Raw genomic sequence first — 57,671 nt, 5'->3', positions numbered from 1 at the left:
TAGACAGGCACATGCTTGCGGCCGTCATGCACCGCCAGGGTATGGCCTACCATTTCCGGGAAAATGGTTGAACGTCTGGACCAGGTTTTAATCACCCGCTTTTCGCCCTTTGCATTCATTTTTTCTATTTTCTCAAATAATCTTGCTTCAATATAGGGACCTTTTTTTAAGGACCTGCTCAACTTGACTATCCCTCCCTTCAACGGTTAACCTTTACTTTCTTTTTTTAACAATGTATCGATCAGAATCTTTGTTCTTCTTCCGAGTCTTATAGCCCAGGGTAGGTTTACCCCAGGGTGTCACCGGACTCTTCCGTCCGATAGGTGCTTTTCCTTCACCACCGCCGTGAGGGTGATCTGTAGGATTCATTACTACCCCTCGAACTGTGGGCCTAATCCCCTTCCAACGTTGGCGGCCGGCCTTGCCGATGGTAATATTCTCATGATCAGCATTTCCCACCTGACCCAGAGTGGCTTTACACCCCACTGGAATCAGCCTTACCTCTCCCGATGGAAGCCGTATATGAGCATGTGTGCCTTCTTTCGCTAAAAGCTGGGCAGAGGTTCCGGCAGAACGAACAAACTGTGCGCCCTTGCCTGGCTTCATCTCAATGTTGTGTATCACGGAACCCACCGGCATGTTTCGTAAAGGAAGGCAGTTGCCCGAACGAATCTCCGCTTCCGGACCCGAACTTATGATCATACCAACCTTCAAGCCTATGGGACTCAAAATATATCTTTTTTCTCCGTCGGCATAATTAAGAAGGGCTATATTAGCAGAACGGTTGGGATCATATTCAATCTGTACAACTTTTGCCGGGATCCCATCCTTTTCCCTTTTAAAATCTATAATTCTGTACTTCCGCTTGTGTCCTCCCCCCTGATGCCTCACCGTGATACGACCATAGGAGTTACGTCCAGCCTTTTTCTTCAGAGGAGCAGTCAGGGACTTTTCAGTTTCAGTGGAGGTAATTTCTTCAAAGGTTGAAACAGTCATATGTCTCTTCCCAGGGGAAGTAGGAATGAATTTTTTGACAGCCATTTATATCCCTCCTTTACAGTCCTTCGAATATTTCAATGGGCTTACTGTCCGGCTGTAAGGTGATTATAGCTTTTTTCCAGTCGGAGGTATATCCCCTGTGAACACCCATTCTCTTGGGTTTCCCCTTCATCCTCATGGTGTTTACACTTTTTACCTTCACCCCGAATATTTCCTCCAGGGCTTTTTTAATTTCTATTTTGTTGGCTTTGATGTCAACCTTAAAGGTATACTTACTTTCTTCCATTTGAATGGTACTTTTTTCTGTTACAATGGGTTTTATGATAATATCTCTGGCATCCCGCATCAAGAAAATACCTCCTCAGCTCTATTTACGGCCTCCTGGGTTAAAATCAAATTCTCACAATTCAAGATGTCGTAAACATTTAATTGATAAGCCGGAAGTATCTTGACTCCGGGTATATTTCTGGCTGACTTAACTACCATGTTGTCTGGTTCCCCGGTTACCACCAAAACTTTTTTTGGTGCTTTCAAATTGCCCAGCAATTGGGCCATCTCTTTGGTTTTAGGTTCTTGAAAACCCAACTGTTCCAGAATCTTTAATGAACCTGATTTTACTTTAGAGGTCAAAGCTGACTTAATGGCCAGCCTTTTAGCCTTCTTTGGCATGGTATAGCCGAAATCTCTGGGATGAGGGCCGAAAGTGATTCCACCGCCAACCCAGAGGGGAGAACGAATAGTACCGTGCCGTGCCCTGCCCGTGCCTTTTTGCCGCCAGGGTTTTCGCCCACCGCCCCGCACTTCTGCTCGGGTCTTGGTGGAAGCATTGCCCTGCCGCCGGTTGGCCAGGTGCATTAAAACTGCGTTGTGCATCAATGTTTCATTTACATCTACATCAAAAATACTCGGGTTCAAATCAACTTCTCCCACTTGATCCCCTTGTGTATTGTATAACGCCACCTTAGGCATGATGTATTCCTCCTTTCCTACCTGAAGTTGTTACCCGTCCTTCTTTGCCGTATCTTTTACCACCAGGAGAACTCCCTTGGGACCCGGTACTGAACCTCGAATTAAAATAAGATCTTTTTCCGGGTAAACTTTGGCAACCGAGAGCTTTTGGACCGTTACCCGATCCCCGCCCTTCCTTCCAGGCAGCGGCCGACCTTTAAAAACCCTGGCAGCATCAACAGAGCCCATGGAACCAGGGCCTCTATGGTAATGAGAACCGTGACTCATAGGTCCACGTCTTTGACCGTGCCTTTTTATAGAACCGGTAAAACCTTTTCCTTTGGAAATTCCGGTCACATCCACCAGGTCTCCTGCCTTAAATATATCAGCCTTAATTTCCTGTCCTACTTCATATTCATCTACACTGCTGAGAGACAGTTCTTTAAGATATTTCTTAGGAGTTACGTCAGCTTTTTTAAAGTGCCCTAATTTGGGTTTGTTCAATCTTTTTTCCTTCTGGTCCTCAAACCCCACCTGAAGAGCCTTGTAACCGTCTGTCTCTTCGGTCTTTTTTTGAACTACCATACAGGGTCCTGCCTTAATTACCGTTACCGGTATTACATTACCTTTTTGGTCAAATATTTGGGTCATTCCAACTTTTGTGCCGAGTATAGCTTTTTCCATTTTGTACACCTCCCCAGTCAAGATTAATTTAGAGAATTAGCTACAGCTTGATTTCAATATCTACCCCTGCCGGCAGGTCCAACCTCATCAGTGCGTCGATGGTGCCCGGTGTAGGTTCCATAATATCTATAAGCCTTTTGTGGGTCCGCATTTCAAACTGTTCACGGGAATCCTTATATTTATGGGGGGCACGAATAACCGTGTATATGCTTTTCTCCGTGGGAAGCGGCACTGGACCTGAAACTGAAGCCCCGGTTTTTTTCGCCGTTTCAACAATTTTTCCGGCGGACTGGTCCAGAATGTTATGGTCAAAAGCCCTTAATCGTATTCTAATTTTTTGCCTGGACATCTCTTTCCTCCTTATCGCCCGATTTATTAACGGACATGCTCCGTAAAAATTACCCGTTCCTATTCCATTAGGGAAGGGACGGCAACCTTTTACTTCATCACGTATTTCCGCTGGATTTATTATCTTTTCTTATACCTCTTCAGTCGTATCTAGCTTTAGCTATATTATTCGATGATTCCGGTTACCACCCCGGCGCCTACGGTACGGCCGCCTTCACGAATGGCGAAGCGCAGCCCTTCTTCGATGGCGATGGGGGTAATCAATTCTATATCCATATTTACATTATCCCCAGGCATTACCATTTCCACGCCATCAGGCAGAGTGGTAACACCGGTCACGTCAGTGGTACGGAAGTAGAACTGGGGACGGTATCCATTAAAGAACGGGGTATGCCTTCCACCCTCTTCTTTTTTCAGCACATACACTTCCGCCTTATACTTGGTATGAGGGTTAATGGAACCAGGCTTCGCTAAAACCTGACCTCTTTCTACTTCTTCCCGGTCAATACCCCGAAGCAGGGTCCCGATGTTATCGCCAGCTTCTGCATAGTCCATGATTTTGCGGAACATTTCCACGCCGGTTACCACAGTCTTACGGGAACGTTCGGCGAAACCTACAATTTCTACTTCATCACCAGTTTTTACTGCGCCACGCTCAACTCTACCGGTAGTAACGGTACCCCGTCCGGTAATAGTGAAAACATCCTCAATAGGCATCAAGAAAGGCTTATCAACATCCCTTTCAGGATTTGGTATAAATGAATCGATGGCATCCATCAATTCCCAAACTGCTTTACAATCTTTACATTCTCTTTCGCCGCAGCCGCATTCCAGAGCCTTAAGGGCAGAACCTTGAACAATAGGAGTATCGTCCCCAGGGAATTCATAATCGCTTAAGAGATCCCTGACTTCCATCTCTACCAGTTCAATTAGTTCTTCATCATCCACCATATCAACTTTGTTCAAGAATACAATAATGTAAGGAACCCCCACCTGACGGGCCAGCAAAATATGCTCCCGAGTCTGGGGCATTGGGCCGTCAGCTGCGGATACTACGATGATAGCACCGTCCATCTGGGCAGCACCAGTGATCATGTTCTTGATATAGTCGGCGTGTCCAGGACAGTCAACGTGGGCATAGTGACGGGTTTCCGTCTCATACTCAACATGAGCGGTAGCAATAGTGATTCCCCGCTCCCTTTCTTCCGGAGCCTTGTCAATTTCGTCAAAAGTCGTCCTTTTAGCATATCCCTGATTGGACAGACAGTGAGTAATAGCTGCGGTAAGAGTAGTCTTACCATGGTCAACGTGTCCGATTGTTCCCACGTTTACGTGGGGTTTTGTCCTTTCGTATTTTTCCTTTGCCATTTTTTAATACCTCCCAAATATTATTTTTGGTTTTAATTGAATTATAGTTAGGGATTTAACCCTTATTGATTGTCATTCTTAAGAACCGTATTTCTCAATGATTTCTGTGGCCACAGATTTGGGCACCTCTTCATAATAGGAAAATTCCATTGAATAGGTTCCCCTTCCCTGGGTCTTTGAACGAAGTGTGGTGGCATAACCAAACATCTCAGACAGGGGAACAAAGGCCTTAATTACTTGGGATCCTGACCGGGGCTCCATTCCTTCAATTCTACCCCGGCGTGAACTTACGTCCCCCATAATATCCCCCATATATTCTTCAGGAATTACCACTTCAATTTTCATCATAGGCTCTAAAAGAGCCGGCTTTGCTTTTAGGACCCCCTGTTTAAAGGCCATAGATCCAGCAATTTTAAATGCCATATCTGAAGAATCCACATCATGGTAAGAACCATCTACCAAAGAAACCTTAACGTCCACCACGGGATAACCTGCCAGGACACCATTAGTCATGGCTTCCTTTACACCGGTATCCACTGAAGGAATGTATTCTCTGGGAACTTTCCCCCCAACAATCTTATCTTCAAATTCGTACCCTTTTCCCGTTGTTAGCGGTTCCAGTTCCAGCCAGACATGGCCATACTGGCCTCTTCCACCGGATTGACGGACAAACTTTCCTTCCACCTTAACTTTTCCTCGGATAGTTTCTTTGTAAGCTACCTGGGGTTTGCCCACATTGGCATCCACATGAAACTCCCGCAGCAGGCGGTCAATGATGATTTCCAGGTGCAGTTCACCCATGCCGGAAATAATTATCTGACCTGTTTCCTCGTCGGTATAAGCCCTAAAAGTAGGATCCTCCTCCGACAGTTTCTGCAGGGATATGGACATTTTTTCCTGGTCTGCCTTGGTCTTAGGCTCTATAGCCACATCGATTACCGGTTCGGGGAATTGAATATTTTCCAAAAGCACCGGTGCCTTTTCATCACACAGGGTATCCCCTGTAGAAGTAAAGCGCATTCCCACCAGGGCTACTATGTCCCCGGTATAAACTTCTTTTACCTCTTCTCTGTGGTTGGCATGCATCCTCAATATTCTACCAACTCTTTCTTTTTTACCCTTGGTAGAATTGTAAATGGTCATACCTGTAGTAAGCCTACCGGAATAAATCCTTATAAAAGTAAGTTTCCCTACATACGGATCAGTCATAATCTTAAAACTCAGAGCTGAAAAGTGCTCATCGTCAGAGTATTTCCGCAGAGTTTCCTCCTGGTTATCTTCGGTAAATCCTTTGATAGCATCGATATCATCAGGAGATGGAAGATAATCTACCACCGAATCTAACAGAGGCTGTACCCCTTTGTTTTTATAAGAGGAACCGCAGAGCACCGGCACCAGTTGTGTGGCAATGGTGGTTTTGCGAATCGCTTTTTTAATATCTTCTATGGAAATTTCTTTGCCCTCCAGATACTTATCCATAATATCTTCGTCCAGTTCGGCCAAGGTTTCCAGGATCTTTTCCCGGTGTTCCAAAGCCAACTCCTTCAGCTCTTCAGGAATTTCCGATTCATCACTTTTGGTTCCTAAATCGTCTACATAAATGATGGCTTTTAAGCGAATAAGGTCTACAAAACCTTTAAAAGAGCTTTCGCTTCCAATGGGTATCTGCAGCGGCAGCACTTTCGCTTTAAGCTTTTCCCGCATGGCATTTAGAACACTAAAAAAATCAGCACCCATGATATCCATCTTGTTGATATAAGCAATTCGGGGAACACGATACTTATCTGCCTGACGCCAAACGGTTTCAGACTGCGGTTCAACTCCGCCTTTAGCACAAAACACTCCCACGGCCCCATCCAGGACCCGCAAAGCCCTTTCCACCTCAACAGTAAAGTCAACGTGGCCTGGTGTGTCAATAATGTTCACCTGAAAATCCTTCCATATGCAGGTGGTAGCGGCTGAGGTTATAGTAATGCCTCTTTCCTGCTCCTGGACCATCCAGTCCATGGTAGCTGCTCCATCATGTACCTCCCCCAGACGATGAACCCTTCCTGTATAAAACAGGATGCGTTCCGTTGTGGTGGTCTTTCCGGCATCAATATGGGCCATAATTCCTATATTTCTAACTTTTTCTAGTGCAAACAGCCTTGGCATCTAGTATCCCCCCTTTCTAAAAAAGTATGAAATATTCTACCATCTATAATGGGCAAAAGCCTTGTTGGCCTCAGCCATTTTATGGGTGTCTTCTTTCTTTTTAAAGGATGTTCCCATGGAATTGGCGGCATCCATTAGTTCCCCAGCCAGCCTTTGGGCCATGGTTTTCTCCCCTCGACCCCGTGCATACCCTACCAACCAGCGTATAGACAGAATCATTTTTCTGTCTGGACTCACTTCCAGGGGCACTTGATAAGTGGCTCCACCCACCCTTCGGGGTTTTACCTCCAAAACGGGTGCAACATTCTTAATGGCTTCTTCAAAAACCTCAATGGGTTCCCTTCCTGCCTTTTCCTTTATAATATCCAGGGCAGAGTAAAAAATTTCCTGGGCTTTGCCTCTTTTCCCATCCAACATTAATTTATTAATAAACCGGGTAACTAACTTACTGTTATAAATAGGGTCAGCTAATACATCCCGTTTTGGTACAGATCCTTTCCTAGGCACTTAGCATTACCTCCCTTCCCACTATTTCTTTAATTTGGTACCGTATTTACTGCGGGATTTTGCCCTGTTTTCAACCCCGGCAGAGTCTAGGGCTCCTCTGACTAAATGGTATCTAACTCCAGGCAGGTCTTTCACCCTTCCGCCCCTTACCAAGACCACTGAGTGTTCCTGCAGGTTATGGCCCACACCGGGGATATAAGCAGTCACTTCCATTCCGTTGGTGAGCCGAACCCTGGCGATTTTTCTCAGAGCAGAGTTAGGCTTCTTGGGAGTAGTTGTGGATACCCTGGTGCATACACCCCTCTTTTGGGGGGATTCTTCTAAAGCCGGAGACGTTGATTTTTTCTTTATCACCCGTCTTCCCTTTCTTACCAGTTGACTTATGGTAGGCATAATGCACCTCCTTCCAGTAAACTAAAATTCTTGACAAAAGCTTAAATATAAAAGGGGCCTGATATTTCGGCCCCTGGATGCCTAATCTCTCAAAATAGCAACCATAGCTGCGCCCACTTTAATACCACAGGCTTTTCCCAGCTCATCCATCAGGGGTATTTCTACAATCTCAATATTATGTTCATTGCATAGATCCTGAACAGGCCTGGTGACCCTGTTTTCCGCATCTAGAGCTACAAAAACTAATTTAGCTTCATGGTTTTTAACAGCTTTCATTGTCTGCTTGGTACCAATTACTGTTTTGACGGCCCCCTGCAAACGTTCCAATGTCATTTCTTTCCCTCCTTAAAACTGTAACCTTACTAAGGAAGTAACAGAAAGCAAAAATACACACTCCATTAGTTTACCATCACACAGTCGTGTTGTCAACCATTTCTGCAGGGCTTTCCACAGTTTCTTCTTCTGGAATTACCTCCGTCAACACATCCTGTTCCTGCTCAGGTATCCTGATTCGAATATTCCGGTACCTGGACATCCCTGTCCCTGCTGGAATCAGTTTACCTATAATCACGTTTTCTTTCAACCCTAACAGGGGATCTACCCGGCCCTTGATGGCAGCCTCGGTGAGCACCCTGGTGGTTTCCTGGAATGAGGCAGCTGACAAGAAAGAATCCGTAGCCAGAGACGCCTTGGTTATACCCAGCAGAACCGAACGGGCTGAAGCAGGCTGACCTCCTTGCTCCTCTACTTCCCGATTCACATCCTCAAATTGGAAGACATCCACCAGACCTCCCGGCAGCAGGTCTGTATCCCCGGAATCCTCTGCCTTCACTTTTTTCAGCATCTGCCGGATTATAATTTCAATATGCTTATCGTTGATATCCACTCCCTGGAACTTGTAAACCCTCTGCACTTCCTGCAGCAAATAAAGCTGTACACCCCGGGGCCCTTTTACTTTCAAAAGGTCATGGGGATTGATGGAGCCCTCTGTTAATTCCGTCCCGGCAGAGATATTATCTCCGTTAGCAACTTTCAACCTGGCTCCGTAAGGGACATTATATACTTTGGGCTCACCATACTGAGGCATCACCTTAACTTCTCTCTTGTTTCTGGCCTCTCTGATTTCCACAGTCCCTTCGATCTCACTGATAATAGCCAATCCTTTTGGTTTCCTGGCTTCAAAAAGTTCTTCAATCCTGGGGAGACCCTGGGTAATATCATCCCCGGCTACACCCCCGGTATGGAAGGTACGCATGGTAAGCTGAGTCCCCGGTTCACCAATAGACTGGGCAGCTATAATCCCTACGGATTCACCGATTTCCACAATCATCCCGGTGGCCAGATTCCGGCCATAGCATTTAACACACACACCATATCGGGAGCGGCAGGTCAAAACCGAGCGGATATTCAGCTGTTTCAACCCGCTTTTTATAATTTCATCGCCTTTTTCTTCGTCTATCAAATGATTCTTCTTCACAATAACCTGACCGGTCTGGGGATGAATAATATCCTCAATGACATATCTACCCACTAACCGTTCACCCAGCTCTTCAATGATTTCATTTCCGTCTTTGATTTCCATGACTTCTATACCGTTTTCAGTGCCGCAGTCCTCTTCCCGGACAATTACGTCCTGGGATACATCCACCAGCCTTCGGGTCAAATATCCGGAGTCAGCCGTCTTAAGAGCTGTATCCGCCAGTCCCTTTCTGGCCCCGTGGGTAGAGATAAAATATTCCAACACCGTCAGGCCCTCTCGGAAATTAGCCTTAATAGGAAGGTCAATGATCCGACCGGTAGGGTCTGCCATAAGTCCCCGCATCCCCGCCAGCTGAGAAATCTGTCCAACATTACCCCGAGCCCCGGAATGAGCCATCATAAATATAGGATTGAAACGATCTAGATTGTTCATCAAAGCTTCGGTAACATTTTCCCGAGCCCTGGTCCATACAGAAATGACCCGGGAGTACCTCTCATCCTCGGTAATTAAGCCCCGCCTGAACTCCTTTTCAATCACTTGAACCTCCTGTTCTGAAGATCCAATTATAGCAGGTTTTTCCTCCGGAATTATGATATCAGCAATAGCCACGGTAACTCCGGCCTTAGTAGCGTAGGAAAAGCCCAATTTCTTCATATGGTCTAAAATTTCCGCTGTCCGAGTACTTCCATATTTGCGGAAACAGAGGGCAATGAGCTTACCTAACAACTCCTTTTTAACAGTATCCCTGGTTTCCCTCATTTTAATTATTTCCCTGATATCTACTCCTTTTTCAGAGATTATATCATCTTGAGAAACAGCCTGAACCAAATTATGGGAATTGATATAAGGAAAATCCTCAGGGAAAATTTCGTTAAAAATCAGTTTTCCCGCCGTAGTAATCAAGTATATCGGAGCAGTTCCCTGGTTTAAAGAATCGCTCATATTTTGTATTTTTTTATTATAGTCTCGAATATTAACACAAATTTTGGCCTGCAGGTCAATTACTCCCGTATGAAAGGCCAAAATAGCCTCCTGAGGATGGAGGAAACGCTTACCTTCACCTTTAGCCCCTTCTTTTTCTATGGTCAGATAGTAACAACCTAAAACCATATCCTGTGTAGGGGTGGTCACCGGAGCACCATCCTTGGGATTCAAGATATTATGGGCGGAAAGCATAAGAAGCCTGGCTTCCGCCTGAGCCTCTGCAGACAGAGGAACATGAACGGCCATTTGGTCTCCGTCAAAATCAGCGTTGTAAGCAGTACAAACTAAAGGATGGATTTGGATAGCCCTTCCCTCAACCAGCACCGGTTCAAACGCTTGAATCCCCAAGCGGTGTAGTGTAGGCGCCCGGTTCAACAGCACCGGATGGTCCTTAATAACTTCCTCCAGGACATCCCAAACCTCAGGTTTAACCTTTTCTACCATGCGCTTAGCGCTTTTTATGTTATGGGCTAAACCGTCATTGACCAATTTTTTCATAACAAAAGGTTTAAATAACTCCAGAGCCATTTCTTTAGGCAAACCACACTGGTACATCTTTAATTCCGGCCCCACCACGATTACGGACCGTCCTGAGTAATCCACCCGTTTTCCCAGCAGATTCTGACGAAAGCGGCCCTGCTTACCTTTTAACATATCGCTTAAAGATTTCAAGGGACGATTTCCCGGCCCTGTTACCGGCCTTCCCCGGCGGCCATTATCGATCAAGGCATCCACAGCCTCTTGAAGCATCCTCTTTTCATTGCGCACGATAATATCCGGGGCACCCAAATCTAACAATCTTTTTAAGCGGTTGTTCCGGTTAATCACCCTGCGGTAAAGGTCATTTAAATCTGAAGTAGCGAATCTACCTCCATCCAGCTGAACCATAGGCCGCAGATCCGGTGGAATAACCGGAATAACATCCAGGACCATCCAATATGGAGAGTTGCCCGATTTACGGAATGCCTCTACCACCTCCAGGCGGCGCACCGCCCTGATTCTCTTCTGCCCGGTGGTTGACCTCAATTCTGCCCGAAGCTCTTTGGAAAGCTGTTCTAAATCAATTTCTTCCAGAAGCTTTTTAATAGCTTCTGCTCCCATTTCAGCCCTGAACCCTTTGCCTGCCTTAATCAGCTGACTATGCTGTTCTAAAAGTTCCCGGTATTCTGTCTCTGTAAGCAGCTGCTTTTTAGTCAAACCGCTTTCACCGGCATCTATAACCACGTAAGCTGCAAAGTATAAAATCTTTTCCAGAGCCCGGGGAGACATATCCAGAAGGAGGCCGAGGCGACTGGGAATCCCTTTGAAATACCAAATATGGGAAACAGGTGCAGCCAGTTCAATGTGTCCCATTCTTTCCCGACGCACTTTAGACCGGGTTACTTCTACCCCACACCGATCGCACACAATCCCTTTATATCGGACCCTTTTGTATTTACCACAGTGACATTCCCAATCCCGCTGAGGGCCAAATATTTTCTCACAGAAAAGCCCCTCCCGTTCCGGCTTTAAGGTCCTGTAGTTAATGGTCTCCGGCTTTTTAACTTCTCCCCGGGACCATTCCCTGATCTGCCCAGGGGAAGCCAACCCAATCTTTATAGCATCAAAGTTATTAACATCGAACAAGGGCTATTACTCTCCCTTCCAAATTTAATTAAATATCTTCGTCTTCTTCCAGGCCTTCATCTTCATCAAAATCTTCATCTTCATCGATATCTTCATCAAGATCTTCATCAAGATCTTCATCCAATTTATCTTCTATATATTCCTCTTTAAATCTGTTTTTCTTCTTTCGTCGTGGTTCAACTAGATAGTCTTCGTCTTCATCATCCTCAGGTATATCAAATGAATCTTCATCATCCAAATCAAATTCTACATCATCCAGCTCATTGGTTATTTCTGGATCATCCAGGGATACCACTTTAATAAGAGCATCATCTATTTCTTCCTCTGTACTATCTTCGTCTTCCAGATTATCTATGTCTTCATGGTCATCATCTTCTTGGTCTTCCCGTTCCTTACCCTCAATATCAATTTCCAGTTCTTCTTTCAAATCAGTTATTTCTTCCTCTTCCTCCTCACGGATAGGAATTTCTCCGGCCTCTTCACTGAATACCTTAACGTCCATTCCCAGGGACTGCAGTTCCTTTACTAAAACCTTAAATGACTCCGGAACTCCAGGTTCCGGAATATTTTCTCCCTTTACAATGGCCTCATAAGTTTTCACCCGGCCTATTACATCATCAGACTTTACCGTCAGTATTTCCTGTAGGGTATAGGCGGCACCGTAGGCCTCCAAAGCCCAAACCTCCATCTCTCCAAACCTCTGGCCCCCAAATTGAGCTTTCCCGCCCAGGGGCTGTTGGGTTACCAGGGAATATGGCCCCGTGGAACGAGCGTGTATTTTATCATCCACTAAATGAGCCAGTTTGAGCATGTAAACATAACCTACAGCAACCTCATTATCAAATGGTTCACCGGTCCTACCGTCATAGAGAGTAGTTTTTCCGGTGTCAGAATATTTAGCTTCTCTCAGACATTCAAACACGTCATCCTCATTGGCACCATCAAAAACCGGAGAGGCCATATGAATGCCCAGGGCTTTAGACGCCCAACCCAGGTGTGCTTCCAACACCTGTCCTATATTCATCCGGGAGGGCACTCCCAATGGATTCAACACGATTTCCACAGGCCTGCCGTCAGGTAGGAAGGGCATATCCTCCTCCGGCATGATTCTGGCGATAACCCCTTTGTTGCCATGGCGGCCGGCCATCTTATCCCCTTCTGATATTTTTCTTTTTTGAGCTACGTAAACCCTGACCAGTTCATTTACTCCGGGGGGAAGTTCGTCTCCTGCTTCCCGGGCAAACACCTTCACATCCACAACCATACCGGATTCACCATGGGGAACCCTCAAAGAGGTATCCCTGACTTCCCGGGCCTTTTCACCAAATATGGCCCGCAGCAGCCTTTCTTCGGCAGTAAGTTCCGTCTCTCCCTTGGGGGTCACTTTCCCCACCAGAATATCTCCAGCCCTGACTTCCGCTCCAGAGCGGATAATGCCCCTCTCATCCAAGTCCTTCAACGCTTCTTCCCCCACATTTGGAATATCCCGGGTTATTTCCTCCGGCCCCAGTTTGGTATCCCTGGCTTCCGCCTCGTATTCTTCAATATGTATGGAGGTAAACACATCCTCTTTTACAGCCTTTTCACTGAGTAAAATAGCATCTTCATAGTTATAGCCCTCCCAAGGCATAAAAGCAACCAAGATGTTCCGGCCTAATGCCAGTTCTCCAAAATCGGTGCAGGGGCCATCAGCAATCACATCGCCCTCCTCTACCCGATGGCCTTTTCGTACAAAGGGCTTCTGGTTCATGCAGGTACCTTGGTTAGACCTTTTAAACTTTTGCAATTTATACATATCCAGCCCCTTGCCTAACCGGGCTGTTAACTCTGGACTGTCAAATATTTCTCCCGTCCTCCCGTTGATGATCCGGGAGTCCAGTTCATCATCCCTTTTAATAACGATCTCATCTGCAGTGACTCTGAATACTTCTCCATTGGAACGGGATATAACCACCACACCAGAATCCTTGGCCGCCTTATACTCCATCCCTGTTCCTACCAGAGGTGCCTCCGTCTGCATCAAAGGAACTGCCTGCCGCTGCATATTAGAACCCATAAGAGCCCGGTTGGCATCATCATTTTCCAAAAATGGAATCAGCGCAGTAGCCACACTGACCAATTGTTTTGGTGAAACATCCATGTAGTCAATTTCCTGAGCAGGCTTGGTCAAAACTTCATGTTTAAAACGACAGCTGATCCTGCTGCTTAAAAAGTAGCCATTCTCGTCCAACAAAGCATTAGCTTGAGCAACAACAAAATTGTCCTCGTCATCTGCAGTAAGGTATACAATCTCTTCAGTAGCAATACCCTGCTCTTTGTCCACCTTTCGATATGGGGTCTCAATAAAACCGTACTTATTTATTCTAGCGTAGGTGCTCAAAGAACCAATCAGTCCAATATTAGGACCTTCAGGGGTTTCGATGGGACACATCCTGCCGTAGTGAGAATGGTGAACATCCCTCACTTCAAACCCTGCTCTTTCCCGGCTTAAACCTCCGGGGCCCAGGGCACTCAGTCTTCTTTTATGAGTCAACTCAGCCAGAGGGTTTGTCTGGTCCATAAACTGGGAAAGCTGACTTGAACCAAAAAACTCTTTAATGGCGGCAATGACCGGCCGTATATTAATTAAGGCTTGGGGAGTAATGGCATCCACATCCTGAATGGTCATTCTTTCCCTTACCACTCTTTCCATACGGGAAAGCCCGATACGAAACTGGTTCTGCAGCAGTTCTCCTACACTACGAAGGCGGCGATTACCCAGGTGGTCAATATCATCTGTGTTGCCCAGCCCATCCATTAAGTTCATCAGGTAACCCACGGCAGCCAAAATATCCTCTTTAGTTAAATTTTTAATATTTAAATCTACTCCACCGTTGGTAAATACGGTGCATGCTTTATTTTCATTACCATATATTTTAACCTTTTTAATCTTCTTTTCTTTTAAAAGATCGCATACTTTTTCCGTTACCCTGGTATTTGCTTCAACCAATACTGCCCTGGTCTCCGGATCCACAACGTCTTCTACCAGCAGTTTACCTATAATCCTGCTGGTCAAAGAAAGCTTTTTATTCACTTTGTAACGGCCCACATGGGCAAAATCATAACGCCTGGGGTCAAAAAAGAGGGACTGGAATAAGGACCGGGCGTTTTCCACATTTAGGGGCTCACCGGGCCTTAACCTTTTATAAATTTCTAAAAGTCCCGAATCACTGGAATCTGTATGGTCTTTTTCTAAGGTACTGTCTATCCTGGAATCCATGTCAAAAAGTTTTTTCAGATCCTGATCCGTTTCATAACCAATAGCCCTTAAAAGCACCGTTACAGGAACTTTCCGGGTTCTATCGACCCTGACAAAAATCACATCGTTGGCATCAGTTTCAAATTCCAGCCATGCACCCCGATTAGGTATAATTGTTCCTGTAAATAGTAGTCTCCCGCTCAAATCCCAGGAAGAATTATAATATACTCCTGGAGAGCGAACCAACTGGCTGACAATTACCCTTTCGGCGCCATTAATAATAAAGGTGCCGTTTTCCGTCATCAGGGGAAAATCCCCCATGAACACTTCCTGTTCTTTTACCTCTCCTGTTTCCTTGTTGATTAACCGTACCTTCACTCTAAGGGGGACGGAATAAGTTACATCCCTTTCCTTACATTCCTCCACAGAGTATTTAGGCCCTCCCAAAGTGTAACCAATAAATTCTAGTATTAAATTTCCCGTAAAGTCTTTAATTGGAGAAATATCATGAAACATCTCCTGAAGCCCCTGATTTAAAAACCACTGATAAGAGCTCCTCTGCACTTCAACCAAATCCGGCAGGTCTAATACTTCGTTAATTTGGGCAAAATTTCTTCGTTCTCTTTTACCCACCTTTAAGATACTTGCCATTAAAAGCTTCACCCACCCTAAAATTTTTTTATACCTTATAATAAGTAAATAGAAAAATTCTGGTAAAAAAGGATAATATTAAAATAACATTTCCTTTATGAATGAATATTATACCAGAAAACGAGTAAAAATCATTTTTGTTAAGCAATTAACAACAATAACATAGTATCATTAATTTGTCAAATATTATTTTTTCCGGTTGAACTTACATTTTGTTATTGTTTCATCACCTTAGCTTTTGCATAAGTTTTAGCCACGTCCGTTATTTCTACTTGTACTTCCTCTCCCACATAAGCACCCCCCGCCTGCACATCAATCACAAAACCTTGAATCCGGGCAATACCATCGTAAGGATTATTCAAGTGGGGCTCTTCAATTTTCATCAGGTAAACCTCTCCTATATTAACCGGAGAGGCCAGCCTGGAAACTTCCTTTTCCTCTCCAATCATGACCACTTTAAATTTTTCGATATGCATGATATCAGAGCCGCGAATATAAATAGATTTGTTGGTTTCCTCCTCCAGCTTTTTTAAATTGATTCCATTACTACCTATTAACATGGCCGCTACATTCTGGTTAACCTCTAACAATATGGCCTCTCCTTCTTCTTCCGTAAGCATTTTCTTCAACAGCCTTTCAATTTTCCCACTCATTACTTCCATGGAAAAAATTTTACCTTTGCCGTCACAGTAAGGACAGGGCTGCATTAAGACAGCATCCAACCCCTGTCTTACTTTTTTTCTGGTCATTTCAACCAATCCAAGGTTAGTAATTCCCAATACATGAGCCTTGGTACGGTCTTTCTTTATATTATCTTCCAGCACCTGAATTACCATTTTTTCGTGTTTCTCGTTACTCATATCAATGAAATCAATAATAATAATTCCTCCGATATCCCGAAGCCTGATCTGTCGGGATATTTCCTTGGCCGCGTCCATATTGGTTTTAAAGACTGTGTCCTCCAGATTCGTGCTGCCGATAAATTTACCGGTATTTACATCAATAACCGTGAGAGCCTCTGTCTGGTCAAACACCAGATACCCTCCACAGTTCAACCAAACAGTCCTTCTTAAAGCCTTTTCAATTTCATTTTCCAAGTTGTACTTCTCAAAGATAGGTTTTTCTCCCCGATAATAAAAAATTTTATTTTTTAGAGAGCACGATATATAGTCTAGAATTTCTAAAACCTTTTCATATTCATATTTTGTATCGATTAATAACTGGTCAATATCATCATTAAACAAGTCCCTCACAATGCGGTAAATAAGATTTAAGTCCTGATGAACCAAGGCTGGAGCATCTTTTAACGTCATCCTTTGTTGAATCTTCTTCCACATTTTCCGCAAGAACTCCATGTCGTTACTTAAATGTTCCGATTTCTTTCCTTCCGCCACGGTTCTCACTATCAAGCCCATATCCTCAGATTTTATGGTATCTCCAAGATTCTTTAAGCGCTGTCTTTCCTCAGGTTTTTCAATTTTCCGAGAAACCCCGATATACTTCACTGTTGGCATTAATACCAGGTAACGACCCGGTAAGGTAATCTGACAGGTAACCCGGGCTCCTTTGCTTCCAAAGGGTTCCTTTATAACCTGCACTAATATTTTATCACCTACCCGTAACAGTTCCTCGATAGACTTGTTGCGGCTGCCCTGACTTGACTCATCACTATCTTCTAAAAGCACATCATCAACATATAAAAAAGCATTTCTCTCCAACCCGATATCCACAAAAGCTGCCTGCATTCCCGGCAGCACATTGGCCACCACTCCATAATAAATATTGCCAACAACCCTTTGATGAATTGGACGCTCTATATATATTTCCACCAGTTCACCCTGTTCTAATACAGCAACCCTGGTCTCCCGATTGTCACAGTTTACAATAATTTTATTGTTCATTTGTTTCAACTCCTGTTCTTATCCACTGTCTCCCCTATCCTAATTTTTTTGCCCTCTAAATAAACTCACACCAGCCAAAATGAGTCTTATCAGTTTTGAATAAATAATTTTTCTCGATGTGCCTTCCGTTCCAATATTTCCAATGAATGCTCTTCCATGAGCAGGTCCAGTATTTCTAACGGTTTTACACTGCCCCCCGGACCGGCTTTTATGTGCGCCCTTATTTCTCCCAGGTAGCTGCTGTCCATGGAAAGCACTTCAATTTTTATAAGGAAAGGAATTACATTAATCTTTTTTATTTTCTTCTTGGAGCGCCTGGTTATAATGGCTTCCTCTTTTTTTAAAAACTTTTCTACTATATATTCCAGGTCTTTTTTATCCAAGGGCTTTGCTGTCTTAAATTTAATTAAATATTCAGCCGAGTTGAGCCTGGACATTAAAGATGTTTTTTCCAGAGATATTTCCTCTACATGATTAATACAAATTCCTTGCGGCAGCTGAGATAAGAGTCTTTCTCTTACCTCCTGGGGAGTCAACGGCTCCATAATTTCAGCCTCAAGGTATTCACAAACGCTGGTGTATCCCAAGGGTAAAGCAGAAGCGAAAGAAAGCTTGGGTTGAGGATTAAACCCTCCTTTCATAGCTATAGAAAGATTCGCCCTTCTAAAGGCCCGAATGAACAACCGCTGTAAATCTAGATGAGATATAAATCTTAGCACGCCTTCCTTGGTAAAATTAAACAGTAGTCTCACTAACACTTCCTCCCATATCCTTTAAGCCCTCAAAATTGCAGACACCACAGCCCTGACAACGGTTTTCCCTACAATCAGGGGTTGTCCTGCCCTCTCTAGACAGATTATGCTCTTTCATTAAATATTTACGGCTTACCCCGGTATCAATATGATCCCAGGGCAGTACTTCCTGGGGATGGAAAGTTCGATTAGCAAATGATTCGGGGCATAAGCTAGAGAGGGAAAAAGCTTCCTGCCATTTTTTATAATCCATTTTTTCCCACCAACTGTCAAACTTACAGCCCAACTGCCAGGCTTTAAAAATCACTTCTGAAATCCTGCGGTCCCCCCGACAGATTGCAGATTCCAGTAAACTGGCCTCGGGTTCATGCCAACTATAAGCCAGGTTTCTTCCCCTAAGCCTTTCTTTAAGAAATGCCTGCTTGCTTTTAATCTCCTCTAAAGAAATTTGCGGTTCCCACTGATACGGAGTATGGGGTTTGGGAACAAAAGTGGAGGTGCTGACAGTAATTTTTAATCTTCCCCAACGTCCTTTGTCCTCAACTGTTTCTCTGAATCTTTGAACTACCTTTTTGGCCAGCGCAGCAATTCCCTCTAGATCCTCCTGCTGTTCCGTAGGAAGGCCTATCATAAAATAAAGTTTTATACTGTTCCAACCTGCCCGAAATGCTTCAGTTACGGTATTTAGCAAATCTTCTTCTGTAACATTTTTATTAATAACATCTCTAAGCCTCTGAGTGCCCGCCTCCGGGGCAAAGGTTAGACCGCTTCTTTTTAATTCCTGAAGATTCTGGGCTAATTGAACTGAAAATGAATCTATCCTAAGTGAAGGCAGTGACAAGCTAATTCCCTGATGATGTAATTTTTTCTGTAACCTTTGTATTAAAGACTCAACGTTACTATAATCACTGCTGCTTAGGGAACTGAGAGAAATCTCATCGTATCCTGAATGTTCTACAGCCTTAAAACAAATATCCGTTAATTTTTCCGGGGTCCGTTCCCGTCTCGGGCGATATAATACACCTGCCTGACAAAATCTACAGCCCCGGGTACAACCCCGAAACAGTTCCAACATAATTCGATCATGTACTATATTTATGTAGGGAACCATCCAACGAGTAGGGAAATATGCTTCATTCAGATCCTGAACTATTCTTCGTTTAACAACCATAGGAACTTCATTATTCAGAGGAACAATTTTAGAAAAAGATCCCTCAGATTTATAAAAATCTTCGTAAAGAGAAGGAACATAAATTCCTGGAATCTCCATAACCTGATATAAGAAGTCCAGGCGATTTTTATCCTCTGCATCTTTCCACTGCTCATATAAATCTAAAACTTCTAAAATGACCTCTTCTCCATCCCCCAACACAAAAAAATCAATAAAAGCAGACATGGGCTCGGGATTAAAAGCGGTGGGGCCTCCAGCAATCACGAATGGGTCCTCCAGACTCCGGTCTTTGCTTTTTATAGGAATACCTGCAAGATTCAGCATATTCAAAACATTAGTATAAGTCAATTCGTACTGAAAGGTAAAACCTAAAAAATCAAACTCCCTAATGGGGGAGGTAGATTCCAATGAAAAAAGAGGAAGGCCATTTTCCCTCATTTTTTCCTCCATATCAGGCCATGGTGCATATACCCTTTCCGCTGCAGTATTTTCTCGCAAATTTATCAGGCCGTATAAAATTCTCAACCCCAGGTGTGACATTCCTACTTCATAAACTTCTGGGAACGCCAGGGCAATTTTTACGTCACCTTCTTTGGGAATACTCTCTGAAGAGTTCCACTCACCACCGATATACCGGGCAGGCTTCTCCACCTGGAGTAAAATCTCATGTAGCTTTTTTCTAAGTGTGTTCATATAAAACTCCTGTCCACAATCCTTAGTTTATTCCAATCAAGTAAAATTATTTAAACAAACATTGTACTGCTGAACATATATACCCCAGTTAAACATAATACAAATATTATTATACCAAAATTATCTATTAATAATTCTTTTACTTTATTAATTTTTTACAATAAACTTCCTTTAACAAAGTTTAAAGAGGGGATGAGGGATTAAATGAGGTTGAAACTTGACAACTCTTGACAACCTATAATAAGTTTTTTATGGGTAGGTGCGACCCTCTTTTAAAAACAGCATCAATGATTTGTCCTTCGGTTACCGTTCCTTTAATTTTGTAACCCGGGGAAATTACCAGGACCATCTGATAATTTTTATGGGTGAACTGTTTTATAATTTCCTTCAGTGGGGTATCTTCCAATGCTACTATGTATCCAGCCTTTAGTATCCCCTCCCGGTCCAGTTCCCGGTGTTTTCGGTTCAGGTAACGCACAAAGACATAAGCTGCTTGATTTTGTTCCCTATGGGCAGCATAATATATAAAAGGTGCAATTAATAATAAACTATAATTTACTGCCCCATAATAAAATCCCAATATGCCTACCGTAAAGAAAATAACCGCCATGATTTTACTGATCAATACTGCTTGTTCTGTAGCCTTTCGGTATCCAAATCTTTTAGAGAGATTTGCCCGGAGCACCCGGCCACCGTCTAAAGGAAGTAAGGGAAGCAGATTGAAAGAAGCGATGAGTAGATTGCACCTTATAAAAAATAAAAGCAGTTCCTGGGCTAGAATATGAGAGTTTGTATATACAATAATGGCTGCCCCAACCATAAAAATATTAAAAAGGGGGCCCGCCAATGCTACCCTACTTTCTACCATTGGATCATATTCCAACAAATCATCAATATGAGCCATTCCCCCAAAAGGGAATAGTTCCACTTCTTTAACCCTTAAGCCATATCCCCGTGCTACTAAAAGATGAAAAAAATCATGCAGCAGGACCACTGTAAATAAGGTAACCGATTCCGCCAGACGACCCATTAGAGCATAAAAAAACAGGAAGAAGAAAAAAAGCCAGTTAAAAACTATTTTAACTCCAAAAATTCGGCCAATTTGCATTATTTTTAAAGTCCCCGGCCTAACTTGTGCCGGGGAAATAATCCAGGGGATCTACAGGATGCCCTAGTTTTCTAATTTGAAAATGTAATAAAGGATTGTCTTCTTCCTTTAAAAAACCTATGGTTTGTCCCTTTTCCACCGGGTCACTTTCATCAACTATAATTTCCCCCAGGCCAGAGTAAACAGAATTAAAACCCTTCTGATGTTCTACTTCCACAGTTTGGCCATATATGTTATCCTGATAAATACCCTTTACCTTCCCTGTCTCAACAGAAACAACCGTCCCCTCTGATGGACCCATTAAATCAACCCCATAGTACATCTGGCTAATTCCCGTAAAAGGATCATCCCGTAAGCCGAATTTTCCAGCAATCACTCCCTGTATGGGAAGAACAAAATCTAATTGCTTCTCTTTCCCCTGCTCCAGTGCTTCCGGTTCTTCCGGAGTCTTTTCCTCCAAGAAACCGAAAGGATATATTTCACTCATTCCTTTGAAAACAGATTCAAGATGCCGGGAATAACCAGGTAAATTCATATGCTCAGTGGTAGTATCATATATCTTTTCTCTTACGGTAACAGCCAAAGGAAAACTAAAAAAACTTAGAAGGTAAACAAATATCAATAATACAACTATAGCGAGAGTTTTTTCCCAAAGATATTTATGCATATAGACCAGATTGCTCAACGGAAATCTGGTCCATAGATCTTTAGGTTCCCTATAATCTTCTTCATAATCCCAATCCCAGTTATGCTCCTCTTGATTATTTTCTTTTTTCCTTTTTTGAATCTTCTCCCTGAGGCTAAAGCGGGGAAAATCCCCCCTCTTCTTTTTCCTGGTCATAACTTCACCCCTTACCAATAGTTTGTCCTCTACTATATTTATTGCGGACATTACTAAATTATGCATAAGGGGTAAATACTTTTAAAACATAATCTTATGCCTTCTCATCCCCACATTCAACACTATACCTATGGACAGCATATTTACTAAAAAAGAACTTCCGCCATAGCTCATAAAGGGCAGCGGCAGACCGGTAACCGGCATAATACTGATGGCCATACCTACATTGACGAGAACTTGAAACACCAGCATGGAGGCCACTCCCACACAAAGTAAAAGGCCAAAGGTATCTTTTGCAGCACTGGAAACCTTTAAAATTCGATATATTAAAAATAAATATAAACAAAGCAGGGCTACAGCACCCACAAAGCCTAATTCCTCTCCCAAAACAGAAAAAATAAAATCAGTATGTTGTGCAGGCAAAAAATCATAAATGTTTTGAGTCCCTTCAAAAAGCCCCTTACCCCAAATCCGCCCGGAACCAATGGCGATAACCGATTGGATTAACTGATAGCCGTAATGCAAAGGGTCCTGTTCAGGATTAAGGAAAATAACCAACCTCATCTTTTGATAGGGCTTCAGATTCAGCCACAGTAGTGGGAACCCCACACCCACCCCCATTATTACAGTCATCAGCAGGTGTTTTATTTTTGCTCCCCCCAAAAAGAGCATACCAAACAAAATAGCTAGAAACACCAATGATGTACCCAGATCCGGTTGTTTGAAAATAAAATACATGGGCACAGCTACATGAACAAAAGCAAGGAGAAGGTTTTTTGGGTTATCCATTTCCCCTTCCCTTTGCTCCAAAAGCTTAGCCAGGGTTATAATGATAGCCAGTTTTGCAACTTCTGAAGGCTGCAGATCAAAAAATCTCAAATCAATCCAACGCTGAGATCCTGCTGTTTCTCTTCCTATAAACATTACCAAAACCAAAAGCCCCAAATTAATTAAATAAATATAATTGGATAGACGGGAAAAATTAGAATAATCTATGCAGACAACCAGAAAAAGGCCAATCAGACCAGCGGCAATCCAGATGGCTTGTTTTTGTACATAATACCAGGGGTCTGCACTAAAGTTACTGGTAGCGCTGCTAATAACTACCAGTCCATATAAAGAAATAATTATCACAGTTAATAACAGAAGATAATCAAAGTTTCGCCATAGTTTGGGGTCAAACAATTAATATCCCGCCTCTTCCCTGCTTGGAAAATAAATTTTTAGAAAATATTACTTTATTCCTAATTTAAAGTAGATTCTTCATCGTTCTCCTCTTCTAAAAAATCCTCATGTTCCTCACCCTCTTCAGGTTCTTCTTCCTCCAGAAGGTTAAAATAACTCTGAACAATTCTTTCCGCAATAGGAGCAGAAGCCCCGCCTCCGGTTCCCCCATATTCCACCACCACAGCAAAAGCGATTTCCGGGTTATGGGCCGGGGCATAACCGATAAAAACTCCGTGAGTTTCCAGCCCCCTAATACCGTGCTGTGCAGAACCGGTCTTGCCCGCCACTGGAATAGGCAGACGTGCCAAAAAACCTGCGGTGCCACCAGGCTGACAAACCCCCTCCATGGCATTGCGCAGCAGTTGAAGGGTCTGATCAGATACATTTACCTTATGAAATTCCGGACTGGCCTGCCAAACTACTTCTTCCTCGTATGTTTTGGCCTGTTCCACCAGGTAAGGCTTGTAGTGCAGGCCTCCGTTAGCGATAATAGCCGCATAGTTTGCCAACTGCAGTGGGGTAAACTGGTGAAACCCCTGTCCGATGGCAGCATCCATGGTTTCTCCACCGTACCAAGGTAAATTTGGATAAGTTTCAAACTTAACCTCCCGACTGGCTACCTTACCGGCGCTCTCCCTGGGAATAATATCTGTTAGTCCGGCACGTCTTCCAAATCCGTACTCTCCTGCATAGTACGCCAGGCTGTCGATCCCCACCCTAACCCCCATCTCATAAAAATAGACGTTGCAGGAACGGGTTAACGCTCTATAAAGATTCGTTGGTCCGTGAACAGAACCCATATAGCATGTCTTGGTTGAACCATAACGGGTTAGACTTCCAGTGCAGCGAATGACTTCTGCCGGGGTCACCTTCCCCTCCTCCAGCGCTGCCGTAGCAGTAACCATTTTAAAAGTAGAGCCCCCAGGGTAAAGGCCATTGATTGCTCGATTCACCAGGGGAGTCAGATAAGTATCCTGACTTAATTCATTAAAATCTTGGGAATAAGTACTTAAATCATAATCTGGTACGCTGGCCATGGCCAATATCCTTCCGGAATTAAGTTCCAACACCACTGCCGCAGCCCCCCGGAGATTTTTATATCCCTGCTGCTCTCTCAGTTCCAGTCCTTCTCTTAAAAATCTCTGGACATCCCTCTGTAAATCGGAATCTAATGTAAGATAAAGGTCATTGCCCGGCACCGGTTCCCTTCTATCCCGAACCCCCACCATTCGTCCCCAGGCATTCACCTCTACCAGGATTTCTCCGTTATTTCCCCTTAAATATGGCTCCCAAGCCCGCTCAATTCCATCCTGCCCGATTGAGTCCCCTATTTTATACTCATAACCTTCAGAGGCCCACCTCTCAATATCACTTTTTTGAGCTGGAGTTGTGGATATTTGACCCATAATATGGGGAGCAAACCAACCGTCTACATAAAATCTAATGGGTTCCACTTCAATCATCACCCCAGGTAAATCAAGCCTTCTCTCCTCAATCCGGGCGACAGTCTCCATATCCACATCGGTCTTAAGCTTGATGGGCTGGTACCTTCGATAGCGCTGGTTGTTAATGTCCTTCTCAATATCCTCCACCTCTCGATCCAATATTTCACTGAGAAGTTTAATAACACTCTCCCGGTCCTTGGTTGGGATTTCCCCCAAAGAGACAGTAAAACCAGTGCGGTTGGATACCAGCCTCTCCCCATTAGAGTCAAATATTTCTCCCCGGGGAGCTGTTATAGGTAATACCCTAAGCATATTATCCTCTGAGCGCTTTTCATAATCCTCGCCATACACAATCTGCAGCTGTGCTAATCGAAAAACCAACACCAGCATGATTAATAAAGTAACAGCCAAAAAAAATCGAAGCCTTTTTATTACAGTCTTACTCATACAGGTACCTCCAACACTTATCTAAATGGTCTAAAAAATTTTTTTTCGTTGGCAAAATAAATAAAGAGATAGATAAAAGGAGTTAGGCAAAAATTGTACAATGCTTTGGGAAGAATTATCTGCATAAAAACAGTTCCCAAGGAAAGACGAGTCAATTCTCCTGATAAAATATAAACCAGCCCTTCCTGAAGCAGTGTCATAACTAAAACAACCAGCATTGGACCCAGCACAAAGTCACGATATATATTCTTTTCCGTAAATCCCGACAAATACCCGGCCAACATTTTAGTTAGTGCGAAAACCCCAAGAAATCGGCTGAAAAGGATATCCTGTATAAGTCCTGCTGTAACACCAACCAGGGCACCTTCTCTGCTGCCCCACATTATACTAAAGCAAACTACTACAATCAGTAATAAATCAGGCTGCCTGCCATTAAAAGTAAATAAAACCAACAGGCTTCCTTGAATTATTAAAGAAATTACCGTGATTAATATGATGTTAATCCTGCCCATAAGCATCTGTCCTTCACTCTTCCAGGCTTTCTTCCTCTTCCAAAGCCTCATCCTCCGGATAAACCCAAGTATGTGTGCTTTTTACCACGAATACTTCTTCCAGCCTGCTAAAATCTACCGCCGGATCAATTAATGCATACTTAAGTAATCCATATTCGTCATCACCTACTTCTATAACTTGTCCTATAACAAGGCCTGGGGGGAAAATTCCCCCTAACCCTGAGGTGACGACTACATCGCCGTTTTCTATTTCGGACTCCCTTAGGATATTTATCATTCGGCAGTAACCGGGTTGTTCTACAGAACCCTCCACAAACCCAATCACTCCAGTTTCTCTTGAATTCTGCACTACGCCACTGACTGCCCGGCTGGAATCAGACAAAAGCAGTACTTTTGAAGAATTTCTGGAGACATTAAGAATGTGTCCAACCAAACCATCGTTATTAATAACGGACATATCTATTGACACACCATCTGCATATCCTTTGTTAATAACAACTACACTAAACCACCCACTGGGGTCCCGGGCAGTCACTTTGGCCGGCAAAAGGGTGTAGGCACTTTTTTCTTGAAAATCCAGCATTTGCCTCAGCCGCATATTTTCCTGGTTCAGCTCCTCCAACTGGTTAGTTATCCTCTGATAGTCACCCAGCGACTGTTTCAGCTCAGCATTTTCACTGGCCAGATCATGACGATCTTTAAAATATTCAAAAAAATCCCTGACTTCTGTGCTGATTCCAGTTACTGCGTGCTGAAAAGGACTGACCACTGTTAAAATCACGTCCTCAACCAAAGTCACCTTTTCTCTCTCCCATTGAGATAGGTTCATAATTATAATCAAAAATATTAAAATAAGAATAAATGTCAATACTCTTTTTTTCTTATAAAGGGGGGTAAGCACTGTTTTATAACCTTTCTACTATATGATTTTTTTAGGAGAAATAGCAACTCTTTTTAAAAGCTCTATCTCTCCCAGCACTTTCCCGGTTCCCAGGGCCACGCAGTCCAATGAATTTTCTGTGATGATTACTGGCATTCCGGTTTCTTTGCTGACCAATGCATCTAAGCCGTGAAGCAGGGCTCCTCCACCTGTCATCACAATCCCTTTGTCCATAATATCGGCAGCTAATTCAGGAGGAGACTTCTCTAAGGTGACTTTTATAGCTTCTATAATACTGCTTACCGGATCAGCCAGAGCAATTTCAATTTCCTTGGCATTGATGGTCTGAGTTTTAGGAAGTCCCGTGACCAGATCTCTTCCCCTGATCTGCATGGTTTCCTGATCTTTTTCTTCGTTTAATAATGCAGTTCCAACGGTAATTTTAATTTCCTCCGCGGTCCTTTCTCCAATTAACAGGTTATAGTTCTTCTTAATATGAAAGACCACAGCTTCATCCATTTCGTCTCCAGCCACTCGAATAGATCTACTGGTGACGATTCCTCCCAATGAAATTATTGCAACTTCAGTAGTTCCACCACCAACATCCACAATCATACTGCCTGTGGGCTCTTCCACCGGCAAACCTGCTCCAATGGCTGCAGCCATGGGCTCTTCTATTAAGAAAGCCTCTCTGGCACCCGCTTGATTCGTTGCATCCAATACGGCTCTTTTTTCAACTTCGGTTACTCCCGATGGGACACATACCACCACTTGAGGTTTAAGAATTGATTTTCTTCGGTAAGCCTTTAATATAAAATGCCTGAGCATTGTCTGCGTAACGTCAAAATCGGCGATTACTCCGTCTTTCATGGGACGAATAGCAACAATATTGCCAGGGGTTCTCCCGATCATTCTCTTTGCTTCATCCCCTACAGCCAAAATACCTCCTGTGTCTCTGCGGATTGCTACCACGGAGGGCTCCCGTAAAACAATTCCCTTTCCCCTGACAAAAACCAGGGTATTAGCTGTTCCCAAGTCTATTCCTATATCTCTGGAGAAATATCTTAGTATGAATTTCAAATGAAATTACCCCTTTCTACTTTGAATATGCCTATGTGAATTAAACTACCTTTACATTATATCAGTCTTTTTTTTTAACTGAAACAGTAATAATATACCACTTTATTCTACCTATATTAGACCGCCTTCACGGAAGCTGTAATATCTTCCTTCACCGATAATCATATGATCCAATACTGTGATTCCAATGATATCCCCAGCTTGTATAATTCTTTTGGTAACCTCTATGTCTTCTCTGCTGGGAGTAGGGTCTCCACTGGGATGGTTATGTACTAATATCACTGAAGCACTAACCTTCTTTATGGCAACCGAGAATATTTCCCGGGGATGAACGATAGAAGAGTTAAGGCTTCCTATAGAGATTAGTTCAGTAGAGATTATCTGATTTTTTGTATTCAATAAAATTACTTTAAAATATTCTTTTTGATAGTATCGCATTTCTTCCATAAGATAGTCCGCCACATCTTTTGGCGAAGAAACATTCTTATCTTCTTGTTTTATGGAGGAAGCCATCCTGCGGCCTAACTCCAGTGCCGCTTTAATCTGGACTCCTTTGGCCAAACCAACACCATTTAGTTCCATCAGCTCTTCAATGGTGAGAAGAGGAAGTTCCCTCAAGCTTTCCGCCTTAGAAAGAATTTTTTCTGCCAGAGCAATGGCCGACTCCCTCCTGCTTCCGGTCCTGATAATGATAGCCAAAAGCTCAGCATTAGAAACTCTTTCGGCACCAAATCTAATCATTTTTTCCCTGGGTCTCTCCTCTTCCGGCAATTCCTTAATAGTGACGTGGTCCTTTTTGAACTTCATAACCTTTCACCTTTCTTATGCTGGTTAAAATATTTTTATTCCAAATTCCGTCAAAATCCCAGCCAGCTCAGACAGTGGAAGTCCAACCACATTGAAGTAACATCCCTCGATTCGTTTAACAAACAGCGCTGCTTTCCCCTGTATGCCATATGCTCCTGCTTTGTCTAAAGGATCCCCAGTTTTAATATATGAGTTTATTTCTTCATCCTTCAACTTTCTAAACCAAACATTGGTTGTAGAATATAAGGTCCTAATAACTTCGCTCTTTTTATCTAATACCGCCAGGCCCGTAGTGACCTGGTGGGAAGTTCCGCTTAACTTCTTCAGCATAACAAAGGCTTCCTCGGCAGAACCAGGCTTGCCCAAAAACTCATGTTCCGATACCACCACGGTATCAGCTCCAATAATAATACCATCATTTACCCTGGAAGCCACCTCTTCTGCTTTGGAACGAGCAAAAAAGACGGTCAGCATATGTTTTGTCATTTGTAACGTATTGTCTTCAATAAAGTTACTGGGAATTACCTGAAATTCCAGGCCCACCTGTTTTAAGAGGGATGCTCTTCGTGGAGAGGCGGAAGCAAGAATAAGTTGAGACATATATGAACTCCTTAATTTGTATAATTATTCACTGATGGAATGACTTATGGTAATATTCTTTACTATAATTTTATGAAGGTACATGGCAGAAAGACCTGTAAATACTCCTGTGGGAATAGCCAACAGCAGTAGTACCGGAAGGTAAACAGTAATTAAATGAAACTGATTAACCACGAAACTGGCCATGACAATCTGAGCAACATTATGGGATACAGCCCCCAAGATACTCACTGTTAATATATTGATCCATTTTTTCCTGTAACAAACAAAGGCCAGGCCCATAACAGCAGTGCTGAAAACAGCCCCACTAATGCTTAAGGAAAAACTTACTACGTTTCCCACAATAAGAAAACCGATAGTAGAGCGCATAACTGAAACAAGCATTCCACTTTTAAAACCATAAAGCATCAAAGCTAAGAGAGTAATGATATTGGCCAGGCCTAATTTTGCCCCGGGAACAGGAATAGGGATTACCAGCAGCGATTCAATAGTATGAATTACTACTGCAAAGGTAATTAACAGAGACAGGTAAACAAGTTTTGAAGTACTGCTCATACTGCTCTTCCTTCCTAAAATATCATTTTACGTAAAGCACCTAAAAAATTCTATGGGTTCACTATTCTAACTTTCCCAAAACATCTATTTTTCTTACTAGAACCTTTCTTCAAAACAGCTGACAAATCCTGTATAAACTTTTTATCCTGAACGTTTAATTGGTATAAAAATCTATATCCTGCTGTTCATCACTGATAATTCTAACAACCACCTTGTTTGGGAGGCATACCAATAACTGACCCGGTTTATCAATCCACCCGGAATGAACACAAAGCTTATCCGGACAAGCAGAAGAAATAACTCTGACCCGTTGGTCTAGAATTTCAATTATAGTCAGACCATTAATTCCCTCAATCTCCTTTCGGAAATTGTTGTTAGATTCCGTCAGTGGAATAGGTTCAAACTCTATACTATTTACACTTATGCTAACAAAATGCTCTCCACTGGAAGCAATATTATAATAATAAAACATGCCCCCCAGGGCCAGTGCAACAATAATTATCCAGATTAAAATATCATAACGAGAAAACATACCATCACCTGATTTCTATTATGTCTTCTAAGCCAGAAGAAACATAAAGCTTGTCCTGATTATCTATAATTACACCCTCCACCTCCGGCAGCCTTTCCAACAGTTCAAGACCCTTTTGAGGGCCCAGGATAAAAACAGCCGTAGACAGACCGTCTGCCGTTATACAGTCCGGGGCAACAATAGTAACACTAATAACCCCGGATGCCGGAAAGCCGTCATGAGGGTCAAGGATATGGTGGTATTTATCACCATCGCTGGTAAAATACCTTTCATAATCCCCGGAAGTTACCACCGCCTGATTCACCACTGGGATCACTGCTATAATCTCCTGACTATCTCGTTCCCGGGGATGCCTTATCCCTATCCTCCAGGGAGTACTGTCTATTCTACTGCCTATTACCCTGATATCCCCTCCGGCATTTACAAAGGCAGTTTGTACCCCTTGGCTCTGTAAGAATTGAACGATACGATCCACAATATAACCCTTGGCTATTCCGCCTAAATCCAGTGCCATTTGTTCATCGGCCAGATATACAGTGTTTCTTCGTTCATCTACTTGTATTTTTCTAAAATCTATAAAAGGCAGCGTCTGTTCTATCTCCTCCAATGAAGGAACACTCTGTTCACCAGTTCCAAACCCCCAGAGGTCCATCAGGGGTGCAATGGTAACATCAAAACCCCCATCAGACAATTCCCCAAAATATAACCCCTTTTTAATTACCTCTAACGTATCACTGCTTACTTCAACAGGTTCTACGCCTGCATGGTTGTTTATTATATCTACATCGCTGTCGGAAACAAAACGGCTCAAAACTTTTTCCAAAGCCCTTACTTCATTAAAAGATTCCCGAAGCAGACGGTTTCCCTCTGCTTCGTCTTCGGTGAATACAGCAACTTCAAAAACAGTATCTAAAAGAAGTTCTGTTTTACTGTACCTCTGAATGCTTTCCTGGTTATATATCTTAAAAATGGAAAAAGCAATAATTGCCAATATTATAATTACTGCCAGCACTTCCACTGCTTTTCGTAACCTCACAGTTGTCCCTCCCACCGTACGTTTAAAAGTATATATAATATACAGTAATTAAATGAAGCATATCCTATTCAATACTAACACTTAATTTATTATAAGGCAAGAAAAATGAAGGGCGCCTCTTTTAATAAGGACGCCCTTCATTTTTAGTTATTTAAATTATTCACAAAGGTAATAAAAGCCTAATTCACTTATGTAATATTTTTAAAATTATCTAAACCTGGAATAAATAAAGAATACAAACAAAAACAAGCTGATTAAAAAGGCCATGATCATCCCTGCGATGTTAATATTCTTAATATTCCAGCCCAAAACTCTTCTTTTTCTGTAGTTTCTTTCTGCCGCCTTGGCCTTTGCGGAAATATCTGAGGTTCCCTCATATATGTCCTGCAGCTTTCCTTCAAAGTCACCGGCTAAATCTGTAGCTTTACGGGACATATCCGAAGTTCCTTCATATATATCCATCAGCTTTCCTTCAAAGTCACCGGCAAAATCTGTAGCTTTGCGGGAGATATCCGAAGTTCCTTCATAAAAATCCATCAGCTTTCCTTCAAAGTTACCGGTCATATCAGCAGCTTTACGCATTGACCTGGAACTGACCATGTAAAAATTGTTAACACCACCATCCAGGTACTTCTGAGCAAATACGCATATCTTCCAACCAACGGATGCCATAACTCTAAAGATAGAGTACTCCATGCTGACCCAAACAGGAAACTTTAATTTAAACAGATTAAATTTGGTTCCCAATGGGTAAATAATAGCCACCAGCACTAAAACAATTAAAATAGCCCTTATATCCGGCCAGGTGAAAAAATTCAAATCCAATATATACTTTTCTATATTGTATGGATCGAAGGTAAATCCACTCATGGCAGGAATAATAAGATTCTGGTAAAGCACCTGCGGGAACAACCCAATAAACATTATACAGCCTGCAAAAACACCCAAAGGAATATATTCTAAAATTGAAGGCTTGTATTCCTTATCATATTTCTCAGGTACTTCTCCCAGGAACATCCCTCGAAAAAGTTTAATGAAATAGCAGACAGTCAAGGCACTGGTTAAAACAAATATCTTTTCTGCAATAAAAAGTGTAGGGTCATGGTTCAGATGGTACGCTTTTTCTATAGCATGGTGAATTAAAGTTTTGCTGGTATAACCATTAAAGCCTGGTATACCCCCGATACCGAAAGCAGCCACCAAAAAGGTCCCGGCAATAAAAGGAAACTTTTTAATCATCCCACCAATTTTCTCAATATCCAATTCATGGGTGTGTATATAAATCGCTCCCACCATCATAAAAAGTCCCGCCTTAAACAAAGCGTGGTTGATGATATGGTATAAGGCTCCCACAAATCCCATAGCTCCGTCGGCGCCAAGATACGCTGCACAACCAATTCCCATTAAGATATAACCCATCTGGCTGACACTGGAATAGGCAAGAATTCTTTTGGCCATGGTCTGCTGCAGTGCCAAGAAAGCCCCCAGGAACATGGTCACTACACCAATCCAAATCACAACATACCCAAAGGTATTGCTCCAGTTGGCATAACGCTGGGCCCCTTCAAGAATTTCTGTGCTTGTAAAAATCATTAAGATTACCCTGAGTATTCCGTAGGCCCCCACCTTAATCATAAGCCCTGAAAGAAGGGCACTGGCCGGGGCAGGAGCCACAGGGTGGGCTCTTGGAAGCCATATGTGTAAAGGAACCATACCCGCTTTAACTCCAAACCCAATCAAGAATAGTGTAATAATCAGCGGTTGATTTAAACCTGCTTCATTGATTTTCTGTAATAAAGGCATGATTTCCACAGTTCCGGTGCCAAACAAGATGTAAAAGATCCCCCAAAGAAGGATCAATCCCCCCACAATGCTCATGACCAGAAACAGCAGCCCCGCTGACATAGCTTCCTTATCTTCTTTATGAATGACCAGTACATATGAACTGAAGGTCATCAGCTCAAAAAACAGAAAGAAAGCGATTAAATCACCGGACATTACCACTCCCAGACAGGCTCCCAGGGTAAATATAAAAAATGCAAAGTATCTGCTTACACACACCTCATGTTCCATATACGGCCAGGAAAAAATAGTGGCCAAAAACCATATAAAAGACATGAGAGCAGCAAACACGAAACTTAGAAAGTCTACTCTTAAGCTCAAAGAGTACTCGATGAGCGGAAGAACCAGATACTGGGTCTCCACAACTCCCTGTTGAACCAGGGGATAAAGAGAAACTACCTCCCTGAGCACATAAGCAGCAACAGCAACGCTTAATAAATTTCTCATTAATTGGTTCCTGCATCCAACCATGTAAATAATAATGGAACAGATCATGGGAACTAACACAATCCATGCCAGTTTACTGGATACAATAACCTGACTTGCCTGATTCAACTCCTCAGCGGCAAAAAACATTCTTTAGATTCCTCCTCCGAGTAACATATCTGCAGCTAACTTGGATAAATCGAAGGGCAAATTAATGGGAGATACTCCAAAAATTAAACACAGCAATGCCAATATAGTAATAGGTAACAGCATCTTAAATGGCACTTCATCAAACTTAAATTTCTTCTCCTGTGCCTCTTGTCCAAAAAAGGCGCTGATGATAATAGGCAAATAATAGAGGCCGTTCAATAAGCTGCTGATCAACAACACTATTACAAATAACGGCACACCTGCTTCTAATGAGCCCAGCGCTAAGTTCCACTTGCTTAAAAAACCATTTAAGGGTGGAATTCCGATCATAGCAAGGCATGCTGTAGTAAAGGCAATCATAGTCACAGGCATCTTAAATCCAATGCCGCTAAGTTCTCGAATATCCCTTTGGCCGGTTTTTACAATGATAGCTCCGGCACAAATAAAGAGACAACCCTTCATAATTGCGTGGGCAAAAATATGGAATACTGCGCCCACCAGGGCTGTATGGGTAAATAAAGATAGGCCTAAAAGAATATATCCCATCTGCCCAATACTGGAATAAGCCAGCCGCCGCTTCAAATCAAATTGTGTAAGGGCTACCGCAGACCCTAAGAGTATAGTAATAACAGCCAGAACGGTAACAATCATGATCCATCCGGTTTCCTGTAAAAATTCTGGGGTAAATACGTTGTAAAATACCCGAATCAATCCATAGGCTCCAGTTTTCAGCATTACTCCTGAAAGAAGGGCACTGGCTGGAGCGGGAGCCACCGGGTGAGCATCAGGCAGCCAAACATGTAAGGGAAACATCCCTGCTTTCATTCCAAAGCCTATCAAGAAAGCAATAAAAGTTGCCAATGCCAGCCCAGTCGGTTCAGTAATCAACCCAATTTGATCCAGGCTGACCGAACCGGAAATCTCATAGGTATTAATAACCCCTAACAGTAAACTCAAACCACCTATAATAGTCATAATAATATACTTATAACCAGCCTTCAAAGCTTCTTCTGATTCTTCATGAACCACCAGAACATAAGATATTACCGACATTAATTCAAAAAATATGAAAAAGCTAAATAGATCGCCTACCACAAAAATTCCGATGCACGCACCTAGAGTAAATATAAGCGTTGGGTAATAACGGTTTTGAGCATGTTCATGGCTCATATAGTCTATGGAAAAAATGGTGGCTAACATCCAAACAAAAGATGCAACCAAGGCTAAACAAAAGCTTAAAATATCCACTCTGAATGTCCCTACTATTCCCATGTCCGGCAGTACTTCAAAAAGCTCAAATACAATAATCTTTCCATCGGCAATTATTGGGTACATAGCAACCACAGAAATAAATGTTATTATGGAAGTGAGCACTGAAAGGTTATTTCTAAGTTTAGTGGATTCTCTCTGAACATAATATATTACAAAAGTCATAACCATTGGGAATAATGCAGCAAATACTGGTAGAATCGATGTTGTTTTTTCCACCTTTATCACTCCTTTTTTCTATCTCCGCCTTCTGCACATACTGATTTAACCGTTTATTAAAACATAGCAACAGCTCTTTCAACCAAAATCAGCATATGTTTGGGGAACACGCCGAAGAACATAACTCCGGCAGCCAGAATCAATAGAGGAATAGACATTTGCAGCGGCAAATTCTTAACTTTAATTTCATTGCCTTCCTCTCCTTCGGGCTCCCCGAAGAAAGCGTTAATCACAATGGGAAAATAATATATCACATTTAAAAAACTGCTTAACAAGATAACCCCAAGATAAAAAGGCTTCCCTGCATCCAGTGTCCCCAACGCCAAATACAATTTACTTATAAAGCCATTAGTGGTAGGTATTCCTACCATGGCCATGGCCCCAACTGAAAATACACCCATCACCAGGGGCATCTTAGCCCCTATACCTTTTAATTGATCAATCTTTCTAATTCCTGTGCAGTAAATAATTGCTCCAGCAGACAAAAATAGCATAGATTTCATTAAAGCATGGTTAAAGATATGAAGTACTCCTCCGGTAAGCCCGGCTTGATTGGCTAAGCCTATTCCTAAAAAAACATAACCAATTTGCGCGATGCTGGAAAATGCCAGCATTCTCTTAATATCTTCCTGCACAATGGCAAAGACGGAACCAAAGAAAATTGATAGAGAAGCTAGAATTAGTATCATATCATAGATAGGAACTATGCTGAATATGTCCCCGGGAAACACCTTTAAAAGCAGCTTCAGGTAAGCGTAGGCATAAATTTTAATGACCAGACCCGAAAGGATTGCACTGGAAGGGGATGGCGCTGATGAGTGTGCATCGGGAAGCCATACATGAAGGGGAAACAGAGCCGCCTTAACAATGAACCCAGCAGAAAATAACGCTAAAGCCACCAGAATGTTATTAGGATAAAGCTCTAATGCTGGTATCAGTGCTTCTGCAGCAAAGGTAAAGTTAAGATGTCCCGTTACCATGTAAAGCATTGCCACCGACAGTAAAACACAGCCGGTTCCCACAGCACTTAATATCAGGTATTTTAAACTGGCTTCCACGCATTCCTTATCCTCTTTAATAGCGATAATTCCACAAGCAGCCATTGCCGCAATTTCCATAAAAACAAACATATTAAAAAAATCATTTGTTATGGTCAGGCCAATCATCGCTCCAACCAACAAGAGATAAAGAGTGTAATACCAACTTCTCACCTTATCTTTTAGTTCATGTCCCAGGTCTTTAGTGGCAAAAATTAAAATCAGCAGGCTGACAACTGTAATGGTTATTAACATAAATACTGCAAGATAGTCGACCACAAATTCAATTCCCCATGGGGGAGCCCAGTTACCCATATGGTAGACCACAGTTCCTGTAGTAAAAACCTTCCATGCCAGGTTACCGGTAAATATCAGTGCTATAACATGAGCTGCGATAGCCAGGGGTGCGCACCAATTTTTTTTCCAAATATCCAGCACCGGGGTAAGATAGGAAAACAGTAAAAAAGTTACTACAATTAAAGCCGGTGAATGTCCTTGAATTATATTAATAGCGGTCGTCATTATTCAGTACTCCTTATCCGCATTATTTCTTCGGCATCAATGGTGCCGTAATGGTGATATAACTTTACAATGAGAGCAAGTGCAAAAGCAGTTACGCTCACCGCCACTACTATTCCAGTCAGAATCAGAGCTGTTGGAAGAGGATTAATATAGGTCTGTTCTACTCCGGGCTCTATAATTGGTGCGACTCCTCCAGTGACATATCCGGTAGAAACAAAGAAAAGAAATATAGCTGTATCCATAACATTCATACCTATGACTTTTTTTATCAGGTTAGAATGAGTAAGCATAGTATGAAACCCGATAATAAAAAGCACCATGGACACCAAGTAGTACATATTGTCAAATAGCTTCAGAGCAATATCAGTCATGAGCATCACCTTCTATAAGATTATAGAACAGCGTGATTACCGTGCTGGCAACCTTTAATCCCAGTCCCAGGGTAATGAGCGCAATCATTCCACCGCTGACCAGTTCACCGGGAACACCCATGGGAAAACCTCCTGCCTTGTTTGCTAAAAAACCTGAGCCTGCATAAAGACCTACAAACCCTAAAAGAACATACCAGGAGGCACCACCTGTTTCTATTAATGTCGAAGTTTCATGGGATAGTTTTTTGTGCCCCTCTTCTAGATCAAAAGCCAGGGCAAAAAGAATCATACTAGAACCTAGAACTGCACCCCCGGAAAAACTCCCCCCCGGGGTTAAATGACCGTGTAGAATAATATATAATCCAAATACCATAATAAAGGGTACCGAGATTCTGCTGATCATGCGTATAATTATATCTTCCAATTGTCTATCACCTCACCGTTATCTTAAGAATGAGCCTTCAGGCACGATAGAGCTGCCGCAATGGCTACAAACAACACTGTGGCCTCCCCTAAGGTATCAAATGCCCGATAGTCAATAATTATACTAGAAATCACATTTAGAGCCCCGGTGTCCTCAACGGCATCATTAATATATTTTTGAGGCACTTCATTATTGGTAGGGTTGTCAGCATTACCGAAAGGAGGCATCTCTACTACCGTGGCTACCATAACTACGCTTATCAGAGCTAAAAAAATCAAGGTAAGAATAAGTCTCATTATTTATTCTTCCCTCCTTGTTTTACTAATTGTGGCAATTAAGAGCAGTGTTGTAACTCCCGCCCCAATGGCTGCTTCAGTAATAGCAATATCCGGGGCTTCCAACTGCTGCCACACCACCGCCATAATTAGACTGTACGCAGCAAAAATAATGATTGCACTGAGCAGATCCCTGGTTTTGGCTACACTAATAGCACAAACAATAAGAAATAACAGCAAAAGCATATTTAAAATATTTGTCATAATTACCATGAGCTGCTCTCCTCCTTAGACTGGTCTGCAAAGACGGTCCCCTTAATCATGGGAATATCTACGGAATAAGCAGCCTTGGCAATGGCATGCGCTGCAGTAGGATTGGAAAGCCAAATAAATATAATAATTATCCCAATCTTAACACTGGGGCCGGTAAAACCCTGATACAGCATAATAGAAAAGAGAATTAAACCTATCCCCAGGGTATCACATTTGGTTGTAGCATGAAGGCGGGTATAAACATCGGGAAAGCGAAGCAGTCCAACTACACCCACCATGAAAAAGAATATTCCAAAGATCAAAACTATAAAACTGATAATCTCCATTACCAACGTAACCCCTCCTTATTCCAGGACACCCTTTTGTAGATATTTTGCTACCCCAATGGTTGCGAGGAAAGATATTAAGGCATAAACAAGTGCAATGTCCAGGAAGTACTCCTTATGATAAATAATTGACACTAAAGTCATTATGGCTACTGCTTTTGTACTGATTACATTGATAGAAATGACCCGGTCTGCCACGGTTGGGCCAACATAAGCTCGATATAAACACAAAAAAATCATAAGCACTAAGAATATACAAGAAGCCGTAAAAGCAAAGAGCAGCATTATTTTCCCTCCTCAATATCCAAGAGCTTAATAGCCATATGCCAGTCCACAACATCAATAGCGTTAGCCCTGGTCAGGCCATGGACTAAGTAGACATCTCCTTCTAAGTCAACAGTAAGTGTCCCCGGTGTTAAGGTGATAGAATTCGCTAATATAACCCGGCTTAAATCATCCTTTAGGTTTGTTTTAAATTCAATTAAAGTAGGAGAAATAGGCATTTTAGGATTTAACACAATCATAGCTACTTGAATATTTGCTTTGAAAATTTCAACGAGTAATCCAATGAGATATTTAAATAGTTTTATAAAAGTTACAGGTTTTATGATAAACCGTTCTTCTTGATAAATTAAAATGTCTTTACAGAATATAACCACAAGAACTGAACAGAGCAAACCGGCAATCAACTGCTGGTAATGCAAACTCCAGGTGATTAAAAGCCAGAAAAGAAATAAAATAAACGTTGTCCCTACATAGGTACTTAAATTTCCAGCCTTCATTTTATAACTCCTTTACCCGTCTAGTCTTTCATCATTGTTTCGGCGATAGTGTCCACTTTTCCCGCCGGTCTTTTCAACCAAAAAAATATCTTTTATTTCCATATCCTTATCCACAGATTTACACATATCATAGATCGTTAATGCTGCAGCGGAAACCGCCGTAAGGGCTTCCATTTCCACACCGGTTTTTCCCGTAGTCTTAACCCTGCTTATAATCTCCACGGTGCCTTCATCTTTTAATGAAAACCTGATATCAACACCCGTTAGAAACAGTGGATGGCACATAGGAATTAACCACCCTGTTTTCTTAGCAGCCATAATCCCGGCCACCTGAGCTACACCTAAAACATCACCCTTTTTAAAGCCGTGATCTTTGATTAATCGTAATGTCTCCGGCTTCATACACACTTTTCCATGGGCTGCAGCCTCTCTGACGGTGTCAACTTTATCGGTCACATCCACCATCCGGGCGCGACCTTCCTGATTGAAGTGTGTAAATTTGTCTGAGGACAATGATACCCCTCCATTACAGTTAAACAACTGCTTATTGATAGTTACTGTATTCTCATGTACATTAGTTAAACTTTATGGTACGGATGAATCCGCACCATAAAGTTTTTACCATTACATATTAAGGGACTACTATACAGTCCCTCTTGCACTTTTCAACACAACTTCCGCAAACGGTGCAAAGAGCCGGGTCAATAGTGGCCAGCTTGCCTTTTTCCATAGCAATAGCATTGGCTTCACATACTTTGGCGCAGGCGCCGCAGCCGATGCATCCCACCTGACAAAATATCTTTGTCTGCTTGCCCTTGTCCTTAGAATTACAGAGCACTGCATAAGCCTGGGGGTTATAGTTTACGATACTGACAACTCCCCTGGGACATTCAGTTACGCACTTGTTGCAGGCTTTACATAGTTCAGGGTCTACAATGGGCTTACCGTTCTTCATAGTAATGGCGTCAAAGGGACAGACCTGAGCACAGGTCCCCAGTCCTAAACAACCATATTTACATTCTTTATAACCGTCAAAAAAAGCATTTGCCGCAGTACAGGTCAATACTCCGTCATATATAAAGCTGTCCGCTGCAGCCTCCCCAAAACCTATACAGTTGACCTGGGCAACCAACTTGACCCCTTCCTCAGGTTTGGGCATACCTAAAATATCCGCTATTTGACCAGCACAATCTGAACCACCGGGGATACAGTCTGCTACACCGGCATCTCCCGCCGCAACCGCGTCAGAGAAGTTTGCACATCCAGCAAAACCACAGGCCCCACAGTTAGCTCCCGGAAGGACTTCCCGGATAGCCTCAACCTTAGGATCTACATACACGGCAAACTTCTTGGAGGCAAAGGCCAGGATTCCGCCGAAGACTAATCCCAATCCACCTAAGCTTACAATCGCTTGAATCATTTATCATTTCACCTCCTAAAAAAATCTGTTTTACATCATTCCCTGAAAACCCTGGAATGCGATAGACAATATACCGGCTGTAATTAATGCAACTGACGCACCTTTGTAATACTTGGAAAGAGGAGCCAACTCCAGCCTCTCCCGAATCCCTGCCAATATGACCAGCGCAAGGGTGAAACCAAGGGCTGCCCCGATGGCATGGACGATGGACTCAATAATGTTAAATTTTTCCTGTATATTCAAGATAGCCATACCTAAAACTGCACAGTTTGTTGTAATCAGAGGCAGAAACACTCCCAACCCTTCATAAAGAGCCGGGCTGACCTTCTGAATAACCATTTCTACAAACTGCACCAGCGAGGCAATAACCAGAATAAAGGCAATGGTTCTCAGATATTCCAGACTCATAGGTTCTAGAATATAAAATTCAATGAGCCAGGTTATAATGGCTGCCAAGGTCATAACGAAGATAACCGCAGCGCCCATTCCGATAGAGGTTTCAATTTTTTTAGAAACCCCCAGGAAGGGACAGATGCCTAAAAAACGGGTCAATACAAAGTTGTATATAAAGATGGCGCCAAACAATATGGCAAAATATTCTCCCATTTCTTACCCTCCTTTTTTCGAAAATAATCGATCAGTCAAGCTTTAATTTCTTAGAAAGCAGATTCATCCCTGCCAGCAGGAATCCTAATCCGATAAAAGCCCCGGCAGGTGAAGCAAACAACCCAAAGGGCTCAAAAGCTTCCGGAGTAAAGACATATCCGAAAATGGCTCCGGCTCCAAGGATCTCCCGTATGGAACCTAAAATCACCAGGGTAAGGGTAAAGCCCAAGCCAATTCCTACACCGTCTGCGATGGCATAGGGCAGGCTGTTCTTAGAAGCGAAAGCTTCAGCCCTTCCTAAGATAACACAGTTTACTACAATCAACGGTATGAAAAGACCTAGATTGGCATGCAGGTCAGGAATAAATGCATTCATAGACATATCCACTATAGTTACAAAGGTGGCGATGACTACGATGAAGCAGGGAATCCTAACCTTGGCCGGGATCACATTTCTTAACAGTGAAATAACAATATTGGAACAGGTCAGCACAAAGGTAGAAGCTAAGCCCATTCCCAAGCCGTTCATGGCTGCGGTGGTAACCCCTAAAACCGGACAAAGTCCTAAAAGCAGCCGCAGAACAGGGTTCTCTTTAATAATACCTTTAGAAAATTCTTTGGCAATACTCATACAATTCACCTCCCATATTCTATGGTTAATTGGCTAATGCGTTAAATACCGCATCCATGATTCCCTTGCTGGTCATGGTAGCACCACTGACTGCATCAACCTCGTAGTCCTGGGCATCTATAATATCCTGGGGTGTAGCTGCAAAGGCAGGATCAGAAAGACCTGCAGTTTCGCTATGATCCAGAATCTCAATCGAGGTAATCTTGCCTCCAGATACGGTAACTTCGATACTTATATCTCCACCAAATCCGGTGCCAACTCCGCTGTAAGTTCCATCTTCCACAGAAGCCAGGTCAAATTCCGCCATGGCTACTCCAAGGAAAGCGGCTCCGATTTCATCTAAAGCGTTCCGCACAGCATTGGCAGCCGCCCGGGCCGAAACAGTAGCTCCGGCAATACCGTCAATATCTGTCCCAACAGCTACAGCGTCGCTTATACCTTTCCCAACAAACTGAGCTAACCAGCTCTCAGCTTCAATCTTGTCTCCAAGACCCGGGGTTTCAGTATGTCCTACTACATCTACAGCTATTACATTTCCATCCGCATCGGTAGCTACGTTTACTCTTACGTCACCACCGTATCCAGCACCTCTGGAATCGGGCATAATGTAGGCGATTTCCTGTCCGCCTGATAGAGCTTTATAAAATGTTTTGCCCTCTACTTCAACAGGCTCGAAACTGTCGGCATCAGGCACATACTGCCCCAATGACTCTGCCAGTACATCCGCTTCCCTCTGTAGTATAACCGGAGTGGTTATACCTTCTATAAAAGCCAGGGAACCGGCGGCTACCACACAGATTAAAGCCAACACAACGGATAATTTAATAATATCACCCATTATTTTTTCACCTCCCCATAAAAACGAGGCCGAGTTGCGTTATCAATAATTGGTGTAAGAGCGTTCATAATCAAAATGGCAAAGGTAACTCCCTCGGGGAAGTTCCCATATATTCTGATCAGCATCGTCAATACACCGCATCCAATACCAAAAATCAATTGACCGTTGGGAGTAACCGGTGAGGTTACCATGTCGGTGGCCATGAACAGAGCCCCCAGCAGTAAACCGCCGGCCAGTACATGGAACAATCCCATGTTTATATCAAACCCAAATCCTCCGGCTGTAAGCAGCGTCCCCATAATCAGGGCGGACCCAATATAACCGCCGGGAATTCTCCAATTAATATGGCCTTTATACAGCAGATATGCTGCTCCAATCAACAAAGCGATGGCTGAGGTTTCCCCCAAACTACCTGCCACATTACCGGTAAAAAGATCCACCAGAGCGGCTTGACCTGGTTCTGCCAGTGGAGTAGCAGCACTCTTTAAGTCTACTGGGCTCAACCAATCTGTCATCCTGCCTCCCCAGGAAGCCAATAAAACAGCACGGCCCACCAAAGCGGGGTTAAAGATGTTGCTTCCAAGGCCTCCAAACACATATTTACCCAAAATAATTGCTGATACTGCCCCAATCACGCACATCCACCAGGCTGACCCGGGGGGCAGGGTTAAAGCCAAAAGAACACCTGTTACGGCTGCACTTCCATCACTAAAAATCCCTTTACGCACAAGAAGAAATTCGGTAGCCATAGCTGCTACAAGACAGATTACGATAGGTATAATTGCTTGTTCACGGAAAAATACGGCTGCAACGACTACGGCGGGCACTAAGGAAATTAATACATCTATCATTATCTTCTGTACGGTTTCAGGAGATCTTACGTGGGGTGAGGAAGATACAACAAATCTTTTTTCAACGGCTAAATTTTCCATCTCTTTATCCCTCCATTCGCCTGTTATTTACTGCTCATGGCCCTTATTTCTGCTTTGCATAACCGGATCCACTGTACAATAGGCCTTTTGGCCGGACATACAAAGGCGCATGAACCGCATTCTATACACTCATCTACATTGAATTTTTTTGCAGCTGCATAATTGTTCTGTTCTCCGGCATTGGATATGAAATTGGGCATAATGAAAGCCGGACAAACATTAACACAGCGGCCGCACTTGATACAGGGTAATATTTCATGAATTACAGATTCTTCTTTGGTTAAAATCAAAACCCCTGAAGTAGCCTTACAGATGGGGAAATCCAGAGAAGGTACCGCGCCGCCCATCATGGGCCCACCCATAATAATCTTAGCAGCATTGTCCTTTACTCCTCCACACTGTTCCACAATCTCTGTGAAAATGGTACCCACTCTTACCAGTAGGTTAGCGTTTTCATTAACACCGGACCCGGCGACGGTAATCACGGTATCAATTAAAGGCCGCCCCGTCTTAATGGCATCAGCAATTACTATGGCTGTTCCAGTGTTTGACACCTGAACACCCACATCAGTAGACCTCTTGCCCGAAGGCACCTCCATACCATTCATAACTGCAGTAACCAACTGTTTTCCAGAACCTTGAGGATACTTAACCTCCAGTTCAACAACTTCGATGCTGGAATCTCCACCAATAGCTTCCCTGACTACAGCAATAGCATCAGGCTTGTTTACTTCAATCCCAATGTAACACTTCCGGGCTTGAAGCGCTTTCATCATTGCTTTTGTACCGTAAATCAGATCCTCCGCCCGTTCCACCATCAGCCTGTGGTCACAGGTAAGATACGGTTCACACTCCGCGCCGTTTAGAATCAGCGCTTCCAGTCCACCCTCCGGTGGTATTAGTTTGACATGTGTTGGAAAAGCTGCCCCTCCAAGACCTACAATACCGGCTTCCTTAGTAATTTTAATGATTTCCTCTCCGGTAAGTTCCTCCAGCGGTTTGTTGGGCTTTACATCTTCAGCCCAAATATCCTTACCATCAGACTCAATCACCACACACATTGGCGAGCTTCCGCCCGGGTTAAAATAGGGAGCTATTTCAACAACTTTGCCTGATACACTGGAATGGACGGGTGCAGAAATAAAGGCTTTGACATCGCCAATTTTTTGGCCCATCTTTACCTCATCCCCTACCTTAACCAATGGTTCACAAGGCGCGCCAGAGTGCTGGCTCAGAGGAATAACTACCCGCGAAGGTGCCGTAGCTGTTACTATAGGCTTGCTTGCTGCAGGCTTGTCGTGGGGAGGATGCGTGCCACCCTTAAAGGTTTTAGTGGTCAAACTGTTTCACCCCTTTTATAAAAGATTTACTTACACACAACTAAATAAATATTCGTGAATATAAAATAAAATCCTGCTTTTTAGTTCGGTATTTCTCCAAAAACTTTAACTGCTTTCGATAAAAAGCGGGTTACATAACATCAGGGATGATTCGATAATCATCCCTGATGCAAATTTTATGAAATTTCTTTTATTCTGCTTTGGACAAAGCATCATCTACAGCAGCAAATATAGCTTCAGAAGTAACTGTTGCCCCAGACTTAATATCTACACCACCAGTGCCTCCAGCAGCAATAATATCATCTAGAAGCCCGGCCATAGAGTCGGCGTCACCAATATTGGCGGTTTCACTCTCCTCAACAATCTTTATATCAACGATTTCCCCCTCGTCCATGGTAACTTCAACCTTAATTGTTCCTCCGAAACCCTGTGCTTCTCCGGTGTAAACATCTCCATCAGCAGTCGCAGCATCATCACCACATCCAAGAGCCAGGACTCCTATCAAGGCTATTACCAAGAAGTAAATGCCAATCTTATGTAACTTCATTTTATTTCACCTCCTTTCAAAAAAAACCGTAAGGGATAACTTCGACGGTATCTGTTTAAATTCCTTTTATCTTTTTAAATAATTTTCATGAAGTATTGTCACCCTAATTATAATATTAGGGCATAAAGAAAAATATGTTACCCCAGGTCAAATCTAAAAATCAGTGAACGCGTTTCAGCAAGCTTTAAAATCGGGGAATCAGGTGGAGACTCTTCTCCACCTGATTTTAAGCCCCACCTACGCTAATGCTTAGAGGTGGGGGCCTTATACCCTAAAAAAAGAGATTAAACAAAATAACAATTTATAAAGCAGGCAGCCGTTGTACGGCTTTTCTAGCTTCAGATATAGTGTAAAGTGAGCCACATATTAAAACCAAATCTTCCGGCTCCGCCAAAGTCATAGCTATGTTAACAGCCCGGGGAATAGAGTCCTCTAAGATCATAGGATACCGGGCATATTTTTCCGCCACATCAGCAACGGCCTCCGGTTCAGCCGCTCGGGGACTATCTGGTTTAGTAATAATTATTTTATCTGCTAGAGGTATAATTTCCTTGAGCATTTCATCCAGAGCTTTATCCCCTAAAATCCCTATTACCAGCACCAGCTTTTCATACTTCACCTGATCCTGCAGAGCTTTTTTTAAACTTCTCACCCCATCAAGGTTATGAGCAGCATCTAGAATCAGCAGAGGATCTTTACCCATTAATTCCAGCCTTCCTGCCCAGCGAGCTGCTTTAAGCCCCTTGCGAACAGCAGCTTCAGGAATATGGAACCCTTTCCCCTGCAATATTTCAATAACAGCAACGGCTGTGGAGGCATTTATAATTTGATGTTCCCCTAAGAGGCTGATAAACAAATCTTTTAACTGTAAACCCTGAGGGTTTACGTAGTGGAAAGACTGTCCATTTAAAGAAAGTTCCTCTATTTCGATATTTACACTTTCTCTCAGAACAAACAAGTGAGCATTCTTATCCTGGCACTTTTTTTGGATTACCTTCATCGCCTCAGGCCTTGGCACAGCTGTAACTACCGGAGCACCCTCTTTGATTATACCGGCTTTTTCCCCAGCGATTTTTTCGATTGTGTCCCCCAACACCTCAGTGTGTTCCAACCCGATATTGGTGATTACAGACACCAATGGATTTTCCACCACGTTAGTAGCATCCAGCCTACCTCCCAAACCCACCTCCAGCACAACAAAGTCAGTGTCTTGAGCAGCAAAGTAATAAAAAGCAATACAAGTAACTACCTCAAACTCCGTCATCTGACCCAACTCAAAATCTTTTGAAATATCATCCACCATAGGTTTAACTATGTTAACAATTTCAACCAGACGATCTTCGGGAATATCATTTCCATTAATAGCCATGCGGTTGGTAAATGCCTCCAGGTAAGGAGAAGTGTATAATCCTACACTGTAACCTGCCTCTTCTAATATTTTAGAAAGGAAAGCAGCGGTGGAACCCTTTCCATTGGTTCCGGCAATATGAATTACCTTAATTTTTTTTTGAGGATTTCCCAAAAGCTCCATCATTTTGCTCATTCTCGCCAGTCCTGGCTTTATACCAAACCGGCCAATACTGTGTATCCAATCTAACGCTTCTAAATAGTTCATTTTTATCCCTCTTTCAGTCTATTAATTTCAGTTTTATTTGCTTCTAACAAATTCTAGCCTTTTTATTTTAAATCCTTTTTTTAGTATAACTGTTTTTACTGGTTTCTTACTACAAAAAAAAATGTTCCTCTCACAAGGAACATTTTTTGGTATAATTTACTATTAATTATCTTTTTCCCACGGCATTTTACACAATTCCTTGCCCGGGGGAGGAGAACTAAAAAGAGGCCCTAAGGGTTCAAAGCTCAGCTGCTGACTGCACCATGGACATTTTAATCTTTTTGTGTCAATATCTTGGGAACATAGCGCCAATTTATGTAGTAAAATTAACATCTTATTATGAGGGTCCGAAGCATAATATTTTTCTCGGTTTATAGGACAAAGATCATTAGTGCAAATTGCCTGAACATAATGATTCTGAAAAATTGGCAGACGTGCTGATGCCTTGTGTTCTTTAAATAGAAGCATTCTTATGGCTACAATAGCTACAGCTAGTAATAGAAACAGTACGTATACCATGATAATAGGTTCCTCCTATTTTTTTATCCCGGACATTTCTAAAACGCTACATTTATGCGTTTCCTTCCTTACCCAACACTCTCTTTACACTGGATTTGTGCCCCTTAAAAATCATAACCCTGGAAGCAAAAACGATTAAACCAAAAACAATAATAATGCCATAACTCATTCCCATATCCCCCTTTAATTTTAATGTTAATTATGCTGCCCCTGTTTAACTATGCTGGTCGTCACTCTTTTAAATAACAAATAATTATTGTCTTTAAAAAATTATCACTCTGGTAACAATAATCTGGCAAAAATCATTAAAGCAAAAACAATAATAAATTAGCCCACATATATACTCCCATATCCCCCCTAAACAATTAATGTGAATATACATCCATCCTAACTTTTAATGGCCTTTACTTTATCTGTATTCCTATAATAAAACTCGATATTTTATTATAATATACCCTCAAGTATAAATAGTCAACACCAATTTACGATGTATTTGCATCTAACCCTAGATGTATTGTTTATTTAATATAACTTATATTTTGTTAATTTTTGGACCTGTAAAGACTTCTACATGGCATAAGTTTCAGGTTAAATTGTAATGACTTTTTTAATGGTTAGTGTATAATATATATATAGAAAACGATAACTTATATCCAAAGGAGGTCTTGACATTTGTATAGAGACATAAAAATCGTAATATCTATGATTATTTACTTTATTTACTCCTTGAGCATTACAGGCGCTGTTTTCTTTTATTCCCTTATGGGTACCGTAGCCATGGACAGATTATGTATAATTATCACAGAAGCCACCGGAATTCAGAGACAGGAAAGAATGTTATCCACGTTTCTTTATCCTGCCATGATCCAAAATTTATTTTGGTTATCTTTAGCGGGAATAGGTTTTTGTCTTATTTTTATATTTGTATTAAACCAAAATTTTCATTCCTTCTGGTCTCCTTCCTCCCTTACCCTTCTTTTATTTTTGGTCTTGATGGGAATTAGAAATATGTTATTGAATTTTTTGCCTGATAATATAGATACTCTAGTTTCCGAGCCCTATATCATTAATGTTTTACACCGCTTCCTGGTGAGCAATATAACCGTACTGATTTTTGGCCTCATACTTTGCTGTCTGGCATTTCTCGGAGACAAATTCTATACCCATAAGAAGGAAAGTGCAAAAACTTAAACTTTTTTATATATGACGTTAAGTATCCATAAATAAAGCTCTTGTGTCCGCCGGTATTTTGACATAACAAGAGCTTAGTTATTATGAATATCTATTCTTTATGAAACAACACTACTCGATTGGTATTGGTGCCCTTAGAATTATTATTAATCCCCCATATGTTGGCGGTTTTAGTAAAGTCCTGTTCATTCACCAACACCCCGGCACAGGTAAAACCCGCCTTTATCCCTATAGGAACAACATACTCCTCCAATTTCACTTTACCCTTCCTTATCTCTCCCACCTCAAAGGCTACCCAACCTCCCCGGCGGGTAATTCGGTACAATTCATAAAAAACCTTCTGCATAACTTCAGACCATCGATCCACAGTTTTGGCCATGGTAATTTTTTTTTCAATTAATTCAATTTTTAGAGCATTAAACCAACACCTAAGCCAGTTATCTTCAGAATACTGCACAATATCTAGAAAAGGTGGAGAGGTTACCGTAAGCTGCACACTTCCCTCCTGGATAGACCGGGTAAATCCGGCCTCCTCCGAAAAAAGCAGAGCCCCTTCTCCCCTTTTATTTACTGACTTACAAATATCAGGGGTAATATCTTTCAACAAAGACCTGGATTTTTTTAGAATAATTTTTTTTACATCCTTATACTGTGGAAACTGATTCCTCTTTGTATTGATTTTTTTCTGCCTTTCCCGGCTGGCAGCCTGGTTAGGAGGCAGGGTATATATGGAGAAAAACCCCGGTGAATGCCCCGTAAGACGGTTGGTAGCCACCATCCTAATCCACCGGTCTACCTTGTCCTCCCTCTCCTGTCTCTTTCTTTCCTCCAAATACTGCCGCAGAGAAACTAACTCTGCCTCGGTATCTGTATGATAAAACATGGACAGGTCTATCTCCGCTCTCAAGCCGGGATAAAACTCTATTTCTAACAGCCTCTCCAGAACTTCCTCCCCCCGGGGAAGGTTAATTCGGGGTTCTGTCAATATTTTGCTCAAGGGATTGATATCGTTTCCCAGGGCATTTCTTCCCATCAAGACTGCCTCTATAACCGTGGTTCCCCGGCCCATAAATGGGTCATAAACCAGGTCATTCTTTTCTGTAAACATTTCAATGAAAAAACGGGGCAGTTGAGGCTTAAAACAGGCACGGTAGGATATCTCTTGAAGGGAAGAAGCCTGCCTCTGCTTAGAAGTCCAATATTCATTAATATAATAGAAAACCTCATTTCCCTCAATAATATTCTTTTCTATGCGTGTAACTGACGGTAATGCCAGCATTTCTTTGCCCTGGCAGACTTCTTGAAATACAAAGTTTTCCAGAAAACTTTCCACTTCTGATAATTTCACATTTGCCACTCCCGGGAACTAAAGGTAGCAGGGACGTTTCTCGCGCTTCCCTGTTTCCTTTACTTTTTACATAATTTTTGCCTTCTGCATTTCCTCCAGACGTGCCTGCACCGTCACCAGCTTTTCCCGGTAATCCTCCAGTTTGTTTTTTTCTTTTTCTACCACTTCCGCACGGGCCTTACTGATAAAAGCTTGATTGTTCAATTTCCCAGCGGCCCGGGAGACTTCCTTTTCCAGCCGAGAAACTTCTTTGCCCAACCTGGAGATTTCCTTGTCCAGGTCCACCAGGCCTGCCAGGGGCAGATAAATCTCAACTCCGTTAATTACAGAAGTCAGTGCCTGCCCAGGTTTTTCCTCCAAATCCGGTTCAATAATCAGCTGCTCTGTAGATGCCAGGTGATGAATATATGTTTTCCCCTGCAGAAGAACTCTAGTAGCTGCAGCCTCTGTTGGCTTCAACACAACATTACACCCTTTTCTTGGATGAATGTTCATTTCACTCCTTAAATTTCGAATGGACTTGATTACTTCCATTAAAAAGGACATATCCTGACCCTCTTCGGTAAAATTTAAGTCCGGGTCTTCTTGTGGCCAAGAAGCGATAATAAGGGCTTCTCCCTGGTGGGGCATATGCTGCCAAATTTCTTCAGAAAGAAAAGGCATAAAAGGATGAAGGAGCCGTAGTGTTCCCTCCAGCACAAAACAGAGCATGGATTTGGACTTTTTTTGATTCTCCGCCTCCTCACCATATAGATCAATCTTGCTCATCTCTATATACCAGTCGCAAAAGTCCCGCCAGATAAAGTCATATAGTTCCCGGGCCGCGTCCCCCAACGCATACTTTTCCATCAGCCGGGTAATCTCCCTCACCGTCTGGTTATAACGATGTAGTATCCAGCGGTCTGCCAGGCTTAAATTTCCATCTAGGTAAATATCTTCTGCCTGAAAACCTTCCCCCAGGTTCATAAGCACAAATCGGGAGGCGTTCCAGATTTTATTGGCGAAATTTCGGCTGGCCTCCACATTTTCCTGGCGCCAACGCTGATCGTTCCCCGGTGCCTGGCCGGTGATGAGAGTGAAGCGAAGGGTATCAGCACCGTAATCCTGTATTACTTCCAGAGGGTCTACCCCATTGCCCAGGGACTTGCTCATCTTCCGTCCCTGACCATCCCTGACCAGTCCATGAATATATACCTCTTTAAAAGGCACCTGATTCATAAACTGTAAAGACATGAAAATCATACGAGCTACCCAGAAATAAATAATATCATATCCGGTAACCAGCACATTGGTGGGGAAAAAATGCGTTAAATCTAAAGTCTCATCAGGCCAACCCAGGGTTGAAAAAGGCCATAAGGCGGAGCTAAACCAGGTATCCAACACATCGGGATCCTGCTTTAATTCCCTGCCTCCGCATTGGGGACAGGTATCCAGGTCAGTGCGGGATACGATGGTTTCACCACAGGGACAATACCAGGCAGGGACCCGGTGCCCCCACCAAATCTGCCTGGAAATACACCAGTCCCTGATGTTTTCCACCCAATTAAGGTAGGTCTTGGTAAATCTCGAAGGCACAAACTGGGTGCGGCCTTCTTTGACTGCTGTAATAGCAGGCTCCGCCAGGGGTTTCATTTTTACAAACCACTGCTTAGACAGCAAAGGTTCAATCACTGTAGTGCAGCGCTGACAATGACCTACGGCGTGTTCATGATGATCAACTTTTACAATTAAACCCAAAGATTCCAAGTCCTTGACCACTTCCTCACGACAGTGATAACGATCCATCCCCTGATATTTTCCAGCTTTATCCGTCATCTTCCCATCATCCCCGATGACTACCATCTGTTCTAGATTATGCCTGAGGCCGATCATAAAGTCATTGGGATCATGGGCCGGAGTCACCTTCACCGCCCCACTTCCAAATTCAGGGTCTACAAATTCATCAGCCACTACTGGAATCTCCCGATTAACCAGCGGTAGTATAACATTTTTACCAATCAAGCCCCGGTACCTTTCATCTCCAGGATGTACTGCTACCGCTGTATCCCCCAGCATGGTTTCCGGCCGGGTAGTAGCCACCATCACATATCCTTCCCCCTGGGAATAGGGGTATTTCATATAGGTCAGCGTCCCATTTTCATCTTCATGTTCCACTTCAATATCCGAAAGGGCCGTGTGACAGCGGGGGCACCAGTTAATGATATAGTTACCCCGATAGATTAAATCTTTTTCATAAAGGCTGACAAAAACCTCCCGAACTGCCCGGGTGCAACCCTCATCCATGGTAAACCTCTCCCGAGACCAGTCACAGGATACACCCAGTTTCTTCAACTGATTAGTAATCCTTTTATGGTATTCCTCTTTCCATTCCCATACTCTATCCAGAAATTTCTCCCGGCCCAGATCATACCGGCTGAGCCCCTCCTCCAACAGGTGTTCCTCCACCTTTATCTGTGTAGCAATTCCTGCATGGTCCGACCCCGGGACCCAGAGAGTATCAAAGCCCTGCATTCGCTTCCAGCGAATTAAAATATCCTGCAGAGTATTGTCCAGTGCATGACCCATGTGCAGGGTGCCGGTCACATTGGGCGGGGGTATAACAATGGTAAAGGTCTCCTTGGAAGGATCCCCTTCAGCCCGGAAGTAATCTCCCTTTATCCAGAAATCATAACGGGAATCTTCTACTTTTTGTGGTTCATAAACTTTGGATATGCTGGTTTCCATTTTCTCCTATCTACCTCCTTTAATTATGAAAACAATTATAACGATAAAAAACTTCTCTCATCCTTAAGGACGAAAAAAGTTCTTCTCCGTGGTACCACCTCATTTTCCGAAAAAACCGGACACTTACTTAGATATAACGGCATAACCGACTTAACTTAATTCTTTGTTTTCAGCTAAGCTGCTCAAGGGTGACCTTCAGACCGGCGGATTCCGGGAAATTTTCAGCAACAATCCCTCTCTGTTGAAACCTCTGCCGCCCTACTCTCCCCGTCAGGGCATTTCATATATAAAATTATATATCATATTATACCCTGTAAAAATCCTCTGTCAAGCTTAAAGCTCTATCAAAAGGGTATTTAATTATCATACCCCATGGCATAGCGGTCTAGTTATATTTAAGCAGACTTTCGTAGTAGTTTTAGAAAGAAAAAAACAAAAAACCGCTTACGAGCGGTTTTCTAGAAGTTCATTTATTGTTTTCCAAAGAGCTATCCGGCCATCCCCGGTCTTAGCAGAAAAAGAAATCATAATATCTCCATTTTCTCCCCTTAAACCTAGTTTTTTCTTAGCCTTTTTTAAATTGTTTAAGGCTCTTCCCCGGGAAAGCTTATCACTTTTAGTGGCAGCTACAATTGTAGGGATTTCATTAAACTTCAGCCACTGGTACATAAGCAGATCATCTTCCGTAGGGTCATGCCGTATGTCCATCAGCATGACTACCACTTTTAATTGCTCCCTTTTCTCCAGGTAGCCTTCAATCAGCTCCCGCCATCTCTCTTTCATTTGTTTGGAAACCCTGGCAAAACCATACCCGGGCAGATCCACCAATAAAAATCGCCCATTAATTACATAAAAATCAATGGTTCTAGTCTTTCCCGGTTGAGAACTGGTGGGAGCCAGTCTCTTCCGGCCCAAAAGGCTGTTAACCAGAGAGGATTTCCCAACATTGGATCGACCGCAAAAAGCAACCTCGGGCAGTTCCCCTGAGGGGAACTGCTCCGGGTTTACAGCTTTATTACAAAACTCTACTGATTTTACCTGCATAACCTGTATTTTCTCCTTCTTTTTTCACCAATGCATGGTTTAACACTTCATCCATATTATCCACCAGGATAAAGTTATGCTTACGCTTCACGTTGGCTGGAATCTCCGAAACATCCTTCTTGTTATCCTTTGAAAGAATTATATTTTTTATGCCTACCCGGTGTGCAGCCAGTACTTTTTCTTTTACACCGCCCACCGGCAGAACTCTACCCCTCAAGGTAATCTCCCCGGTCATGGCCACATCCTTCCGTATAGGAATATTGCTCAAGGCTGAAATTAAGGCTGTCGCCATGGTAATACCTGCTGAAGGACCATCTTTGGGTATAGCTCCCTCAGGAATATGAATATGAATATCCGTATTTTCATAAAAATCCTCTTGAATATTCAGAGCCTTGGCCCGGGAACGTATATAGCTTAAACCCGCCTGGGCCGATTCCTGCATCACATCTCCCAGTTTACCGGTCAAGATAAGTTTACCTTTACCCTTCATCAAGGTAACTTCTATACTCAACACATCTCCACCGGCCTCGGTCCAGGCAACTCCTGTGGCTACCCCTACTTCATCCGCCCTCTCAGCAGCACCGTAGCGATAGATAGGCACTCCCAGGAACTTATAAACCGCCTGTACATTGACCGTAATTTTTTTACTGGAATCCTGCACAACTTCCCTGGCCGTCTTCCGGCAGATACTGGCAATTTGTCTTTCCAAATTCCGAACCCCGGCTTCTCGAGTATACTCTTGAATCACTTTCCGCAGCGCATTTTCCGAAAAGACGAGGTTTTCCTTCTTTAACCCGTTTTCCTCCAACTGTTTAGGGACCAAATACTGCTCAGCAATTTTCAGCTTTTCCTCCTCGGTATATCCGGGGATATAGATGGTCTCCATCCTGTCCAGCAGAGGCCTGGGAATATTGTAATAAGAATTGGCCGTGGTAATAAATAAAACATTGGACAAGTCAAAAGGTACCTCAATATAGTGGTCGCTGAATTTATTGTTCTGCTCGGGATCCAGCACCTCCAGCATAGCAGCCGATGGATCACCCCTAAAGTCTGTAGACATCTTATCTATTTCGTCCAGCAAAAATACTGGGTTTTTGGACTTTGCATCCTTCATGGCCTGAATAATCCTGCCGGGCATAGCTCCTACATAGGTCCTGCGGTGTCCCCTGATTTCCGCTTCGTCCCGGACTCCCCCCAGTGAAATCCGTACGAATTTTCTTTCCAGAGCCCTGGCCACAGAACGGGCCAGAGAAGTTTTACCCACCCCGGGAGGCCCCACCAAACATAAAATAGGGCCTTTAAGTTTTTCTGCCAGCTGACGCACTGCCAGAAATTCAATAATTCTCTCCTTAACCTTTTCCAATCCGTAGTGGTCTTCATCCAGTATTGTTTCTGCCATTTGAATATTTAGGCGGTCTTCCGTTTGTTCTTCCCAGGGCAGCGCCAACAGCCAGTCCAAATAATTCCTTATGACTACACTTTCCGCAGCCGCCGGAGGCATTTTTTCCAGACGATCCAATTCTTTAAGCGCTTTCTCTTCCACCTCTTCGGGAAGTTCAATAGCCTCAATCTTTTCCCGATATTCATCGACTTCGGCCATTTTTTCATCCTTTTCTCCCAATTCCTTTTGAATCGCTTTCATCTGCTCCCGAAGATAATACTCCTTCTGAGTCCTTTCCATCTGTTTTCGAACTCTTAGATTTATTTTTTTCTCCAGGTCCAGAATTTCCATCTCTTTGCCCAGGATTTCCCCCAGTTTTTCAAGACGATTCTTAGGGCTTATGGCCTCTAAGATTTCCTGTTTTTGTTGAATCTTCAACGTTAAATGGGAAGACACAATATCCGCCAGTTTACCCGGGTCCTCAATAGATGAAACATTAACCAGGGTTTCCGGCGGCACCTTTTTCCCTACCTTTACATACTGTTCAAACTGATACAGCACACTCCTCATCAAGGCTTCTATCTCCGTGCTTTTTTCTTCATTATCCTCCAGTTCATCGACTTCCACCTGAAAATATGGCTCCATAGCCACAAATCTCTTAATGCTGGCTCGATATAAGCCTTCCACCAGAACCCTGATGGTCCCTCCGGGAAGCTTAATTAGTTGTTTAACCAATGCAATCGTTCCCAGAACATACATATCATCGGGAGCCGGTTCTTCTACTTTGGCATCCTTTTGTGCAACCAGCAGTATTTTATTATCCTCTACCATGGCCTGTTCCAAAGCATTAATAGAACGTTCTCTACCTACATCCAGGTGGATAACCATGTTTGGAAAAACCAAAATTCCTCGTAAGGGCAGCAATGGTAATACTTTATTTACTTCGTCCACTTTATCCTCCACCTCCCATAGTATACTTATATTATATCAGATAATCTATCATTTGTGTAAATACTGATAAGGCCCATTTATTTTATTATTCTCGTTACCTCTTCTTTTTCCTTTTTTTTTAACTTTCCTTTTTATGTACAAATCTAGAAGGGGTCGTTGAAGCCGTGGGCGTTAAAGGGGTCAGACTTGAAATATTCACCTATATTTCAAGTCTGACCCCTTGTTCTTGTTTTTTTCAAAACAAAAAGACCGCCCTAGCCGTTTACTTTAACAGCCTTTTGGACAGCCCAAATTTCCATAGTATTTTGTTTGAAGGTGGAGGGTCAAGCCTGACCCCCTGTCTATTCTTTTTTTAACCAACCGTTTTAAACATTTTTTCCTGTTTATCTTCCAATAGGGCATGAAGCAGTACTTCTTCCAGATTCTCTACAGGGATTATCTCTATATCATCCCGATTTGAATATAAATTCTGCCAGTTGTCCTTAGGGATAATGACTTTATTGGCTCCAGCCAGCTTGGCTGCCTGTATCTTTGTTGATACGCCCCCCACCGGCTTAACCAGGCCCCGAATGGAAACCTCTCCAGTCATAGCTACCAGGTTATCCACCGGAACATTCTTTATTGAGGAATAAATAGCAGTAGCGATAGATACCCCTGCTGAAGGGCCGTCAATAGGAACACCTCCCGGGAAATTAATGTGAATATCATAATTCCTGGGATCTACCTCCAGGTATTTTCTTAGAATAGTCAATACATTTTCCACCGAACCCTTGGCCATGCCTTTACGGCGAATAGACCTTTGGGAATCTCCCATATGTTCTTCTTCCACGATACCCGTAACGTTAATTTTACCCAGGCCCTTGGTGGAAGGCATAGTAGACACTTCAATATCGATCAGGGTGCCCATATTCGGGCCGTAAACCGCCAAACCGTTCACAAAACCTACCTGGGGGTAAAGGGATACTTTCTTTTCCGGCCGAGGGGAAATGTGACTGCTGTTGACCACCCACTCAATATGTTCGGGAGTGATTTCCCGTAAACCTTCTGCCATGGATACCCCAGCGGCAATCTGGATAATGTTTACCGCTTCCCTTCCATTCTGGGCATAATTGCCGATGATTTCCACTGCCTTTTCCCCTAAAACAAAATCTACTTTTTCTGCAGCATTTCTGGCAATCACGGCAATTTCATCGGGAAGCAGGCCCCGGAAAAATATTTCCATGCAGCGGGAACGCAGTGCAGGGGGTATATGATCCGGCGTCTTGGTAGTCGCTCCCACCAGGCGAAAATCTGCCGGCAGGCCCCTTTGAAAAATTTCATGAATGTGATCTGGAATATTAGTATCTTCCGAACTATAATAAGCACTTTCTAGAATAACTTTCCGGTCCTCCAAAACCTTTAAGAGCTTATTCATCTGTATAGAATGAAGTTCTCCAATTTCATCGATAAAAAGAACCCCTCCATGAGCCTTAGTCACAGCTCCCGGTTTGGGCTGTGGGATTCCTGCTACTCCCATGGGCCCAGCTCCCTGATAGATAGGGTCATGGACAGACCCGATTAGAGGATCTGCTATACCTCTTTCATCAAACCGAGCAATGGTGGCATCCAATTCAAAAAATTTTGAAAAGGGACCGAAGGGTGAATCCGCATTTTTCTTTGCTTCCTCCAAAATCAGGCGAGCTACAGCTGTTTTCCCTACTC

Annotated in this window: 54 protein-coding genes and 1 other annotated feature (2 of these 55 running past the window's edge); of the genes, 1 reads left to right on the top strand and 53 read right to left on the bottom strand. The window is 42.9% G+C overall.

What is annotated here, in order from left to right; translation table 11 throughout:
- The 48 genes from rpsS to HUE98_RS01665 all read right to left on the bottom strand — a co-directional run.
- Positions 1-182: the 5' portion of a 30S ribosomal protein S19 gene (gene rpsS / locus HUE98_RS01900; protein ID WP_241422202.1), read on the bottom strand. The gene continues 103 nt to the left of window position 1, outside the view; 182 of the gene's 285 nt are visible here — the first part of the coding sequence; it begins with the start codon at positions 180-182; the stop codon falls past the left edge of the window.
- A 31-nt stretch (positions 183-213) separates the two neighbouring features.
- A complete protein-coding gene (rplB, locus tag HUE98_RS01895) occupies positions 214-1,041 on the bottom strand; it encodes a 50S ribosomal protein L2 (protein ID WP_241422201.1) in 828 nt (275 codons plus the stop codon).
- A gap of 13 nt (positions 1,042-1,054) precedes the next feature.
- Positions 1,055-1,345, bottom strand: coding sequence for a 50S ribosomal protein L23 (gene rplW / locus HUE98_RS01890; RefSeq protein ID WP_241422200.1), 291 nt, complete (start codon positions 1,343-1,345; stop codon positions 1,055-1,057).
- Positions 1,345-1,968: a 50S ribosomal protein L4 gene (gene rplD / locus HUE98_RS01885; protein ID WP_241422199.1), complete on the bottom strand. Its 624-nt coding sequence runs from the start codon at positions 1,966-1,968 to the stop codon at positions 1,345-1,347. The genes rplW and rplD overlap by 1 nt, the downstream gene beginning before the upstream one ends.
- A 30-nt stretch (positions 1,969-1,998) precedes the next feature.
- Positions 1,999-2,631, bottom strand: a complete 633-nt coding sequence (gene rplC, locus HUE98_RS01880; RefSeq protein ID WP_241422198.1) for a 50S ribosomal protein L3 — start codon at positions 2,629-2,631, stop codon at positions 1,999-2,001.
- Between the two features lie 40 nt (positions 2,632-2,671).
- Positions 2,672-2,980 carry a 30S ribosomal protein S10 gene (gene rpsJ, locus HUE98_RS01875; protein WP_241422197.1) on the bottom strand — a complete coding sequence of 103 codons (309 nt, stop codon included), beginning with the start codon at positions 2,978-2,980 and terminating at the stop codon, positions 2,672-2,674.
- Between the two features lie 164 nt (positions 2,981-3,144).
- Positions 3,145-4,347 (bottom strand): elongation factor Tu, encoded by a 1,203-nt coding sequence (gene tuf, locus HUE98_RS01870; protein ID WP_241422196.1) that lies wholly within the window; start codon positions 4,345-4,347, stop codon positions 3,145-3,147.
- A 78-nt stretch (positions 4,348-4,425) separates the two neighbouring features.
- Entirely contained in the window at positions 4,426-6,501 is a 2,076-nt protein-coding gene (gene fusA, locus HUE98_RS01865; protein ID WP_241422195.1) for an elongation factor G, read from the bottom strand.
- A 36-nt stretch (positions 6,502-6,537) separates the two neighbouring features.
- Positions 6,538-7,008 (bottom strand): 30S ribosomal protein S7, encoded by a 471-nt coding sequence (rpsG, locus tag HUE98_RS01860; protein WP_241422194.1) that lies wholly within the window; start codon positions 7,006-7,008, stop codon positions 6,538-6,540.
- A 21-nt stretch (positions 7,009-7,029) separates the two neighbouring features.
- On the bottom strand, positions 7,030-7,401 hold the full coding sequence (gene rpsL / locus HUE98_RS01855; protein ID WP_241422193.1) for a 30S ribosomal protein S12: 372 nt from the start codon (positions 7,399-7,401) through the stop codon (positions 7,030-7,032).
- A gap of 81 nt (positions 7,402-7,482) precedes the next feature.
- The gene (locus HUE98_RS01850; protein ID WP_241422192.1) at positions 7,483-7,734 is read right to left on the bottom strand and encodes a L7Ae/L30e/S12e/Gadd45 family ribosomal protein; all 252 of its coding nucleotides are present in this window, start codon (positions 7,732-7,734) and stop codon (positions 7,483-7,485) included.
- A gap of 76 nt (positions 7,735-7,810) precedes the next feature.
- Positions 7,811-11,491 carry a DNA-directed RNA polymerase subunit beta' gene (gene rpoC / locus HUE98_RS01845; protein WP_241422191.1) on the bottom strand — a complete coding sequence of 1,227 codons (3,681 nt, stop codon included), beginning with the start codon at positions 11,489-11,491 and terminating at the stop codon, positions 7,811-7,813.
- 28 nt (positions 11,492-11,519) lie between these two features.
- Positions 11,520-15,380 (bottom strand): DNA-directed RNA polymerase subunit beta, encoded by a 3,861-nt coding sequence (gene rpoB / locus HUE98_RS01840; protein WP_241422190.1) that lies wholly within the window; start codon positions 15,378-15,380, stop codon positions 11,520-11,522.
- A gap of 215 nt (positions 15,381-15,595) precedes the next feature.
- The gene (locus HUE98_RS01835; protein WP_241422189.1) at positions 15,596-17,281 is read right to left on the bottom strand and encodes an Rne/Rng family ribonuclease; all 1,686 of its coding nucleotides are present in this window, start codon (positions 17,279-17,281) and stop codon (positions 15,596-15,598) included.
- A gap of 89 nt (positions 17,282-17,370) precedes the next feature.
- Entirely contained in the window at positions 17,371-18,033 is a 663-nt protein-coding gene (locus HUE98_RS01830; RefSeq protein WP_241422188.1) for a TIGR03936 family radical SAM-associated protein, read from the bottom strand.
- On the bottom strand, positions 18,017-19,897 hold the full coding sequence (locus HUE98_RS01825; protein ID WP_241422187.1) for a TIGR03960 family B12-binding radical SAM protein: 1,881 nt from the start codon (positions 19,895-19,897) through the stop codon (positions 18,017-18,019). The genes HUE98_RS01830 and HUE98_RS01825 overlap by 17 nt, the downstream gene beginning before the upstream one ends.
- 235 nt (positions 19,898-20,132) lie before the next feature.
- The gene (locus HUE98_RS01820) at positions 20,133-21,005 is read right to left on the bottom strand and encodes a M50 family metallopeptidase (RefSeq protein WP_241422186.1); all 873 of its coding nucleotides are present in this window, start codon (positions 21,003-21,005) and stop codon (positions 20,133-20,135) included.
- A gap of 19 nt (positions 21,006-21,024) precedes the next feature.
- Positions 21,025-21,846, bottom strand: a complete 822-nt coding sequence (locus tag HUE98_RS01815; RefSeq protein WP_241422185.1) for a M23 family metallopeptidase — start codon at positions 21,844-21,846, stop codon at positions 21,025-21,027.
- Between the two features lie 81 nt (positions 21,847-21,927).
- Positions 21,928-23,031, bottom strand: coding sequence for a rod shape-determining protein RodA (gene rodA, locus HUE98_RS01810; protein WP_241422184.1), 1,104 nt, complete (start codon positions 23,029-23,031; stop codon positions 21,928-21,930).
- A gap of 59 nt (positions 23,032-23,090) precedes the next feature.
- Entirely contained in the window at positions 23,091-24,965 is a 1,875-nt protein-coding gene (mrdA, locus tag HUE98_RS01805) for a penicillin-binding protein 2 (RefSeq protein WP_241422183.1), read from the bottom strand.
- Positions 24,966-24,982: 17 nt separating this feature from the next.
- Positions 24,983-25,528 carry a rod shape-determining protein MreD gene (gene mreD, locus HUE98_RS01800; protein WP_241422182.1) on the bottom strand — a complete coding sequence of 182 codons (546 nt, stop codon included), beginning with the start codon at positions 25,526-25,528 and terminating at the stop codon, positions 24,983-24,985.
- Positions 25,491-26,378 (bottom strand): rod shape-determining protein MreC, encoded by an 888-nt coding sequence (mreC, locus tag HUE98_RS01795; RefSeq protein WP_407080273.1) that lies wholly within the window; start codon positions 26,376-26,378, stop codon positions 25,491-25,493. The genes mreD and mreC overlap by 38 nt, the downstream gene beginning before the upstream one ends.
- Positions 26,379-26,396: 18 nt before the next feature.
- Positions 26,397-27,437 carry a rod shape-determining protein gene (locus HUE98_RS01790; RefSeq protein ID WP_241422181.1) on the bottom strand — a complete coding sequence of 347 codons (1,041 nt, stop codon included), beginning with the start codon at positions 27,435-27,437 and terminating at the stop codon, positions 26,397-26,399.
- Between the two features lie 111 nt (positions 27,438-27,548).
- A complete protein-coding gene (gene radC / locus HUE98_RS01785; RefSeq protein ID WP_241422180.1) occupies positions 27,549-28,244 on the bottom strand; it encodes a RadC family protein in 696 nt (231 codons plus the stop codon).
- A gap of 24 nt (positions 28,245-28,268) precedes the next feature.
- Positions 28,269-28,844, bottom strand: a complete 576-nt coding sequence (locus HUE98_RS01780) for a Maf family protein (protein ID WP_241422179.1) — start codon at positions 28,842-28,844, stop codon at positions 28,269-28,271.
- A 24-nt stretch (positions 28,845-28,868) separates the two neighbouring features.
- Positions 28,869-29,399, bottom strand: a complete 531-nt coding sequence (locus tag HUE98_RS01775; RefSeq protein ID WP_241422178.1) for a Gx transporter family protein — start codon at positions 29,397-29,399, stop codon at positions 28,869-28,871.
- Positions 29,400-29,553: 154 nt separating this feature from the next.
- Positions 29,554-29,931 carry a NusG domain II-containing protein gene (locus HUE98_RS01770; protein WP_241422177.1) on the bottom strand — a complete coding sequence of 126 codons (378 nt, stop codon included), beginning with the start codon at positions 29,929-29,931 and terminating at the stop codon, positions 29,554-29,556.
- 4 nt (positions 29,932-29,935) lie between these two features.
- Positions 29,936-30,967, bottom strand: coding sequence for an FAD:protein FMN transferase (locus HUE98_RS01765; protein WP_241422176.1), 1,032 nt, complete (start codon positions 30,965-30,967; stop codon positions 29,936-29,938).
- A 207-nt stretch (positions 30,968-31,174) separates the two neighbouring features.
- Positions 31,175-33,385 (bottom strand): complex I subunit 5 family protein, encoded by a 2,211-nt coding sequence (locus HUE98_RS01760; protein WP_241422175.1) that lies wholly within the window; start codon positions 33,383-33,385, stop codon positions 31,175-31,177.
- Positions 33,386-33,388: 3 nt separating this feature from the next.
- A complete protein-coding gene (locus HUE98_RS01755) occupies positions 33,389-34,873 on the bottom strand; it encodes a complex I subunit 5 family protein (RefSeq protein WP_241422174.1) in 1,485 nt (494 codons plus the stop codon).
- A 56-nt stretch (positions 34,874-34,929) separates the two neighbouring features.
- Complete coding sequence (locus HUE98_RS01750; RefSeq protein ID WP_241422173.1) at positions 34,930-36,432, bottom strand: complex I subunit 5 family protein; 1,503 nt, start codon at positions 36,430-36,432, stop codon at positions 34,930-34,932.
- Positions 36,432-36,809, bottom strand: a complete 378-nt coding sequence (locus tag HUE98_RS01745) for a sodium:proton antiporter (RefSeq protein ID WP_241422172.1) — start codon at positions 36,807-36,809, stop codon at positions 36,432-36,434. The genes HUE98_RS01750 and HUE98_RS01745 overlap by 1 nt, the downstream gene beginning before the upstream one ends.
- A complete protein-coding gene (locus tag HUE98_RS01740; RefSeq protein ID WP_241422171.1) occupies positions 36,796-37,227 on the bottom strand; it encodes an MnhB domain-containing protein in 432 nt (143 codons plus the stop codon). Before HUE98_RS01740 ends, HUE98_RS01745 begins: the two co-directional genes overlap by 14 nt.
- Positions 37,228-37,250: 23 nt before the next feature.
- Positions 37,251-37,523, bottom strand: coding sequence for a hydrogen gas-evolving membrane-bound hydrogenase subunit E (mbhE, locus tag HUE98_RS01735; RefSeq protein ID WP_241422170.1), 273 nt, complete (start codon positions 37,521-37,523; stop codon positions 37,251-37,253).
- 3 nt (positions 37,524-37,526) lie between these two features.
- On the bottom strand, positions 37,527-37,775 hold the full coding sequence (locus HUE98_RS01730; protein ID WP_320415645.1) for a hydrogenase subunit MbhD domain-containing protein: 249 nt from the start codon (positions 37,773-37,775) through the stop codon (positions 37,527-37,529).
- Positions 37,769-38,101, bottom strand: coding sequence for a monovalent cation/H(+) antiporter subunit G (gene mnhG, locus HUE98_RS01725; RefSeq protein ID WP_241423480.1), 333 nt, complete (start codon positions 38,099-38,101; stop codon positions 37,769-37,771). The genes HUE98_RS01730 and mnhG overlap by 7 nt, the downstream gene beginning before the upstream one ends.
- 18 nt (positions 38,102-38,119) lie before the next feature.
- Positions 38,120-38,386, bottom strand: coding sequence for a monovalent cation/H+ antiporter complex subunit F (locus HUE98_RS01720; protein ID WP_241422169.1), 267 nt, complete (start codon positions 38,384-38,386; stop codon positions 38,120-38,122).
- Positions 38,386-38,883 carry a Na+/H+ antiporter subunit E gene (locus HUE98_RS01715; protein ID WP_241422168.1) on the bottom strand — a complete coding sequence of 166 codons (498 nt, stop codon included), beginning with the start codon at positions 38,881-38,883 and terminating at the stop codon, positions 38,386-38,388. The genes HUE98_RS01720 and HUE98_RS01715 overlap by 1 nt, the downstream gene beginning before the upstream one ends.
- A gap of 12 nt (positions 38,884-38,895) precedes the next feature.
- Complete coding sequence (gene moaC / locus HUE98_RS01710; protein WP_407080272.1) at positions 38,896-39,396, bottom strand: cyclic pyranopterin monophosphate synthase MoaC; 501 nt, start codon at positions 39,394-39,396, stop codon at positions 38,896-38,898.
- Positions 39,397-39,514: 118 nt separating this feature from the next.
- Complete coding sequence (locus HUE98_RS01705; RefSeq protein WP_241422167.1) at positions 39,515-40,303, bottom strand: RnfABCDGE type electron transport complex subunit B; 789 nt, start codon at positions 40,301-40,303, stop codon at positions 39,515-39,517.
- Positions 40,304-40,333: 30 nt separating this feature from the next.
- Complete coding sequence (rsxA, locus tag HUE98_RS01700; protein WP_241422166.1) at positions 40,334-40,909, bottom strand: electron transport complex subunit RsxA; 576 nt, start codon at positions 40,907-40,909, stop codon at positions 40,334-40,336.
- A 31-nt stretch (positions 40,910-40,940) separates the two neighbouring features.
- The gene (rsxE, locus tag HUE98_RS01695; protein ID WP_241422165.1) at positions 40,941-41,540 is read right to left on the bottom strand and encodes an electron transport complex subunit RsxE; all 600 of its coding nucleotides are present in this window, start codon (positions 41,538-41,540) and stop codon (positions 40,941-40,943) included.
- Positions 41,541-41,565: 25 nt separating this feature from the next.
- Positions 41,566-42,378, bottom strand: coding sequence for an FMN-binding protein (locus tag HUE98_RS01690; RefSeq protein ID WP_241422164.1), 813 nt, complete (start codon positions 42,376-42,378; stop codon positions 41,566-41,568).
- Entirely contained in the window at positions 42,378-43,310 is a 933-nt protein-coding gene (locus tag HUE98_RS01685; protein WP_241422163.1) for an RnfABCDGE type electron transport complex subunit D, read from the bottom strand. Before HUE98_RS01685 ends, HUE98_RS01690 begins: the two co-directional genes overlap by 1 nt.
- 23 nt (positions 43,311-43,333) lie before the next feature.
- On the bottom strand, positions 43,334-44,650 hold the full coding sequence (gene rsxC, locus HUE98_RS01680; RefSeq protein ID WP_241422162.1) for an electron transport complex subunit RsxC: 1,317 nt from the start codon (positions 44,648-44,650) through the stop codon (positions 43,334-43,336).
- A gap of 190 nt (positions 44,651-44,840) precedes the next feature.
- Positions 44,841-45,197, bottom strand: a complete 357-nt coding sequence (locus HUE98_RS01675; protein ID WP_241422161.1) for an FMN-binding protein — start codon at positions 45,195-45,197, stop codon at positions 44,841-44,843.
- Between the two features lie 301 nt (positions 45,198-45,498).
- Positions 45,499-46,812 (bottom strand): bifunctional folylpolyglutamate synthase/dihydrofolate synthase, encoded by a 1,314-nt coding sequence (locus tag HUE98_RS01670; protein ID WP_241422160.1) that lies wholly within the window; start codon positions 46,810-46,812, stop codon positions 45,499-45,501.
- A gap of 162 nt (positions 46,813-46,974) precedes the next feature.
- Positions 46,975-47,331, bottom strand: a complete 357-nt coding sequence (locus HUE98_RS01665; RefSeq protein WP_241422159.1) for a hypothetical protein — start codon at positions 47,329-47,331, stop codon at positions 46,975-46,977.
- Between the two features lie 672 nt (positions 47,332-48,003).
- On the opposite strand from HUE98_RS01665, the gene HUE98_RS01660 reads away from it, so the two are divergent.
- A complete protein-coding gene (locus HUE98_RS01660; RefSeq protein WP_241422158.1) occupies positions 48,004-48,522 on the top strand; it encodes a hypothetical protein in 519 nt (172 codons plus the stop codon).
- Between the two features lie 91 nt (positions 48,523-48,613).
- On the opposite strand, the gene HUE98_RS01655 is transcribed toward HUE98_RS01660, so the two are convergent.
- From HUE98_RS01655 to lonB, 5 genes are all read right to left on the bottom strand, one after another.
- Entirely contained in the window at positions 48,614-49,870 is a 1,257-nt protein-coding gene (locus HUE98_RS01655; protein WP_241422157.1) for a DNA methyltransferase, read from the bottom strand.
- 66 nt (positions 49,871-49,936) lie between these two features.
- The gene (locus HUE98_RS01650; protein ID WP_241422156.1) at positions 49,937-52,594 is read right to left on the bottom strand and encodes a valine--tRNA ligase; all 2,658 of its coding nucleotides are present in this window, start codon (positions 52,592-52,594) and stop codon (positions 49,937-49,939) included.
- A 62-nt stretch (positions 52,595-52,656) separates the two neighbouring features.
- Positions 52,657-52,877, bottom strand: a binding site (T-box leader).
- Positions 52,878-53,038: 161 nt separating this feature from the next.
- Positions 53,039-53,638, bottom strand: a complete 600-nt coding sequence (gene yihA, locus HUE98_RS01645) for a ribosome biogenesis GTP-binding protein YihA/YsxC (protein ID WP_241422155.1) — start codon at positions 53,636-53,638, stop codon at positions 53,039-53,041.
- The gene (lon, locus tag HUE98_RS01640; RefSeq protein ID WP_407080289.1) at positions 53,610-55,907 is read right to left on the bottom strand and encodes an endopeptidase La; all 2,298 of its coding nucleotides are present in this window, start codon (positions 55,905-55,907) and stop codon (positions 53,610-53,612) included. The genes yihA and lon overlap by 29 nt, the downstream gene beginning before the upstream one ends.
- 415 nt (positions 55,908-56,322) lie before the next feature.
- Positions 56,323-57,671 carry the 3' portion of an ATP-dependent protease LonB gene (gene lonB / locus HUE98_RS01635; protein WP_241422153.1) on the bottom strand. It continues 301 nt past the right edge of the window, so only the last 1,349 of its 1,650 coding nucleotides appear in the window; its start codon lies off the right edge, out of view; it ends in the stop codon at positions 56,323-56,325.

It is taken from the genome of Candidatus Contubernalis alkalaceticus, from assembly GCF_022558445.1.
Lineage (GTDB): Bacteria > Bacillota > Dethiobacteria > SKNC01 > SKNC01 > Contubernalis > Contubernalis alkaliaceticus.
Note: the sequence above shows the minus strand (reverse complement) of the source record. Positions and strands in the feature narration are given on the sequence as shown.

Bases quoted from the DNA above. Each gene is read 5' to 3' on its own strand.
- rplB (WP_241422201.1), bottom strand. From the start codon at position 1,041: ATGGCTGTCAAAAAATTCATTCCTACTTCCCCTGGGAAGAGACATATG.
- rplW (WP_241422200.1), bottom strand. From the start codon at position 1,345: ATGCGGGATGCCAGAGATATTATCATAAAACCCATTGTAACAGAAAAA.
- rplD (WP_241422199.1), bottom strand. From the start codon at position 1,968: ATGCCTAAGGTGGCGTTATACAATACACAAGGGGATCAAGTGGGAGAA.
- rplC (WP_241422198.1), bottom strand. From the start codon at position 2,631: ATGGAAAAAGCTATACTCGGCACAAAAGTTGGAATGACCCAAATATTT.
- rpsJ (WP_241422197.1), bottom strand. From the start codon at position 2,980: ATGTCCAGGCAAAAAATTAGAATACGATTAAGGGCTTTTGACCATAAC.
- tuf (WP_241422196.1), bottom strand. From the start codon at position 4,347: ATGGCAAAGGAAAAATACGAAAGGACAAAACCCCACGTAAACGTGGGA.
- fusA (WP_241422195.1), bottom strand. From the start codon at position 6,501: ATGCCAAGGCTGTTTGCACTAGAAAAAGTTAGAAATATAGGAATTATG.
- rpsL (WP_241422193.1), bottom strand. From the start codon at position 7,401: ATGCCTACCATAAGTCAACTGGTAAGAAAGGGAAGACGGGTGATAAAG.
- HUE98_RS01850 (WP_241422192.1), bottom strand. From the start codon at position 7,734: ATGACATTGGAACGTTTGCAGGGGGCCGTCAAAACAGTAATTGGTACC.
- rpoB (WP_241422190.1), bottom strand. From the start codon at position 15,380: ATGGCAAGTATCTTAAAGGTGGGTAAAAGAGAACGAAGAAATTTTGCC.
- HUE98_RS01835 (WP_241422189.1), bottom strand. From the start codon at position 17,281: ATGAACAATAAAATTATTGTAAACTGTGACAATCGGGAGACCAGGGTT.
- HUE98_RS01825 (WP_241422187.1), bottom strand. From the start codon at position 19,897: ATGAACACACTTAGAAAAAAGCTACATGAGATTTTACTCCAGGTGGAG.
- HUE98_RS01820 (WP_241422186.1), bottom strand. From the start codon at position 21,005: ATGCAAATTGGCCGAATTTTTGGAGTTAAAATAGTTTTTAACTGGCTT.
- HUE98_RS01815 (WP_241422185.1), bottom strand. From the start codon at position 21,846: ATGACCAGGAAAAAGAAGAGGGGGGATTTTCCCCGCTTTAGCCTCAGG.
- mrdA (WP_241422183.1), bottom strand. From the start codon at position 24,965: ATGAGTAAGACTGTAATAAAAAGGCTTCGATTTTTTTTGGCTGTTACT.
- mreD (WP_241422182.1), bottom strand. From the start codon at position 25,528: ATGAGGCTTTGGAAGAGGAAGAAAGCCTGGAAGAGTGAAGGACAGATG.
- radC (WP_241422180.1), bottom strand. From the start codon at position 28,244: ATGAAGTTCAAAAAGGACCACGTCACTATTAAGGAATTGCCGGAAGAG.
- HUE98_RS01780 (WP_241422179.1), bottom strand. From the start codon at position 28,844: ATGTCTCAACTTATTCTTGCTTCCGCCTCTCCACGAAGAGCATCCCTC.
- HUE98_RS01775 (WP_241422178.1), bottom strand. From the start codon at position 29,399: ATGAGCAGTACTTCAAAACTTGTTTACCTGTCTCTGTTAATTACCTTT.
- HUE98_RS01770 (WP_241422177.1), bottom strand. From the start codon at position 29,931: ATGTTTTCTCGTTATGATATTTTAATCTGGATAATTATTGTTGCACTG.
- HUE98_RS01760 (WP_241422175.1), bottom strand. From the start codon at position 33,385: ATGTTTTTTGCCGCTGAGGAGTTGAATCAGGCAAGTCAGGTTATTGTA.
- HUE98_RS01750 (WP_241422173.1), bottom strand. From the start codon at position 36,432: ATGACGACCGCTATTAATATAATTCAAGGACATTCACCGGCTTTAATT.
- HUE98_RS01745 (WP_241422172.1), bottom strand. From the start codon at position 36,809: ATGCTCATGACTGATATTGCTCTGAAGCTATTTGACAATATGTACTAC.
- mbhE (WP_241422170.1), bottom strand. From the start codon at position 37,523: ATGAGACTTATTCTTACCTTGATTTTTTTAGCTCTGATAAGCGTAGTT.
- HUE98_RS01730 (WP_320415645.1), bottom strand. From the start codon at position 37,775: ATGGTAATTATGACAAATATTTTAAATATGCTTTTGCTGTTATTTCTT.
- mnhG (WP_241423480.1), bottom strand. From the start codon at position 38,101: ATGGAGATTATCAGTTTTATAGTTTTGATCTTTGGAATATTCTTTTTC.
- HUE98_RS01720 (WP_241422169.1), bottom strand. From the start codon at position 38,386: ATGCTGCTCTTTGCTTTTACGGCTTCTTGTATATTCTTAGTGCTTATG.
- HUE98_RS01715 (WP_241422168.1), bottom strand. From the start codon at position 38,883: ATGAAGGCTGGAAATTTAAGTACCTATGTAGGGACAACGTTTATTTTA.
- HUE98_RS01705 (WP_241422167.1), bottom strand. From the start codon at position 40,303: ATGATTCAAGCGATTGTAAGCTTAGGTGGATTGGGATTAGTCTTCGGC.
- rsxA (WP_241422166.1), bottom strand. From the start codon at position 40,909: ATGGGAGAATATTTTGCCATATTGTTTGGCGCCATCTTTATATACAAC.
- rsxE (WP_241422165.1), bottom strand. From the start codon at position 41,540: ATGAGTATTGCCAAAGAATTTTCTAAAGGTATTATTAAAGAGAACCCT.
- HUE98_RS01690 (WP_241422164.1), bottom strand. From the start codon at position 42,378: ATGGGTGATATTATTAAATTATCCGTTGTGTTGGCTTTAATCTGTGTG.
- HUE98_RS01685 (WP_241422163.1), bottom strand. From the start codon at position 43,310: ATGGAAAATTTAGCCGTTGAAAAAAGATTTGTTGTATCTTCCTCACCC.
- HUE98_RS01675 (WP_241422161.1), bottom strand. From the start codon at position 45,197: ATGAAGTTACATAAGATTGGCATTTACTTCTTGGTAATAGCCTTGATA.
- HUE98_RS01670 (WP_241422160.1), bottom strand. From the start codon at position 46,812: ATGAACTATTTAGAAGCGTTAGATTGGATACACAGTATTGGCCGGTTT.
- HUE98_RS01665 (WP_241422159.1), bottom strand. From the start codon at position 47,331: ATGGTATACGTACTGTTTCTATTACTAGCTGTAGCTATTGTAGCCATA.
- HUE98_RS01650 (WP_241422156.1), bottom strand. From the start codon at position 52,594: ATGGAAACCAGCATATCCAAAGTTTATGAACCACAAAAAGTAGAAGAT.
- yihA (WP_241422155.1), bottom strand. From the start codon at position 53,638: ATGCAGGTAAAATCAGTAGAGTTTTGTAATAAAGCTGTAAACCCGGAG.
- lon (WP_407080289.1), bottom strand. From the start codon at position 55,907: ATGGTTATCCACCTGGATGTAGGTAGAGAACGTTCTATTAATGCTTTG.